This is a genomic window from Candidatus Latescibacter sp. IFSED24 (assembly GCF_058273205.1).
This window is the reverse complement of sequence record NZ_CM177850.1, coordinates 344,491-402,161: the sequence shown is the minus strand read 5'-3', so window position 1 is coordinate 402,161 and position 57,671 is coordinate 344,491. Positions and strand designations below refer to the sequence as shown.

The following is a 57,671-nucleotide window of genomic DNA, read 5'->3' as shown; positions in this document are numbered from 1 at the left end:
GCACCACGGTGCGGACCCCGAGATTCTCGCCGACCCAGTGCACCAGCCGTTGCACGAAGAGCTTGGGCTCGTGGAACACCGGGTTCACCGGCAGCGGCGGCTCGGGGATCACGACCTGGGGACGGCGCGGCAGGAGCACGGTCAGACGCGCCCCCCCGCTGGGTACGTTCTCCGCCCAGATCCGACCGTCGTGCCACGAGACGATGTCCTGGCAGATGGCCAGCCCCACGCCCTGGCCACCGACCTCGCGGGTGCTGGACGCGTCGACCTGGTAGAACTGCTCGAAGATGGTGTGCAGCCTCTCCTCGGGGATGCCGATGCCCGAGTCCTCCACCTCCAGGCGGACGGCGGTACCCTGCTCGATCATCCGCACCAGGACGCGGCCGCCCTCGGGCGTGAACTTGAGCGCGTTGTCCACCAGGTGCCCCACAAGCTGCTGGCAGAGCACCGGATCGGCCTCGAGCACCACGCGCGAGGCGGTCTCGAGCACGAGGCTCTGGCCTGCCGCCTCGGCGCGCTGTCGCCAGTCCTCGGCCAGGCGGCGGATCAGCGCGGCCAGGTCGCACTCGGTGCGCTCGACGCGGGTGGTCTCGTCCTCCATGCGGTCGAGGTCGAGCAGATCGTTGATGATCTCCTTGAACTGCTGACCCTGGTCGTGGATCACGTCGAGGAATTCTCGCCGCATGTCGGGCGACATGTCCTCGCCACGCTCGCGCAGCATCTCGGCATAACCGATGATCGACGTGAGCGGGGTGCGCAGCTCGTGGCTGACGTTGGATACGAAGTTGCTGCGCAGATCGCCCAGGGCCTGCAGACGTTCGCTGGCCTGGGCCAGCTCGGCGCGGCTGCCCGCCAGGTGGTCGCGCAACGCCAGTACCTCGAGCACCGCAGCGACCTGACGCGCCAGCAGCTCGAGGTAACGGATACGCAGCAGGTCCGGAGCCTTGCCGGTCTCCGGCTGGTTCATCTCCAGGAAACCGTGGACCGTGCCGGTGTGGTCGGCCAGGGGCACCACCAGGCGCTGGCCCTCGGGCCAGGCCACCTCGTCGGCCGGCCGCGTGGGCGTCCAGGAATTGGTCGAGGGCAACGGCACGAGGAAGCTGTCGGACACGCGGAAGCGCGGATGCACGAGCTGCTCGTACTCGCTGCGGGCGGTGTGCAGGCTGCTCAGACGCTGCTTCTCTTCCTCACCGCAGCCGATCACCGCCTGGACCTCGAAGGCCTCCAGCGACTCGGACCAGCGATGGAGCACCACGTAGTGGAAGCCGAACAGGACCCCCACCAGTTCCACCGCGTGCTGCAGGAGATCCTGCTGGCCGCGGCGCCCGTGCAGGTCGACCGCACCCGCCATGAGATGTTCGAGCAGGCGCGCGCGGCGACCCGCGTCGCGGGCCAGTTCCAGCCCATGGTCCGCCCGCGCCAGGGCCTCGTCGCGATCCGCCTCGGCCTTGGCCGCCGCCTGCTTGACGGTCTCACGTTCGTGGATCAAGGCCAGGCTGCGCGACTCGGCCGCGTCCCAGGCCCGCTGCAAACCGAGGACCAGTTCGCGCAGGAGCAGCACGGCCAGCAGCGTCAGGGTGAAGAGGTGCGCCACCGCCGCCGTGGCGTTGCGCGCGAGCAGCGGTCGCGAGGCGTCGCCGCCGAGCAACCCCAGGAAGACCGCCAGGATCAGCGGCGTGATCAGCATGACCTTGCAGCGCCGGCGCGCCGGCGAGCAGAACAGCGAGAGGCAGGCGCCCACCGCCAGCACGAGCAGCCCCACGTCGAGCAGCGAGAACGCCGCCGCCAGGACCGGCCGCGACGCGGCGGCGTAGCCGTTGACCAGGGCGCGCAACAGCGCCGTGGGGGCCAGCACCACCCCCAGGAATCGCAGGCGGCGCCAGGCCTCGATCCCGCTGGAGACATAGGCCAGATGCGCGAGCATGGCGATGACTCCGCCCAGCACCCCGCTGGCGGCCAGATAGACCGAGGCCTGGCGCTCGCTCAGCAGCGGCAGCAGGACGTCGGTCAAGGCCGGGATGCTCGTCGGCAGATCCATGCTCAGCTTCCTGTCCTGGCCCTAGTATCCAGGAGTTCGCGCACGTGTTCGACCAGGCGCGAGATGGTGAATGGTTTGCGCATGTACAGGTTCGCCCCGGCATCGCGCATGGCGTCCCGGGCGGCCTGGTCGGTGCGCGCCGACAACGCGATGATCACGGTGTCGGCGTACGAACGGTTCTTGCGCAGCAGTCGGGTGGTCTGCACCCCGTCCAGCCGCGGCATCATGATGTCCATGATCACCACGTCGGGGCGGAACGAATGGAGCCGGTTCATGGCCTCCATGCCGTCCTCGGCACGAGCCACGTCGTACCCCTCGTGGCGCAGCGCCTGCTCGAGCAGCTTGGCCACCGGGGCCTCGTCGTCGACGATCAGGATGCGTTCGTTCAAGTCTTGACCTCCGGTGTCCATTGTCCGCGGGAGCCGGATTCCGCCGATCCCGAGAGCAGACCCTCCTCGAGCAGGACGCCGAGGAACGACACCACCACCCGCTGGTCGAACTGGGTGCCGGCGTGGCGCTGGATCTCGTCCACCGCGGCCGCCACCGACAAACCCTCGCGCCAGGGTCGCGACCGGATCATGGCGAAGAAGGCGTCGACCACCGCCAGGATGCGCGCGCCCAGCGGGATGGCCTCGCCGCGCCGTCCCTCGGGGTAGCCGCGGCCGTCGACGCGTTCGTGGTGGTGACGGATCACGGCCTGCAGCTCGGGCAACTGGACCAGGGGGCCCAGCAGATCGAGGCTGCGCTGGGGATGGCGGTCGATGTGGTCGCGTTCGTCCAGGTCCAGCTGCTCGGGCTTCTGGATCACGTCGGGATCCAGGACCACCATGCCGGCGTCGTGCAGCGCGCCGGCGTATTGCAGGAGACGGATCTCGTAAGATGACAGGCCGAGCCGGCGGCCGGTTCGCGTCAGCAGGCGCAACGCCAGCGGATCGGCCGTGGGAACGCCGCTGCGGCGCAGGCCGGTCAGCGCCGCCAGCGCCTCGGTGACCGTCTCCAGATCGCGGCGATCGACGCCGGGGTCGAGGGTGGCGCTCCAGGCCTTGCCCAGGATGTCGGCCAGGACCCGCATGAGACCGAGGTCGTCGGCGCCGAACGCGCCGCCGGTCAGGCGGCGGGCCACGAGGATCAGGCCCTTCGGCTGCCCGTCGCCCAGATTCAGGGGCGCGAGCATGGTGTGGCCGGGCTCGCCGGCCAGGACGGACAGTGCCTCGGGCAGCATGGTCGGGCCGGGCACCAGGGCCGGCGGCCCCTCCAGCGTGTTCTCGAGCCAGTGGCCGGACGGAACCAGCAGGCCCACCGTATCGGGGAGCAACCCCATGGCGGCGGTCACCACCAGGCCTCCGTCCGCCGCGGGGAGCAGGACCGCCACGGTGCGGGCCGCGGCCAGTTCGGCCACCAGGCGCAGGGTGTGTGCGCCGAGGCGTCGTTGCAGGATGGGGTCGAAGCCGCCATTCGTCAGCGCGGTGTCGCCGCTCAGGTGTTGCTGCTCCTTGGGCAGCAGCACCGAGAAGGTGGTGCCGCGACCGAAACGGCTGTGCACGTCGAGATGACCGCCGTGCAGGGCCACGATGTCCTTGACGATGCTCAGGCCCAGCCCCACGCCCTCGGTCTGCGCGGCGGCACGGGTCCGGTAGAAGCTCTGGAAGATGGCGCGCAGTTCGTGCGGCGCGATGCCGGGTCCGGTGTCGCTGACGGCCAGACGCACCATGGAGGCGTCCTCGCGGATTCCCAGCACCACGCGGCCGCCCGGCGGGGTGAACTTGAGCGCGTTGCCCAGGAGGTTCACCAGCACCTGGCGTATCAGGTCGCCATCGCCGTCGATGCAGGGCAGATCGGTGGACACCCGCCCGACGAGCTGCAGGTCGCGGTTCGAGGCCTGGGGCGCCAGCGACCGCAGGACGTCGTCCACCAGTGGCCCGATCTCCACCGGCGCCGGGTCGGCGAGCGCCGGACCGCGGCCGCGGCGGGAGGAGTCGAGCAATCGGTCCACCAGCCGCAGGAGGCGGTCGGCCTCGCTGCGGATCACGCGCAGGAATTCGGCCGAATGAGCGAAATCGGGATCGCCGGACTGCTGTTCCAGCACCTCGGCGTAGGCGGTGATCGAGGTCAACGGGGTCTTCAGCTCGTGGGCCGTGACCGCAGCCAGCCGGGCCCGCAGCTCGCCTAGCCGCGAGAGGGCTTCGCATTCCGAGCGCACGGTGGCGGCCTCGGTGGCCAGGTCGGACAGGCGCCGGCGCTGGCCCAGCATGGCTGTCAGGAGTTCGGAAACATCGCTCAGCTCGCCGGCCAGCTCGTCGGCGACCGCCGGGTCGGCCACGGGGCGGGACAGCCCCAGCACCAGCGCCAGGCCATGGCCGCGACCCGCAGGCACGCCACGCGCCAGCCAGCCGGTGAGGGCGGGACCCGTGGCCAGGGGGCATTCGCCGCTGCCGGCGAGCAGGCCGTCGGCGGCGGCGTCGAGGGCGGCCCAGGTCTGTGGGGCCGACGGTCGGTCACGCCAGATGACGCGACCGTCGGCGGTCCAGATCACCGCGCGATCGCAATCCTCGGTCTCCGGCGCCACCGGTCCCAGCTCGCTCCGGGGCACGATCAGCGCCCAGCCGACCTGGGGCCGGGAGCGCCACACGGACACCGCTTCCTCGCAGAGCACCCGCCAGGCCGCAGGCGCGTCCCAGCGGCCCTCGAGCCGCTTTCGCGCCGAGGTGAGGATCCGGTGCGCCAGGGTGTGGCGCGGGTCGAGGTTGCCGGGGCCGTCGCTCATGGTCCTCCGGGGGCTCAGGGCTGGGGATCGCCGTTGGTCTGATCGAGGATCTGCAGCTTGTTCTCGTGTCCGGGCAGGCGGCGCTCCTTGACCACCACCGACCCGGCCTGACGCTTGCCGTGACCCTTGAGTTCGGACAGGGCATCGGCCATCTCCGCCGGATGGGCGAAGCGGGCCTGGATATCGGTGATCAGCGCCACGGTGAGGGATGTCAGCGGGATCCGGGCCACCTCTCCGGTCCGGGTCCTGGTCTCCAGGTAGCCGTTGGCCAGATCCGCGGCGTCGTGCAGGTCGGCCATGCCCGCGTCGAAACGCTCGACCACGGTCTGGGCCAAGAGATCGGCACGGTCGTTGCCGCAGATCAGGACGAAGTCGTCGCCGCCGACATGGCCCACGAAATCGCCATCGGCGCCGAGCTCGTCCACGGTCTCGCAGAGCAGGTGCGCCAGGAAGCTGATGGCACGGTCGCCGCGGGCATAGCCGTACGAATCGTTGAAGCCCTTGAAGCCGTCGATGTCGAGGTACATGGCGGCGAAGGGCAGTCCGGCGTTGAGCCGCCAATAGACCTGGCGCTCGATGGCCAGGTTTCCCGGCAGGCCGGTCAGCGGGTTGGCCTCGCGCTGGGCCTGGCAGGTCTCGAGCATGTTGGCCACCCGGGCCAGCAGCTCCTCGTGGTCGAAGGGCTTGGCCACGTAGTCGTTGGCGCCGCTCTTGAGGCCCTTGATCCGGGCCGTGCTCTCGCCGCGCGCGGTGAGCATGATCACCGGCAGGCGCGAGGTCTCGCGGTTCTGGCGCATCTGCTCCAGGACGGCAAATCCGTCCAGGTGTGGCATCATCACGTCCAGGAGTACCAGGTCCGGCGATTCCTGTGCCAGAAGCGCCAGCGCCTGCCGACCGTCGGCCGCGGTGACGACCTGATAACCCGCCTGCTCCAGCAGGAACTGCAGAATACGGCGGATATGCGGCTCATCGTCCGCAATGAGGATTTTCGTAGCTTCGACCATCACCACGTCCTCGCCCCACAGTGCAGAATGACACCTGGAGGCCGCACAGGGCGGCCCATGGGGTTTCAGGGCAAGGGTCGTGCCACCATGAGGCATCCCGGGGTGCGGACGTGGAAACAGGGGAATCGTGGGCCGGTACCGGAAACCGCCATTGAAGACGCCAGATCAACGCCAGGACGAAAGCGAGGCCCTGGCGAAGCTGTCCAGATCGAGCCCATCCCGGCGACCCGCGGCGATGTGGCACCACCCGGCATAGGCGATCATGGCGGCGTTGTCGGTGCAATATACCCGCTCCGGCGGCAGGAAATGGAGACCGCGCCGGTCGGCCTCGCGGGCCACCGCCGCGCGCAGGCCGCCGTTGGCCGCCACGCCACCAGCCAGGTATACCGCCCCGACCCGGCGCTCGGCCGCCGCCTGGAAGAGCCGCTGGCAGAGGATGTCGACGATGGCGTCCTGGACCCCGCGGCAGAGGTCAGCCACGTCCTGGTCGCGGAACGGGCGCGGCAGTTCCTCGATGGCCAGGCGGACCGCGGTCTTCAGGCCGCTGAAGCTGAAGACCAGGCGCGGATCACGGGCCAGCGGGCGGGGGAAGGCGAAGCGGTCGGGGTCACCGGCGGCCGCGAGGCGGTCGATGTGCGGGCCGCCGGGATAGGGCAGACCCAGCAGCTTGGCGCTCTTGTCGAACGCCTCGCCCGCGGCGTCGTCGAGGGTGCCGCCCAGCCGCTCGTAGCGGCCGACCTCGGGCACGTGGATCAGCTCGGTGTGTCCGCCCGAGACCACCAGCACCACCGCCGGCAGGACCAGCTCGGCCGACAGGGCATTGGCCAGGATGTGCCCCTCGAGGTGGTGTACGCCCACCAGCGGCAGATCCGCGGCGCGGGCCAGGGCCTTGGCCGTGCTCAGTCCCACCAGGAGCGCGCCGATGAGGCCGGGGCCGTTGGTGACGGCGACGCCGTCGAGGTCGCGCGGCCGGAGCTCCTGGCGCCGCAGGAGGTGGTCCACCAGCGGCAGCAGGTTCACCAGGTGGGCGCGGCTGGCCAGCTCGGGCACCACGCCGCCGAACTGGTCGTGGAGGTCGACCTGGCTCGACAGCAGGTTCTCGGCCACGCCCTGCTCGCTGTCGAACAGCGCCACCGATGTGTCGTCGCAGCTGGTCTCGATGCCCAGGATCCTCATGCGTCGTCCCCTTGCGGCCAGGCGCCGTCCAGACCCGCCAGGACCGTGGCCACCGCGGCCGCGATCTCGCGCGTCAACACGCCCCGCCGACCGTGCTCGTGCGCGGCCACCTCGCCGGCCAGTCCGTGGACCACCGCGCCCAGCAGCGCGGCCTCGGCCGCCGGACACCCCTGGGCCAGCAGCCCGCCGATCAGTCCGGTCAGCACGTCCCCCGACCCGCCGCGCGCCAGGGCGTCGTCGCCGCCGGGATTGAAGAACAGCCGTCCATCGGGCAGGCCGATCACCGTGGGCGACCCCTTCAGCAGCAGCACCACCCGCCACCGCGCCGCCAGCTCGGGCACCAGCTCGAGGCGTCGTGCGGCGATCTCCTCGCTGGCCAGGCCGGTCAGCCGCGCCAGCTCGCCCGGGTGCGGGGTCAGCACCACCTGGTCGCCGCCGAAGCGCGGCGTGCGGTTCAGGCGGCCGAAGGCCGACAGTCCGTCGGCGTCGAGGACCAGCGGCCGGTCGAGGTCCTGCACCAGGTCGCAGACCCAGTGGTCGGTCTCCGGATCGGCGCCCAGGCCCGGCCCCAGGGCCACCGCGCCCTGGCGGTGCAGGAGGTCGGCCAGGGCCGCACCCGCCAGGGGCGCCAGCGTGCCCTGATCGGTGGTGGCCAGCGGTCGCAAGATGGCCTCGGGCAGGCCCACGCGCAACGCGGTCTCCAGCTCGCGTGGTGCGGCCATGGTCACCAGGCCCACGCCCGAACGCAGCGCGCCCAGGCCGGTGAGGTGCGCCGCACCGCCGTAGGCGCGGGACCCCGCCAGCACCAGCAGGCAGCCCACCGCGTACTTGTGGGTGTCCGTGGGGCGGGAGGGCAGCATGGCGGCATAGTCGGCCAGGGTGGCCAGGTGCCAGTCCGGCGCATGACGGGCGCAGACCGCAGGATCGAAGCCGATGTCCACCACCGAGAGCACGCCCACGTGGTCGCGGCCCGGCGGCTGGAGCAGGCCCAGCTTGGGCAGGCCGATGGTGATGGTGGCGTCGGCCGCCACGGCGTCGGGGTCGGCCGTGCCGTCGTCGCCCGACACCCCCGAGGGGATGTCCACCGCCACGATCGGCACCCCGGCGGCGTTGATGGCGGCGCAGGCCTCGGTGTAGGGCGCGCGCAGCGGCGGCGCGATGCCGGTGCCGAACACCGCGTCGACCAGGAGCCCGGCACCCGCGGCGGTCTCGGCCACCCGCGCGGCCCAGCGTCCCGGTTCGGCGGCGAACACCGACACCGAACGCGGCAGCCGATCGTAATTGGCGCGCGCGTCGGCCGACAGCTCGTCGCGCGGCGCCAGGAGCAGGACGCGCACCGGGAGGCCGGCCTCGCTCAACAGCCGCGCCATGACCAGGCCGTCGCCGCCGTTGTTGCCCTTGCCGCAGACGATGGCCACCGGCGCGTCCGTGCCCAGCCAGCCGCCGGCGTCGAGGGCGTCGCAGAGCGCCGCGCCGGCGCGCTCCATGAGCTCCAGGCCGGGCGTGCCGGCGGCGATGGTCTCGCGGTCGATGGCGCTCATCTGCCGGGCGTTGCAAACGCGCATGGTCAGCTCTCCGCTCGGTTGAGCCGGTCCAGGACCTCGAGGAGCTGGGCCAGATCGTCCACGATGAAATCGGCCTCCCGGCCGGCGGCGGTCTCGCTCGCGGTGAGCGCGGGATCCTTGTAGGGCGGCGCCTTGTCACCATAGCGCGCCCAGACCGTGTACAGTCCCAGATCCTTGGCGCCGCGGATGTCGCGGGTCGGCCAGTCGCCGATCATGACGGCCTGGTCGGGGCGGACCTCGAACTCGTCGAGCGCCATCTGGAACGGCAGGGGATCGGGCTTGCGGGCGCCGGTGTCGTCGTAGGTGAAGACGCGGTCGAAGGTGTGGTGCAGGCCGAGCTGGCAGAGCCGCAGCCAGGCCTCGAACCGCGGTGCGTCGCTGACCACGGCCAGCCGGTAACCATCCCGGAGCAGACGGTTGAGGACCATCTTGGCGTGGGGATAGAGCACCAGCGAGCCGTCCCGCGCGCGGCGATAGGCGATCACCGCCGCGGCCAGGATGCGGTCCTCCACCTCGCCCGCCACGTCCTGCAGGAAGCTGTTGAAGACGCGCTGGTACTCGATGCCCTCGCGGAGGTAGATGTCGTAGATGCGCCGGTGCGCCTCGGCGGCGGACATGTCCAGTCCGGCGTCGATCATCGCCGCGATGGCCGCGTGGATGGCGACGTCCTTGGCCTGGATGAAATCGGTGAGCGTGTTGTCGAGGTCGAAGATGACCGCCCGGATGGGTCGCTCGTGCACGCGTGTCCCCTTTCTTGCCGCCGCGTCCCGGAGGCGATATTAATGGCTGAGTCTCGACGCGTACAGGAGGATCGCGTGTCGCTCGCACCTGCTCCGCCCCGCCGACCCCGCCTATGGGAAGCCTGGACCTCGACGCAGCTGGCACTGTTCGCCCTGCTGCTCCTGGCCGCCGACTTCTTCTGGCAGGCCGTCATCTACCAGCTGACCCAGGACGCCTTCGCCCCCGTCCTCGTGGCGGCGCTGCTGGCGGTGGCCGTGCCGTGCGGCCTGGCGGCTTGGTGGCACGGCGAATCGCTGTGGCGGGCCTTCGAACTGCGCGCGGGCCTGGTGCCGCTGGGCGCCGGGGCCGCGGCGGGCCTGCTGGCCTGGGCGCCGGTCTCGCTGCTGGCCGGCCTCTCCGCCCGGCTCAGCCCCCCCACGCCCGAGTACCTCGAGTTCCTCGCCGAGAGCCTGCCGCACGGGGCGCCCGCCACCGTCCTGGCCTTCGCCGCGGTGATCGTGGGCGCGCCGCTGGCCGAGGAGCTGATCTTCCGCGGCCTGCTCTTCCGTCTCGCCCGCCGCTGGTGGGGGCCGGTCGGGGCCGCCGTCCTGACCGCGCTCTTCTTCGGCATCGTCCACTGGCAGCTCTGGAGCCTTTTCGGCCTGGTGGCGCTGGGCCTCCTGCTGGCGGCGCTCTACCATCTCACCGGCTCGCTGCTCGCCGCCGTGACCGCCCACGCGGTGCACAACGCCCTCTCGCTGGCGCTCCTGATCCTTTGGGACAGCGACCCCATGGCCGACACGACCACCGGCACCGGGGAATGGCTCCTGCTCGCCACGAGTACGGCGCTGCTGCTGGCGCTCTTGCGCTGGTTGCAGCGACGGCGACGGCACGCGGCGGCCGACTAGGGCTCCAGCCGCCCCATGGAGATCTCGCCATTATCGATGCGCAGGGTGTGCCCGCAGGCCGGATTGTGGCAGAGCCAGGCCTTGTAGCGGATGGCCGCGCCGTCCCGGCCATAGTCGGAAAGCGGCACCATGAGTCCGTTGCCGCACTTCATGCAGGGGGGAAACTCCATCACGATCCCTTTCCGAGCGGCCGCGCCGCCCCGCCGACCAGGCGGTCGACCCCACGTGACACCCCTATCCGATCCCGTCAACCGGGATGGTCGGACCGGCCCCTCGAGCGGAGGCCAAGACAGGGTAAACACATCCGGTTTCCACTACCACCAGCCGGAGCTTGGCCGCTTCCGCGATCGCATGTACCATGAGACAAGACACACTCGACTGGAAGGAGAACCCGTGAAGATCCGTCACAGCCTCGTCCTCGCCGGCCTCGCCTTCGCCGTGCTGGCCTGCGGTTGCTCGTCGTTGAGCGTCCAGCACGACTGGAACGAGAACACCGACTTCAACCGGTTCCGCAGCTTCCGGATTCTCGATCGCCCCGCCAGCTTCGCGGGCGACCCCCTGGTCTGGAACCGCCTGCACGACGCCTTGCGCGCAGAACTGGAGAGCCGCGCCTACACCGAGGACACCGCCGACCCCGACTTCCTGGTGGCCGTCCACATCAACGTCGAGGATCGGGTGAACGTGCAGACGTACAATTACGGGTACGGTGTCTACTCCGACTGGCACGGTCGCGACATCACCGTGAGCCAGTACCAGGAGGGGACCCTGGTCATCGACTTCGTCGACGCCAGCGACAACGAGGTCTTCTGGCGCGGCTGGGGAACCAAGATCCTCGACGGCAGGACCCGCGAGCCCGAGGCGATCCGGGCCGTCGTCGGCAAGATCATCGCCCAGTACCCGCCCAAGTAGACGGACACGCCGGAGGCCCCGGCTGGCCGCACGGCTCGCCGGGGCCTCGCGGTTGGCGCCGTGGTTGCGATCTAGGGGCCTTCTTCCCCCGTGTCGGCCAGTTGCCGCGGCTCGGCGTTCTTGACATAGGTCTCGAGCCAGCGGTCGGTCTCCCATAGCAGATGCAGCACCGACTCGCGCGCGCGATAGCCATGGCTCTCGTGCGGCAGCATCACCAGCCGCGCCGTGGCGCCGTGGCCCTTGAGCGCGCCGTACATGCGCTCGCTCTGCATGGGATAGGTGCCGGCGTTGTTGTCGGCCTCGCCGTGCACGAGGAGGATGGGCTCGTCGATCTTCTCGGCGTGCATGAACGGCGACATGGTGAAGTAGACCTCGGGCGCCTCCCAGAGCGAACGCTCCTCGGCCTGGAAGCCGAAGGGCGTGAGCGTGCGGTTGTAGGCGCCGGAACGCGGCAGGCCCGCGCGGAAGAGGTCGCTGTGCGCCAGCAGGTTGGCGGTCATGAAGGCGCCGTAGCTGTGCCCGCCGATGGCCATGCGCTGCGGGTCGCCCACGCCGCGCTCCACCAGCACGTCGACCGCGGCCTGGGCGCTGGCCACGAGCTGGTCGACGAAGGTGTCGTTGGGCTCGGTGTCGTCCTCGCCGATGATGGGCATGGTGGGATCGTCGAAGACCGCGTAGCCGCGGGTCAGGAAGAGCATGGGCGACCACCAGCCCACGCGGGTGAAGCGGTAGGGGCTGTCGGTGACCTGGCCGGCGTCCTGCTTGCTCTTGAACTCGGTGGGGTAGGCCCACATCAGGACGGGCAGGGGGCCGTCGCGTTGCTTGTCGTAGCCGGCGGGCAGGTAGAGCGTGCCGGTGAGCTGGACGCCGTCCTGACGCTCGTAGGTGACGAGCTCCTTGGTGATGCCCGTGAGCTGCGGGGTGGGATCGGGGAAGAAGGTCTTCTGCTGGAGATCGCCGCCGGCGAGGTCGCGGACGAAGTAGTTGGGGGGTTCGGTCTGCGACTCGCGGCGGGTCAGCAGCCGGCGGCCATCCGCGTCGAGGAGGTCGACCGGGTTCTCGTAGTAGGGCGCCTCGGAGCGGAAGAGGCGCGTGGTCTCGTCGGTCTCGAGGTTCCAGGCATCGAGGAACGGACGGTCGCCCTCGTCGCTGGCGCCGTCGCCGCTCAGGAAGAGGGTGCGGCCGCCGTCGGCGGTCAGCATGACACGGCGGCCCCACCGGTTGCGCACGGTGAGCGGCTGGCCGGGGTCGGCGTAACGGTCCTGGAACGAGCGGTCCTGGACGAGGCGCGGGGCTGTGTCGCGGTCTCCGGGCACGACGTGCCAGACCTTCAGGTTGCGGGTCTTCCACCACCACGAGACCACGAAGGCCAGGTTCTCATCGCCCCACTGGACACCACCGTAGCGCTGGGCCAGGGTGATCAGTTCGCGGGGCTCGCCGGCGAACGGCGCCGCCAGGGTGACCACGCGGTCGCGCAGTTCGGCCTCGGCGCCGCCGTCGCCGCCGTCGAGGGCCTCGGTCCAGACCAGCTCGGCGGGCGCGTCGTCTCGCCAGGCCACCGAGCGCGGACCCGTGGGCACCGAACCGAAGGAGATGGGCACCTGGTCCTGCAGCGGCAGGTCCGCCACCAGGTGGACCAGGTCGCCGTCCTCCAGGTCCCAGACCTCGATCCGTCGCGGGAACGAGTCCTGCTGCAGCGAGTAGCTGTAAGGCCGCTGCAGTGCCTGGACCAGCAGGTACTCGCCGTCGGGCGAGGGATCCATGCCGGCGACCACGGCGGGGGCGCCGAGCGTGCGCACCTTGCCCTTCAGGTCGACCACGGCGATCTGGCTGGTGGTGTAGTGGTCGAAGAGCGCCTCGTCGTGGGGATTCTGGAGCAGGTCCTGCAGGGTCCGGGCCGGCGCCTTCTTGCCCAGGTTCTCCTGCACCACCGGGCCGGTCGGGACGAAGGATTCCTCGGGCGCGGGACCACGATCGGCCGGGATGGCGCGCACCACGAAGCTCTTGCTGCCCATGAGCCAGTCGTAGGGCCGGCCGTAGACCGCGTTGAGCGCGAGTCCAGGCGGCGTGACCTGGCGGGCTTCCCCGTTCTTCAGCTCGGCCGACCAGAGGCTGAGCCGGTCGTCGATCTGGGCCACGAAGGCGATGCGCTTGCCATCGGGCGACCAGCTCACCCCGGTGAGCCGGGCACCATCCGGCAGCCCCGTCACCGGAACCTCCTTGCCGTCGCGCAACCGCTGGAAGGTCAGGCCGTCGAGGGGTCGTTCGCGGCTCGGGCCATTGGTGCGCGGATTGATGCGCAGACCGGCCAGGCGCAGTTCGGGGGCGGCGACCTCGCTGATCGGCGGCAATCCGGGCCGTTCGAGCAGGAGCAGCCACTGGTGATCGGGGCTGAGCGCCACCATCGGCGTGGGCGCAGCGTCGATCATGTCGGCCAGGACCTGGGGCGGCATCTGGTAGCTGAGGGAACTGTCCTGGGCTCCGGCTGTCAGCGGAAAGAGCATCACGGCGAGCAGGATCGCGCACGGCAAGAGGCGGGTCGGGGTCATGATCATCTCCAGGGGAAAGCGATGGTTCCTCGGAATCCGCAGCGGATGGTGGCCATTACGAGGCTGGCGTAAGGCGTGTTTCAGAATCCGGACCGTGGGCGTTCACGAAATGGTCTCAAGCCCAGGTCCCACCGCGACGATAGAACAAGGGCACCGAGTTCGCACTCGCCCGTTCCGTGCGTCCCCGGTGACGTGCACGCGGATGTCGCCCATCCGCTCGCCCAGCAGGAGTGTCACCGTGGCCGTATCGCCAACCACACCGCTGGACCTGGTCCTGAACTCGGACCGTCTGCCCTCCCCCTCGGGGGTGGCCCTGAAGATCCTGCAGCTGACCCGCGACGCCGAGACCTCACTCGATGACCTGACCCGCGTCCTCGAGCTCGACCCCGCCCTCGCCGGCCAGATCCTCAAGTATGCCAACGCCGCCAACGTCGGCGGCGGTCGCGAGTCGCGCACCGTGGGCGATGCCGTGGTGCGCCTGGGCATGGCCACCGTGCGCCGTCTGTCGCTGGGCTTCTCGCTCCTGGCCAGCGCCCGCAGCGGCCCCTGCCCCGCCTTCGACTACAACCGCTTCTGGTCGCACTCGCTGGCCACCGCCGTGGCCGCCCAGACCCTCACCGCCCACATCGGCAAGGTTCCCGCCGACGAGGCGTTCACCTGCGGCCTGCTCGGCCAGGTCGGCCAGCTCTGCCTGGCCAGCGTCCATCCCCAGGAATATGCACGCGTTCTCGCCAGCAGCATGGGCGGCGACCAGCGGCCGCTGAGCGAGCGCGAGCGCGAGGTCCTCGAGGTGGACAGCGTCGAGGTTACCGAGGCGCTCTTCGAGAACTGGGGACTGCCCACGGAATACAGCCAGGCCGTGGCCGCGCTCGAACGCGAGGCCGCCCCGGGAACGGTCGACCTGTCCGCCATCCTGCGCACGGCACTGGAGCTGGCCACCGTCTGCGTGGTGAACGACGACGAACGCGCCGGCCTGACCGCCGGCGTGGTGGCCCACGGTCGTATCCTCGGTCTGGAGGAGGCCACATTGCTGGCTGCCTGCGACCAGGCCGTGGACGAGTGGCGCCACATGGGCGAGGTGCTCGACATCATCACCGAGGAGATGCCCGCCCTCGAGGAACTGATCGCCCGTGCGAACCAGCAGGCCGCCAACGCCAGCGCCGATTCGCCAAGCGCGCAGCCGGACGCCGACAATCAGGCGGTCAGCAACGCCGAGCCCGGCGAGGAGAACCTGCGCATCCTGGTTGTCGACGACTCGCCGCTCGACCAGAAGCTGGTCTCGGCCATGATCAAGAAGACCGGCCACCACATCAAGACCGCGGGCGATGGCGAGGACGCACTGCGCGTGGCGCTGCAGTGGAATCCGCAACTCATCGTCTCGGACTGGATGATGCCGCGCATGGATGGTCTGGAACTGGTGCGCGCGCTGCGCCGCAGCGAGCAGATCAACCGGGTCTACGTGATCATGATGACCGCCAACGATCAGTCGCAGGATCTGGTCACCGCGCTGGAGAACGGTGCCGACGACTACGTCCCCAAGCCCATCAACAAGGCCGTGCTTTTGGCGCGGTTGCGCGCCGCCGAGCGGGTGATCCGTCTGCAGGAGCGAGCCGAGCACGACCGCGACCAGATCCGCCGCATCGCCGCCGACCTGAGCGTGGCCAACCGCAAACTCAAGCACATGGCGCTCTTCGACGCGCTCACCGGCCTGCCCAACCGCCGCTACGCCATGGACCGTCTGGCCAAGGAATGGCAACGCGCCCAGCGGCAGGATGCCCCGCTGCTCTGCATGATCCTGGACATCGATCATTTCAAGAAGGTCAACGACACCTACGGCCACGACATCGGCGATGTGGTCTTGCGCGAGACGGCCCAGGTGATGAAGAACTGCCTGCGCGCCAGCGACGAGGTCTGCCGTTTCGGTGGCGAGGAATTCCTGGCCATCTGTCCCGACGCCGACATGGCCGTGGCCTATGAGCTCGGCGACCGCCTGCGCGAGGCCGTGGCCCAGCACCGCATCGACGTGCCCGGCTACCAGGGGTCGATCACCGTCTCGGTGGGCGTGGCTTGCTACAACGAGACCCTGGCCTCCACCGCCGAGATGCTGAAGCTGGCCGACGAGGCGCTGTACGCCGCCAAGGAGGCCGGGCGCAACAAGGTGTGCATCGTCGATCCGGTGGGGGTGGGGTGAGCGAGTCCCACCGGTGCGCCTCCCCGCCTGGTGCCATCCTCCTCGCCAGAAGCAGGATCGACCCTGGATGCCTATCCAGGTGGCGATGGACGCTGCTCACTGGACAATGACCAGACTCATTCACCTTCAACCCCCGGGGGCAGCTGATATCGTAAACAAATCAATGGCAATGTATTAGCAAGAATCTGGTTCTCCTCTCATCCTCCGATTCGCTGAACACCACCAATCTCCGCACCCAACGTCCAGACCGCACTTCCCGGCGGCCTCCCGATGAGGCATGATCTCCGGAACCAGGTACAGGAGGTCGCCATGCAGCACCAGCCCACCGCTCCCATCGTCCTCGTCATCGTCCTCGTGTGCGCCGCCGCGGCGCTCGCCGCACCCGAGGCGGCCAGGATCCGCGCCCAGGTGGACACGGTGGGCTTCGCCACGAACTGGACCGACATGGAAGCCGTGGTGACCGCGAGCCTGGCCGCCGAAGGCCTGCCTCCCGGTGCCGGGCCTGCACCTGTCCCCTGCGTGGCCGCCATCCTCCCGCACGACGATTACCTCTACGCCGGCCGCACGGCGATCCACACGCTATCCTACCTGCAGGCTCCGCGCTGGGTGATCATCGGCGTGTGCCACGCCTGCAGGCGGGTGGGCGTGCGCGACCGTGTGCTCCTCGACGACAGCGAGGCGTGGCGCGTGGCCGGTCGCCAGTGGACCGTGGACACCGAGCTGCGCGCGACCCTGGAAAGGGAGCTGGGCGACCTGGCCGCCGTGGCGCCCGAACGTCACGCGGTGGAGCACTCCATCGAGTCGTTGCTGCCGTGGCTGGGGTCGGCGGTGGACGAGCCGCTGTTCGTGCCGGTGCTGGTGTCGGGCATGGAACCGCCGGCTCTTAGGGCAGCAGCCGAGCGGATGGCCACGGCGCTGGCGGTGGTCTGCCGCGCCCGCGGCTGGCAGCCGGGTCGCGACCTGGGCATCCTCATCTCCGCCGACGCCGTGCACTACGGCTGCGAAGGCTGGGGCGGCGGCGGATACGCGCCGTTCGGCTGCGATGCGGCGGGACACGCGGCCGGCCGCCAGCAGGACGTGACGCTGGCCGAGGCCACCCTAGCCGGACCGCTCGACGACGACGGGGTCGACCGCTTCGTGCGGCTGGTCTGGGATCCCGCCCACCCCGACTACCCCGATTATCCCTACCGGATCACCTGGTGCGGCCTCTACTCCATCCCGTTCGGATTGACGGTGGCGACGCGGCTGCAGGAGGCGATGAACCAGCCGCCGCTGGTGGGATCGCTGTTGAGGTACGGCGACAGCGTGCGCGATGGTCGGCTGGCGGTGGCCGGGACAGCGCTCGGGGTCACCGCGCCGAACACGCTGGCGCACTGGGTGGGGTATCCGGCTGTGGTGTATCTGCCGGAGCCTTGACAGTAACCCGACCTCGTTGATATACTCGATTCATCGCCACCCCTCCCCTGGTCGATCGACATGCTGCATGCACGGAACGTCGTCGCTTTGCCGTCGCATGATTCTGCACGGCCCAGGAGAAAGAGGGGATCGACCATGCATTCCGCCCATCGCTACCGTCCGCAGTTGCCCATCATCGCCGCCCTGCTTTTCGGCGGCCTCGCCATGCTCCCGACCACGGCCCTGACCGACAACCGTCCCGACTGCGACTACCTCATCGTCACCACCGAGGAGCTGGCGTCCGCATTCAGCGACCTGGCAGATTTCCGCGCCGCCCAAGGCTATCAGGTAGAGGTCGTCACCCTCGAGAGCGTGCTCGCGGAGACCGAGCCCCTGGAGGACGACGCTGCCACCCTGCGATCCTACCTCGCGATGCGGCACGCTGCGTCGGGCACGCAGTTCGTGCTGCTGGGCGGGAATGCCGAGCGCATCCCGGTTCGGTTCTGCCACCACACCAGCAACCTGGACGAGTACGACTTCCCCGCCGACCTCTACTTCGCCTGCTACGAAGGCGACTGGAACGCCGACGGCGACGACCTGTACGCCGAGCTAGAGGACGAGCCGGACATCGATCCCGTGGTGGCGCTGGGCCGGGCCCCCGTGGGCGATCTGGCCTCGGCCACCGCGTTCGTCGCCAAGACCATGGCCTTCGACACGTCGACCGAAGCGTACCGCCACCAGGCCTTGTTCCTGGGCGCGGTCCTGTATCCATACCCCTGGTCGCCGGGCGAGCCGGTCATCATCGACGGTGCCCAGTACTGCGAGCTGGTGCGCGCGCAGATCGAGGCGTACGAGCAGCCGTTCGCCACCACCAGCTACTACCAGAACCACACCGCCTACGAGGGTGCCTTGCCTCTGACCGGCGACGCCGCCATGGCGGCGCTCGCCACCGGGCAGCATGGCCTGACCCTGGTGTCGAGCCACGCCAATATCAATGCCATCGACCTGGGCGATCGAACCGTCTTGGCCGACGAGTTCGCCGCCCTGGCCAATGCCCCCAATTACAGCGTGGCTGTCATGCTCTACGGCCGCCTCGCCGCCTTCGATCTCGAGGACTGCCTACTGGCCAGCGGCATCACCAACCCCGACGGGGGCTTCGTTGCCGGCTTCGGGTACACGCTCCCGCCCTACATCACGATCCTGAACCTCTATCAGGAAGACCTCTTCGCCACGTTCGCCGCCACCGGCGACCCGCGGCTGGGCCGAGCCTGGCAGGCCTGCCTGCACAACCAGGCCGAAATGGCAGCCTCCGGTTCGCAGGCGCGGCTCATGATCCACATCGCCCTGGCCTACCTCGGCGACCCGGCGCTCACGCTCTGGCCCGGCGGCCCCACCGAGGTCGAGGATCCGGACGTGCCCACGGACCAGCCGCTGGCGTCGGCCGCGCTCACCGTCGAGCCGTGCTATCCCAACCCGTTCAACCCGCGGACCACCATCGCCTATACGCTGGCGCGCGGCAGTAACGTGTCGCTCGGCGTGTACGACCTCCGGGGTCGTCTGGTCAAGCAGCTGGTGGCGAACGAGGCGCGCGTCGCCGGGCGGCACGCCATAGCCTGGGACGGGATGGATGAGACGGGGCAGGCGGTGCCGTCGGGGACCTACGTGTTCCGCGTGCAGAGCGGCGATGCGGTGCGCGGAGGCAGGATGGTGCTGGTCCAGTAGTCGGCGGGGGATGGAGGGACGGGGCAGTCCGGGGAGGACTGCCCCGCATGCCGACGGGCCGGTGACCGGTCAGGCGAGGCAGAGCCAGCGGATCGCTTCGGCCACCGCGATGGCCACGAGCACGCTCGCCAGGGTCCCCACCAGGAAGTATTCCGCGAACTCGGGATCGGTCTCGAACCGCTTGTGCCGGGCCAGCGCCTTGGCGGCCAGGATGAAGCCCATGGCCGTGTACTCCCCCTTGACCAGCACGATGAGCACGATCCAGCGCTCGAGGACACCGATGGCCTCGCCACGGCCCAGGGCCTCGGGGTTGGTGGTCGACGGCTTGCCCACCAGACCCATGCCCCAGACCAGCAGCCGGGTGCTGGGTTCGGCGAGCAGCAGGAAGGCGCTGAACCAGATCCAGGCAGCGGCAAGGTCGGGATGCGCCACCGGCAGCAGGACGAACTGCCCCGCGCAGCCCAGCGTGAAGACGAGCAGTCCCAGCAGCAGGCGGCGCCGCCGGTCGTCGAGGCACCAGCGATGCCAGGCCAGGATGACCAGCCCCGTCACGATCACCGACACCACCCGCGGGAGCCATTGGACATCCGGAACCCAGCCGAAGACCGCGGCCAGGACGAGTCCGGCCATGGCGGCCTGGGCCACCAGGAATCCACGCCCCGTCAGGCGAACCAGGTTCACACCCAGCAGCGTCACGACCAACGTGATGTAGGGATTCATGACGGATCTCCCTCCTGGCTGACGATCGTCACCAGTCCAGATCCGAGGGCCGACCAGGCGTGGCGATAGAGAGGCCACCCGGCAGCCCGCTGGCGCAGGCTCACCGCACCGCCGGTGACTTGCAAGGCGTCGGCCACCTTGTTCCAGGCCCCTAGCTGCTCGTACAGTCTGATGGCCTCGCGCTGCGGGTCGGTCCAGCCGATCCGCTCGCGCAGGGCATACGAAGCCAGGCCGCCCCAGAGGGCATCCAGGGTCTCCGCGCCCGAGATGATCTGGCAGGACAGGTCCAGGTTGCGCGCCTGGTCGAGGGCCCGGCGGGCCCGGTGGAAACAGGGCCCGTCCATGCCCAGGGCGCGTGGCTGTAGCGCCGTGCTGAGCTCGCCGACGCCCAGGCCGAAGCGCACGGCCGCCGGGTGGGCCAGTTCCACGAGCGTCTGGATCTGGGTCATGATCGCCTGCGCACCGGGACGGTCGGCCGTGAACAGCGCCTGGAACTCGTCGCCGAGGGTGATCAGCGGCTCCGTGGCGACGCCGGCCGTCCCGGCCGGCCGGACACCGGTGAAATGCGTGGTCAGGCGTTCCTGGATGGAGCGCCGCTCGGCCACGTCGATCTGGCGGGATGCGACGAGATCACCGATGAGGGCGATATAGCCTGGAGACGGCATCAGCAGCTTTAGCCTCCAAAATCAAATGATGATTGTTTAGCTTCTTGGCTCAACTTAAATCAAGAGAATTGATCAGTCAAGCTAAATATTCGATTATTTAGCTTTAAAAATAAATACTGACACCAGATCCGGGCATGGGAATGGACGGGGAGACTCCCCGGTCCTGGCCTCGTCCGATCGTTCCTACCTGATCAGCATGCCCTTCAGCGACGTCTCCCCCGCTCCGGTGTCCAGGGGCATGATGTACTGCCCCGAGGGGATGGCCCGCCCGTCCTGTTGAGCTGGAGAGGATCGAACCATGGTCCGGGCGTGGCGGACAAGCTGCCTGGTAGCGTACGTCCGTATCGACGTCGACAGGTCTCTTTCGCCTGTCACCCGCTATTCCGCCAGCTCCACCACCACCGTCACCCCGTGCAGTGCGAGTTCGAGCGGTGCCCGGGCCATCAGGTCCCGGCCGGCGTTGCTCTCGCCGGCCTGGACCTCGTCGTAACGGCGCGTCCGGATGGTCATGTCGCCCCGGAACAGGTCGTGCCGACGGTGGTCCCCCCTCACTCACTTAAAACCTCCGAACCGCGCAGACGGTCAGGCCCCGGGCAACCGGAACGCCAGCGTCAGCCCGGGCCCCTCGTTGCGCTGCGCCGTCAGCTTGCCGCCATGCGCCTCGATGATGGTGCGGCAGATCGCCAGCCCCATCCCCAGGCCGCTTGGGCGCGTGGTGAAGAAGGGCTCGAACATGTCGTCGAAGACCTCGTCGGGAATGGGCGGTCCCTGATCCGTCACCGACACCTCCACGCAGCCATCCGCCGTGTTCGCCACCCGCACGGCGACGGCGGGCGCGGATTGTCCAGCGTCGGCCATGGCGGCGGCGGCGTTGTTCACCAGGTTGAGGACCACCTGCTGCAGCTGCACGCGGTCGCCGATCACCCGGGGCAGAACCGAGTCGGCCGCGAAATCCAGCGTCACTCCCTGGCGCTTGCAGTCCGACGAGATGATCCGCAGCGCGTCGGAGACCATGGCGGCGGGGTCCACGGGCTCGCGGCGGATCTCGCCCTTGCGCATCAGGCGGCGGAGGTTGGCGATGATCTCCTGCGAGCGGCCGGCGTCGTCGCCGATATCGGCGAGCGCGCTGTCCACCTCCTCCCGGGCATCACCGGGCCGGGCCAGGTAGTTGCGTCCGGCCTTGGCGTTGGCCTGGATGGCGGCCAGCGGCTGGTTCAGCTCGTGGGCGAACGCCGCGGCCAGCTCGCCGAGCGTCGCCACCCTTGCGACGTGCGCCAGCTCGTCGCGCGCGGCCCGTTCCAGCTCATCGTGCGCCCGGCGTAGCGCCTCGTTGGCGCGACGGATCTCGTCGGCCGTCCGTTTCTGGAAACGATAGCGCTGGAACAGCAGCACGATGACCAGCACCGAGAGGACCGCGCCAACCAGCAGGGCGTTGCGACGCGAGCGCTCGATCTCCTTGTCCTTGCGAAGCACCTCGATCTCGCGGTCCTTCAGGTCCACTTCGTAGCGGGTCTGGGCGGCGATGACCTCGCGACCGCGCTCCTGGGTGCGCAGGGTGTCGTCGACGGCCTTGTACTCCTTGTAGGTCGCCAGCGCCCGATCGGTCTCGCCGGCGCCCTCGAGCGCCAGGGCCAGGCTCTCCAGGGCGTCGCGCTCCAGCTCCCGGACCTCCAGGGCGCGCGCTTCGGACACCGCGCCCTCCAGGTTCGCCAGCGCCTCGGCATGCCGTCCCTGCGTCGACTGGACCACGCCGATGTTGTGGCGGCACACCATCATGCCCTGGCGGTCGTCGATCTCCTCGCGGATGGCCAGCGATTCGCGATAGCGGGCCAGCGCCTGTTCGAGATCGCCGCGCTGTTCCCAGACCATGCCCATGTTGTTGAGGCTCAGTGCGGCTTGTTGCTGGTTTCCGACGCGCTCGGAGTATTCGAGAGCCCGCTCGTAGGCCGCCATGGCCGCGTCGTAGTCCTGCCGATCGTATTGCAGGAGGCCGATGTTGTTGAGCGTGCCCCCCTGCCGGCCGACGTCGCCGACCTCCTCGTACAGGACCAGCGAGCGGCGATAATATTCGAGGGCCTGCTCCAGGTCCCCGGCCGTCTGCAGGATGCCGGCGACGTTGTTGTAGGCCCCGGCCAGGCCGTCCCGGTCGCCCAGGCGCTCGTTGATCCGCGCCGTCCGCAGATAGTAGTCCACGGCGACGTCGTGCTCGCCCAGGTAGAAATGGATGACGCCGATGTTGTTGATGGCGTTCGCCATGTTGCTGCTGTCCCCGGCGGCCTCGGCGCTGTCGAGGGCGCGGCGGCTGGCCTCCATGGACTCGCGATAGTCGCCGAGGAAGAGACGGCACACGCCGATGCCGAGATCGGCGCGGCAGAGCAGCCTGGGATCGTCCAGGTCCAGCGCCTCGGTCCGGGCGCGTTCCACGAGCGCCAGCGCGGAGCGCGGATCGTTGCCGCGGATCGCTGCCGCGCGATCGAGGAGCGCGGTGACCCTGGCCGCCGGCTCGAGGCGGGCCAGAGCGCTGTCGGCCGCCGCGGAATCCGGCAGCGCGCCGGCCGTGACCGTTCCCAGCGAAAGCGTGATGATCAGCGAGGCGAGCATGGCCCGATCCTAGCCGATGTTGGACCAATGGCCAATTGCAGAACCCGTTCGTGCCGCCGAAAATGGACCTCGCCCCATCTCGGCATCACCTGGAACCGCTGGCACCCGGGGAATGGCAGTGAAACCATCCGCCGAACGCATCACGTCTCCGCTGACCTTGCTGCGGGACGCCACGAACTGGATCTCGGCCACGGCGGCCCTCGATCTCCAGCCCGCCCTGCGGGCCCTGCGCGCCAATGCTCAGGCGGCACGGCGATCGCTGGGCGGGGATCGGCCAGGCCAGTCGGTGGCGGCCCGGTCCCTGGCGGATCTCATGACGGCCCTGGATGGTCTCGAGGAACGACTCGAAAGGCTACGGGAACCGATCGTCGGACAGGGACCGCGGGTCCGGTTCCGGCCCGAGCGCGAGGTGCAGACGGCCGTGTCCATGCTCGCGGGACCGGACGCGCCCGCACTCGTCGATCTCGACGGACGGGCGCCTCACGTGACGGGACAGCCGGGCCTGATCGGCATCGCCACGCTGCACCTGCTGCTAACTCTCGGGGAATCCCGACCCCGGACGGTCCATGTCTCCAGGCCGCGGCCGGAGCGCTTGCGGGTCGAGGTCTCCGGGTTGCGTTCGCACCTCGTAGATCCGACGAGGTCCATCCATACCGCCGTCCTGGCGGCCACGGTCGAGGCCCTGGGCGGCCGGCTCGATCTGCAGGGAGGCAGCGGACCGTCTTTCGAGGTACCCTTGGAGTTGTGACGCCGGGAGGGCCAGCCATGCTCGTGCATATCATCGACGACAACGCCTCGGTGCGCCGCGCCCTGAAGCGGCTCCTGGGCTCGGTCGGCATCGAGGCCGAGACCCACCATTCGGCGAAGCAGTTCCTCGATGCGGAGCTCGCCGACGTGCCCTGCTGCCTTGTCCTCGACGTGCGCATGCCCCGCATGAGCGGACTCGAGCTGCAGGACCGTCTCCTCGCGTCGGGCCGCGGGCTGCCCATCGTCTTCATCACGGGCCATGGCGACATCGCCATGGCCGTGGAGGCCATGAAGAAGGGCGCCGTGGATTTCCTGCCCAAACCCTTCAACGACCAGGATCTCATCGACGCCATCCACCGCGCCCTGGCCCAGCACGAGCGACTGCGCAACGAACGGGCGGAGCGCGAGGAGGTGCTGGCGCGCCTGGAACGCCTGACCCCGCGTGAACGGGAGGTCATGGAACTCGTGATCACCGGCCTGCTCAACAAGCAGATCGCCGGCGAACTGGGCACGGTCGAGAAGACCATCAAGGTCCATCGCGCCCGGGTGATGGAGAAGATGGAAGCGGAGTCGCTGGCGGAACTGGTGCGTCTGGCAGCCCGGGTCGACATCCACGGCCCGGGAGACTGACCGGTTTCTGGCACTCCAGGTCCACCAGGGAATGGACCAAGGTCCACTATCCTCGCCAACCTCGATCCGGGAACATGAGGAATCGCGATCCGGGTTTTTCCACCGTCCGGATCGCTGGCAGACGGCTCCGCATCGTCAGACCTGAACCGTTCCTGCCGACGGTTATTCGCCCGGATCCAGTGAGACGATGCCTCCCCGTCGATTGCCTGCCAACCGGAAACCAAGGAGAGGAAAAATGAAGAAGCTGATAGCTATCGCCACTCTGGCGGCCATCGCGGTCCTGCCGCTGGCTGCCTCGGCCGAGATCGTCGTTGGCGACGCCTCGGCCGACATGCTCCTGATCGTCGACACGGCCACCGGCGAGCTCACCGATCTGGCGCCCGTCGGGACACCGCACATCGTCTCGCTCGCCTACGACGCCGGTTCCGGCATCCTGTACTGCTCGGACACGTCCGAAGGGGTCAACCAGATCCTGGAGATCGACCCGGAGACCGGCGCCACCACCCTGGTCTGCCAGGTCCCGGACTTCTGGATCGTGATCCACAGCCTGGCGGTCGATCCCACGACCGGCACCCTCTACGCCATCGATCAGGAGCACGGGGAGCTCTACGTCGTGAACACCGCGGCCGGCACCCTCGAAATCGTGGGCGCGCTCGGCGTGTACTGGATCACCGGTGCCGATTTCGACCCCGTCTCGGGCGAGCTCTACGCCTGCGTCGGCGGCCTCGACAGCAGCGGGGCGCTCTACACCGTGGACACCGAGACGGGCGCGGCCACGCTCGTCACCAGCACCCACCGGCTGATGGGCATCGGCTTCGATCTCGACGGCACGCTCTACGGCGTGAACAACTACTGGTACCCCGACGACCCCGGCCTGTACCGGATCGACAAGTCCACCGGCAGCTGGGAGGAGATCGGCACCTATTCGGGCCGGAATCTCATGAGCATCGAGTACGTCGACCTGGACGTCGTCTCGGTGGAGAACTGGAGCCTGTCGAAGGTGAAGGACCTCTTCAGGTAGGCTTGCCGTCCTCGTTCCGCGGCGAGTTTCACGGCGTGGGCGTCCGGTCCCCGAACCGGGCGCCCGCCCGGATTGGACCAAGGTCCAATTTCCTCCGCGCTCGAGATCCCGGATCCTTGGTACCAGCGATCCGACCATCACCGGCCCGAACCATAAGGAGACCCCCATGCACAGGCTACTGACACTCGCAATCATCCTGACCCTGGCCGTCGCCGTGCAGGCGCAGACCACCGTCGCCGACTTCGAGGGCGGCGTGAACAACGGCGACTGGACCTTCGGCATTCCCGCCGCGGAGGTCATCGAGACCGACGGCGGCAATCCCGGCGGGTACCTCCACAACCAGTATCTCGACGTCCCCTTCCCGGTCCTGACCTGCGGCTGGGATGCCGACGGCTTCACCGGCGACTACGTCACCCAGGGCGTCCATCGCATCGCCGCCGATTTCCAGTGCTTCGCCTCCAGCAACCAGTACATCGGCGAGTTCTACTTCTGCGTCCTGCTCCGCAACAACATGGGCACGCCGGACGACATCGAGGACGACATCTTCGTCTACCCGAACCCCGAGAACTGGACCTGCCCCGACATCGGCGAGGGCTGGGTCCACTACGACTTCGAGATCCCCTACAGCTTCGTCGGCGCCCCCGGCGAGGTCCCCGCGGGCTGGCTGGGCGGGTCGTACTACTCCGGCAACGCCACCTTCCCGGCCGACGCGCTCTGGCAGGACGTCATCGCCAACGTCAGCCGCGTCGAGTTCTGGTGGAACCATCCGGATTGGTTCGCCATCTTCGCGAGCTTCGACGTGGGCGCGGACAACATCATCGTCGAGCGCGAGGGCGGCGTGGCGGTGGAGCAGAAGTCGCTCAGCTACGTCAAGAGCCTGTTCCAGTAGGCCTCGCGACACCGTTCCTGGAAGCCCAGGAAGACAGCACCGGCCTCGTGTCCCGTTGACACGAGGCCGGCCTTCATGTCGGCCCGGTCTACTCGGCCCGCAACGCCTCCACCGGATCCAGCCGCGCCGCCCGGTTCGCCGGGTAGATCCCGCAGACCACCCCGATCCCCGCCGAGAACAGCACCGCGATCACCGTCGTCAGCGGATCCACCCGGAACGGGAATGCCAGCAACTTCGTCATCCCGTAGGACAGCACGTAGCCCAGCACGATCCCCACCAGCCCGCCGAACAGCGTCAGCGTCCCCGACTCCACCAGCACCTGCAGCAGCACGTCGCGCCGCCGCGCGCCCAGCGCCATCCGCACGCCGATCTCCTTGGTCCGCTCGGTCACCGAGATCAGCATGATGTTCATCACCCCGATGCCGCCCACCAGGAGCCCGATCGAGGCCAGCACCGTCAGCACCACCGCGATGGCGCCGGTGATCCCGTCCACCATCTCGCCGTAGGTCTCGCTGGTGGTGATGTCGAAGTCGTCGGGCTGGCTCGGGCGCAGGCGGCGGCCGGCGCGCAGCGCGCCCACCAGGCCCTCGCGCACCTCGTCCAGGGTGTAGCCGGGGGCCACCGTGGCGGCCAGCGCCCGGTCCTCCATGCCGCGGTCGAGGAAGTCCTTCTCGTAGGTGGTCCAGGGCACCACGACGTAGTTCTCGCCCATGGAGCCGAAGATGCTCTTGCGCTCGGCCATGGTCCCGACCACGCGGTACGGTCGGCCGCGGATATTCAGGGTCCGGCCGATGGGGTCGAGCACGGGGAAGAGGTCCTTGCGCGGGCCGTAGCCCAGGACGCAGACGCGCTCGCGGGCCTCCAGCTCGGGTCCGGTGAAGAAGCGGCCCTCGCCCACATCGTAGCTGTACATCACGGCGAAGTGCTCGCTCGCACCGAAGACCTGGACGAACTGGGTGCGTTCCTCGCGGTAGTTGAGCACGTCGTTGATGTGCGACTGGATCATGTAGTCCACGCGGTCGACGCCCTCGACGCCGCGGACGAACTCGATCAGCTCGGGGTCGAGCTGGCGGCGGCGGAGCTTGGCGTCCACGTCCTCGCCGCCCAGGCCGGTGTAGCGCGCGACGTAGAGGTAGGGGCGGCTGGCCGAGACGATGTCCTGGCGAATGCGGCCGCTCAGACCCGAGACGATGGTCACGATCCCCAGCAAGGTGGCCACGCCGATGGCCACGCCCAGGATCAACAGACCGCTGCGCATCTTGTGGCCGCGCACGGTGTGCCAGGCCTGGGCCATCGCCTCGCGGATCGACAGCGCGTGCCGCTCATTCATTGCGCAGCGCCTCCACCGGATCGAGTCCCGCGGCCTTCCAGGCGGGCCAGGCGCCGAAGAAGGCGCCGATGACGAAGGTCGAGCCCAGACCCAGCGCCACCGACCACAGCGGGATCGCGAAGTTGAGGTCGGTGATCTGGCAGATCACGAAGGTGATCAGGCCGCCCACGAAGAGACCGATCAGTCCTCCCGACAGCGACAAGGTGATGGCTTCCACCAGGAACTGCCAGGCGATGGACCGGCGGGTGGCGCCCAGCGCCTTGCGCACGCCCACCTCGCGGGTGCGCTCGGTCACCGACACCAGCATCACGTTCATCAGCACGATGCCGCCGATCACCAGGCTGATCCCCACCAGCGGGGTCATGGCGGCGTAGATGGCGCCGGTGATGCCCTTCCAGATCTGGAGGAGCTGGTCGGCGGTCATGATGCCGAAGTCGTCGTTCTGGAGTGGACGCAGGCGATGGCGCACCCGCATCTGGAACGTGGCCTCGTCCTTGGCGTCCTCGAAGCGTTCGAGATCCGCCACCGCCACCTTGATCGACACCGACTGGCGCGAACCGAAGACCTTCTGCCACGCGGTGATGGGCACCACGGCGAACAGGTTGCGGTTGCTGCCGAGCACCGTCCCCATGTCCTCCACCACGCCCACCACCGTGAAGTGACGGCCGCGCATACGGAACTCCTTGCCCAGCGGCGAGACCGCGCGCGGGAAGAGGTCGCGGGCCACGTCCCAGCCCAGGACCGCCACGGGGCGGCTGGCCTCGATGTCGGCGCGCATGAGGTGGCGGCCCATGGCCAGCGGCAGGTCCTCGAGCAGCGCGTAGTCCTCGGTCTTGCCGCGGACCTCGCAGCCGCGGTAGTTGGCGCGGCCGGCGCGCAGGTCGGCGCTGCCCTCCACCGAGGCGCCCACGGCGCGCGCCAGCTCGAGCCGCTGCTGGAGCCAGTCGCGGTCCTCGAGGGTGAGGTCGGGGTTGTTGAGCGACTCGAGGAAGGCGTCGAAGTCGGTGAGGAAGCTCACCGGGTTGACGCGGGTGATGGTGAAGACGTCGGTGCCCTCGTCGAGGACCTTGCGGCGAGCGTACTGGTCGGCGCCGTAGATCAGCGACACCACGGCGATCACCGACATGGTGCCCACGATGTTGCCGAGCAGGGTCAGGAACGTGCGCAGCTTGTGGCTGCTCAGGTTCTCCATGGCGATGCGCACCCCGGCGAGGTGGTCGCGGCTCATGGTCTAACCTTCCTCGTCCTCGTCCGCGTCCTGGCCCTTGCCCACCCGCACCTTGGCGCCGTCCTTCAGCTCGCGCAGCACGCGGAACGGGCCGCTGATCACCTCGTCGTCCGCGTCCAGGCCCGCCACGATCTCGAAGTGCTCCTTGCCCGCGATGCCCAGCTCCACCGGCACGAACTTGGCGAAGCCCTCGCGCACCACGAACACGCCCTCCATCTCCTCGCGTTCGACCTCCTTGCCCGGGGCCTCGGCGGCGAAGTCCAGGCCTTCGAGCGCGCGCTCGCGGGCCCGCGCGTCCTTGCCCTTGAGCCTGGCGATGTCGTCCTGGCGCAGCGGCCAGTTGCGCGCGGTCACCGCGCCCAGCGGGACGGCCACCGCCTGGTCGCGCTCGGCCACGGTGATCCGCGCCTTGGCCGAAAGGCCCGGCCGGATGGTGGCGGGCGCCTCATCCAGCGTCACCTTCACCTCGAAGTCCACCGCCTGCTGGCTGCCGCCCGACCGGATGGGGCTGTTGCCGATCTCGGTGACGTGGCCGGGGAACTCCGCGCCGGGGAAGGCGTCGATCTCCACGATGGCCGGCTGGCCCAGCGCCACCTGCACCACCTCGGTCTCGTCCACCTCCACCACCGCCTCCATGGTGCCCATGTCGGCGATCGTGAGCAGCACGGTGCCCGGGTTGTTCAGGGTGCCCATGATGGCGTTCTCGCCCTCCTCCACGTTGAGGCGCGTGATCAGCCCCGACATGGGGGCGGTGATGGTGACCTTCTGCAGGTCGTGGCGCGCCTTGTCCAGGTTGGCCTGGGTCTGGGCCAGGCGATGGCGCGCCGCCTCCACCCGCGCCGTCTCCACCCGCTCGGTGGTGCGGGCGGCCATGAGCTGCTCCTCGCTGCTGAGCCCCTCGCTGAACAGCTCGCGTTGCCGGGCGTGGTCCTGCGCAGCCTTGTCGAGCGACGCCTCGGCCAGCCGCAGATCGGCCTCGCCGGTCTGCACCGACGCTTCGAGCGCCGTCACCGCCGAGCGGTACTCGGTGGGGTCGATCTCCAGGAGCAGGTCGCCCAGGGCGACCACCTGCCCCTCGGCCACGGCCAGCGTGGTGACCGTGCCCATGGCGTTGGCCGACACGTCCACCTTCTTCTGGGGCTGGATGGTGCCCGAGGCGCGCACCATGGCGGTGAGTGTGCGCTGCTCCGCCTTGGCCACGTCGACCCGCTGCGAGGTGTCGCGCCGGCTCAGGCTCAGCCCCACCAGCACCCCGACCACGACCACCACCAGCACGATGGGAAACCACTTCTTCACCTTGCACCTCCGGCGGCCCGCGGGACCGCCTCGTGGGAAACCGTTAGCTGCCGCTCATGGCCCTGCCGAGCAGGGTGGCCGCGATGGGGATGGCCGACAGGAGCACGTAGGTGGCCACCGTGACCAGGGCCACGCGGCCCAGGGTCAGACGATGCACCATGGCCAGGCCGACCACCGCGACGGCCAGCGTCCAGTACATGAAGGGATCGCCGTAGAGCTGGGCCAGGGTCATGGGCAGCGACTGCGGGTCCACGTCGGCCAGGAAGCCCGTGACCGTGAGGTTGGCCCACTGCGACGAACCGGTGATTACGAGGATGATCCAGCTCACCAGCGTCCGCCAGCCGTAGGCGATGAGGCTGGCCCAGAACACCACGCCCAGCGACTGCTTGAGCTGGCCCTGGCCTTCGCTCAGCTTGAGGAACAGGTGCAGCACCAGCGTGGGCAAGAGGATGGTGAGGATGCCGCCGAACAGACCGGCGCCCAGGCCCACCAGCACGCGCAGCCACACCGCCGGGTCGGAGAACATCTCGAGCTGCTGCTCGATCACGGCGACCTGGTCGCCCGACGCGAACTCGAGCTGCCGCTCGAAGGTCTCGGGCATGATGATGTGCATGTTGACCGCGGTGTAGAGCGCCAGGATCAGCGCGATGGCCAGCGCCGGCACCCACCACACCGGCTGGTCGACCGCTGCGGCCATGGCCCGGCGGGGATCGGTGATCACCAGCACGAAGCGTTCGCCCAGCGACGGGGCCGCAGACTGGGCCGGGGCGGGCGGCGTGGGCTCGACGGGGGCGGTGTCGGGCTCGAAGGTCATGTCGGGCTCTCCTTGTCGGCTCCGGGTTCGCCCGGGCCGCCGAGGGCGTCCAGGCGCTTCTGCAGTGCGCGGCCGGCGGCCGCCAGGGGCGTGGCCGCCTCGCGGTCGGCCAGCGCGCGGGTGCCGGTCTGCGGGTCGTCGTGACCGGCGAGGAACTCGTTGGCGAAGCGGCCGTCCTCGATCTCGTCGAGGAGGTCGGCCATGCGGGCGCGAACGCTCGCGTCGATCAGACGCGGCCCCCGCGTCAGGCCGCCGTAGGCCGCGGTGGGGCTGATGCGCCGGCGCATGCCTTCGACACCGTAGCGGTGCACCAGGTCGGTGATCAACTTCAACTCGTGCACGCACTCGAAGTAGGCGTTGGCGGGATCGTGTCCGCGCGCAACCAGCGTCTGGAACGCCGCCTGCAGCAGCTCGATCACGCCGCCGCAGAGCACGGCCTGTTCGCCGAACTGGTCGGCCACGCACTCGGCGCGGAAGGTGGTGCGCCAGCCGCCCCCGCGCAGGCAGCCCACGGCGCGGGCGTACGCGGCGCAGAGCGCCCAGGTTCCCGGCGGCGATTGATCGGTGACTGCCAGCAGGCCAGGCACGCCGCCGCCGCGCTGGAACGATTCGCGCAGCAGGTCGCCCTGGGCCTTGGGCGCCACCAGGAAGCAGGGGCGCGCGCCGGGGTCGATCTGCGCGAAGGCCACCGCGAAGCCGTGGGCGAAGCCCAGCGCGGTATCGGGTGCCAGGTGCGGGACGAGATCCTGGGCGTAGGCCGTGGCCATGGCCTCGTCGGGCAGCATGAGCATGACCACCTGGGCGGCCGCCGCGGCGGTGGCCGGATCGTCCACCGGCAGGCCTTCCCGGCGGGCCAGCTCTCCACGCGGCGATCCCGGCCGTGCACCCACCCGGACCGTGATCCCGCTGTCGCACAGGTTCAGCGCGTGGGCCCGGCCCATGGTGCCGTAGCCGATGATCGCCACGGTGCACCCGGCCAGGACGGCGGCGGGAACGTCAGCCTCCTCGAGGGGGCGGTCGTCGGGGGGTTGCCAGTCGGCGGACACGAAGACTCCTCGTTGCGTGGTCACCGGCGGCCGGACCACCGGTTTCCGCGGACACTAGGGCCCAGCAGCCTCCTTGACAAGCTCCTGGCCAGCATCTAATTTCTGCTCCCTGCCCTGAGAGGGGTGGCGGGCTCGGCCCGCCGGTCAGTTCAGGTGCCGCCTTAGCTCAGTTGGTTAGAGCAGCGGAATCATAATCCGCGTGTCCGGGGTTCGAATCCCTGAGGCGGCACCAGCACTACCCTCCCGCCGAGCCGCGTATGCGGCCTTTTTTTTGCCGTGGTGCCAGCGAGAGCAGTCCGCATGCCTGCCCAGAGCCTGCCCGCCCGGATCGTACCCCACCTCGACACCCTCGTGGCCGCGGTGGCCCGCGCCCACCAGGAAGATCCCGCCACCGGCCTCCTGGTGGCGCTCTCTGGCGGGCCCGACTCGGTGGCGTTGCTCCACCTCGCCACCGGCTGGGCGCAGCAGCACCGGCAGCCCCTGATGGCGGCCCACTTCGACCATCGCCTGCGCGGCGCGGACTCGCAGCGCGACGCGGCGTTCTGCCAGGAGCTGTGCGACCGCCTCGGCGTCGCCCTCGTCACCGGCCACGGCGACCCGCGCGGCCTCGCCCGCCAGCGCGGCCGCGGACTCGAGGAAGCCGCCCGCCACCTGCGCCACGATTTCCTCGAACGCACACGCCAGGCGCAGGGCCTGACCGCCGTGGCCCTGGGCCACCACCAGGACGACCAGGCCGAGACCGTGGTCATGCGGTTGTTCCGGGGCACCGGTCTCGACGGGTTGCGCGGCATGCGCCCGCGGCATGGCCGCCTGATCCGCCCGCTGCTCACGACCCCCCGCGCCGACCTTCTCGACCACCTCGCCGACACCGGCCTGCCCTGGCGCGAGGACGCCACCAATCTGGATGGCAGCAACCTGCGCAGCCGGCTGCGCCGTGAGTTGCTGCCGTTGGTGCGCCAGCTCTTCGGCGACGGGGCCGCCCTCGCCCCCGCCCGCCTGGCCGACCTCGCCGACACCGATCTCGATTACCTGGACCACCTCGCCGACGCTGCCTGGAGCGAACTGGCCGGCCCGCCGCTCGCGGGGAGCGAGGGTCCCAGCCTGGCCGTGGCCGCCGCCGATCTGCCCCGGGCCCTGGCCCGGCGCGTGCTCCGACGCTGGCTCCACCATTTCCTGCCCGTGGACCTGGCCCGCCAGCATGTGGACGATGTCCACCGGTGGCTCGCCGCCGGCCAGTCGGGCACCGGCCTGGACCTGCCCGGCCCCCTCCGTCTCGAGCGCGTCTTCGACCGCGTGGGCGCCGCCCTGACGCCGCCGCCGGGCGAGGACGCCGCCCGCTGGCGCGTGCGCCTCGAGCCCCTCGCGGCGGTTCCGCAACCCGTGCCCCCCGCCGGGCGTCATGGAGATGGCTGGCGCCTGATCTGCCCCGCCGAAGCGCTCCGGGGCAGCCTGCGGCTCCGACACCCACGTCCAGGTGATCGCCTGGAACCGTTGGGGCTCGCCGGAAGTAAGAAGCTGAGCGATCTTATGCAGGAAAAACGTATTCCGGCGCCGCTGCGCGAGCAGGTACTCGTGGCCGAGGACGACGCCGGCATTCTCTGGGTGGTCGGCCTGGCCCAGGCCGAGCGGACCCGGCTGTTGCAGTCGACCCGACAGGCAGTTACCATCCACCTGGATCGGCGGCGTCCAGCCGGGGACGAGTGACCCGGCCAGCTGCCGTTTTTTGCCACGCCGCGAAAGGGATTCGATGTCGAACAAGTCCCCGAAGGACAACAAGCGTCCGCCCCAGGGCCCGCGCCCCGGTTTCACCGGCCGTGGAGTGGCCTTCTGGCTGCTGCTCTTGCTGCTGCTCCTGGTGGTCGTGCGGTGGTACGCCGGCGAGCAGACCACCAGCAGCACCATCAGCTTCAGCGCCTTCGCCGAGCAGGTGGAGAAGAGCAACCTCCAGGAACTGACCATCGTCGGCAACAAGGCCCGCGGCCGGCTCACCGAGCAGGTCTCCATCACGCTCCTGGACGGCAACATCCGGCCGGTGCGCGACTTCGAGGTGGGTCTGCTCCAGAAGAAGGACTTCTTCGACTGGCTCCGCGAGTACAACCCCGACGTGCGCGTCGTGGTCGAGGAGCCGCGCGAACCGTGGCTCACCCAGTTCCTGACCATCTACATGCTGCCGATCCTGCTCTTGATCGCGGTCTGGGTGTTCTTCTTCCGCCAGATGCAATCGGGCAGCAACCGCGCGTTCTCGTTCGGCAAGAGCAAGGCCAAGCTGGTGAACATGGACCGTCCCGAGGTCACGTTCGAGGACGTGGCGGGCTGCGACGAGGCCAAGGTCGAGCTCCAGGAAGTGATCGACTTCCTCCGCTCGCCCAAGAAGTTCCAGCGCCTCGGCGGCCGCATCCCCAAGGGCGCGCTGCTGGTGGGGCCTCCGGGCACGGGCAAGACCCTGCTCGGCCGCGCGGTGGCCGGCGAGGCCGCCGTACCGTTCTTCTCCATGTCGGGCTCCGACTTCGTGGAGATGTTCGTGGGCGTGGGCGCGAGCCGCGTGCGCGACCTCTTCGAGCAGGGCAAGAAGAACGCGCCGTGCATCATCTTCATCGACGAGATCGACGCCGTGGGCCGCCATCGCGGCGCCGGCCTCGGCGGCGGCCACGACGAGCGCGAGCAGACGCTCAATCAGCTCCTGGTGGAGATGGACGGCTTCGAGTCCAACGAGGGCGTGATCCTGCTGGCGGCCACCAACCGCCCCGACGTCCTCGACCCCGCGCTCCTGCGTCCCGGTCGCTTCGACCGCCAGGTCGTGGTCGACCTGCCCGACCTCAACGGCCGCGAGGCCATCCTCAAGGTGCACATGAAGAAGGTGCGCCACGACGAGTCGGTCTCGCCCAAGGTCCTGGCCGCCGGCACCCCCGGCCTGGCCGGCGCCGACCTCGAGAACCTGGTCAACGAGGCCGCGCTGCTGGCCTCGCGCCGCAACCGCGACAGCGTGATCATGGAGGACTTCGTCGAGGCGCGCGAGAAGGTCATGATGGGCCCCGAGCGCCGCAGCCGCGTGCTGACCGAGGAGGTCAAGCGGATCGTGGCCTACCACGAGTCCGGGCACGCCATCGTGGCCGAGCACTGCGAGCATGCCGACCACGCCCAGAAGGTCACCATCATCCCCCGCGGCCAGGCGCTGGGCGTGACGTTCACGCCGCCCGCGGAGGACGTCTTCCTGCACTCGTCGGAAAAGCTGCTGGCCCAGATCTGCAAGGGCCTGGGCGGCCGGGTCGCCGAGGAGATGTTCCTGGGCGGGATCACCGACGGCGCCGGCGGCGACATCCGCCAGGTCACCGGCGTGGCCCGCTACATGGTCACCCGCGCCGGCATGAGCGCCACGCTGGGCCCGGTGGCCTACGAGGAGAGCAGCGAGCAGGTGTTCCTGGGTCGCGACTACTCGCGGCGCCAGTCGCACAGCGAGCGCACGCTCCAGGAGATCGACGCCGAGGTGCAGCGGATCATCGAGGAGCAGTACCAGCGCGCGCGCCGGATCCTCGAGAACCACCGCAGCGAGGTGGAGGCCATGGCCGCGGCGCTGCTCGAGCGCGAGACCGTCGACCGCGAGGAGGTCGAGCTCATCGTCAACGGCGAGCCGCTGCCCGAGCGCACTATCCTGCACGACTCCCCCGCCGCCACCCAGGAGCACCCCGCGGACCTGCCCCTCGACCTCGAGGAGTTGGCCGAGAGCGTGCGTCGCCAGCGCGAGGAAGAGAAGAAGGCCGAGCGCGAACTCCAGGAGGAGGATGAGGAGAACGAGGACCGGCCCTCGCCATGAGCGAGGGTCGGCGTCCGCGCCTGCCCCACCCCTATCCCGCCCCGGCCTGGGACCTCGGCCGCTGCACCGTCCACGCGGAGCAGCGGCCGTTGCTCATGGGCATCGTCAACCTGACCCCCGATAGCTTCTACCCGGCCTCGCGCGCCACAGGGACCACGGCCGCCGTGGCGGCCGCCCTGTCGCTCGTCGACGCGGGCGCCGACCTCCTCGACCTGGGCGCCGAGAGTTCGCGTCCCGGCAGCGAGCCCGTCTCGGCCGCCGCCGAGCAGGACCGCCTGCTACCGGTGCTCACGGCGCTGCGACGCGAGATCGACCGACCGCTCACCGTGGACACCTACCGCGCCGAGACCGCCCGTCTCGCCCTGGACGCCGGCGCCGACGCGATCAACGACATCGCCGGCGGCCGCGACCCCGACATGCTGCCGCTGGTGGCCGTGCGCGGCTGCGGTCTGATCCTCATGCACATGCAGGGCGAGCCGCGCACCATGCAGGACCAGCCGCACTACGACGACCCCGTGGCCGAGGTGGGCGCCTGGCTCGCCGAGCGGGCCCGCCTGGCCGAGGCCGCCGGCGTCGCCGCCGGGCGCCTCCTGGTGGACCCCGGCATCGGCTTCGGCAAGCTGCTCGGGCACAACCTGGCGTTGCTGGGTCGGCTCGCCGACGTCGCCGGCCAGCGCGCCCTGCTGCTGGGCGCCTCGCGCAAGAGCTTCATCGGTCAGGCCACCGGCGCCGCGGTGGACGATCGTCTCGGCGGCAGCCTGGCCGCCCTGGCCGCCGCCCACGCCGCCGGCGCCACCGTGGTCCGGGTCCACGACGTGGCGGCCTCCCGCCAGTTCCTCGACGTGCTCGCGGCCATTGCCCAGGCCGGCCAGACCGGACAACCCGGGATTGAGCCCACCGGGTGAGCGTGCTAACTTGGGCCACGGTGCCCAGTTCCTCAGCCACGGGATAAACCCATGTGGGAAGCCATCACCAAGAGTCCGGTCATCGACCTGCTCGACATCCTGATCGTCGCCTGGCTGCTCTACCGCCTCCTGCGCTTCGTGCGCAAGACCCGGGCGGTCCAGATGGTGGCCGGTCTGGCGATCCTGCTGGTCCTGAGCTTCGTGGCCAGCAGCCTCGGCATGATCGTGGTCGGCCGGATCATCGGCTCGCTGCAGACCGTGTGGGTGGTGGCGTTCATCATCCTGTTCCAGCCCGAACTGCGCTCAGCGCTGGCCAACCTGGGCATGCAGCGGCACCTGCACGTGCTGCGCGACCAGGACGAGTTGCCGGCCGAGGACGAGATCCTCAAGGCGGTGGAACGGCTAGCCCGGCGCGGACTGGGCGCCCTGATCGTGCTCGAACGCGAGATCAGCCTCGACCGCTGGCTGAAGACCGGCACCATGCTGCAGGCCGAGATCACGGCCGCCACCCTGGAGACCCTCTTCACGGTGCCCGCCCCGCTGCACGACGGCGCGGTCATCATCCGCGACGGCAAGATCGCCGCTGCCGGCTGCACCTTGCCGCCCACCGAGAGCGAGAAGATCGGGTACATCCTGGGCCTGCGGCATCGCGCCGCCATCGGTCTGAGCGAGGTCTCCGACGCCATCGTCATCGTGGTCAGCGAGGAGACCCGCGCCATCTCGCTGGTCCATGACGGCGAGATCAAGCGCGGCCTGAGCCTGGACGATCTGCGGACCGAGATCGGCCGCGTCCTGGTGGCCAGCGGGCGTCGCCGTCGCCCTGTCCCCAAGGAACCCACCCCCGCCTGAGCGATTCCGAGCGGGAGGGCCGCCGGACGGCGTTTGCGCCCGACCGTCGCGGCGGCCCTGCCCGGTCCGCAGCCGCAGCCTCCCATTCCGCGACCCCGGACCGCCCCAGCTATCGCAAGCGCCCTGCCAGCCCTGCGCACCGCCTCCTGATCCGGCAATTGGCGCCGCCAGTGGCACAGAACGGGCGCCGTCAGCCCTGTTCGCGGTGGATCGTTCGACCTGTCTCGCATCGGCGCCACGTCATGAGGGTTGGCACACCCACCCCTGGGCACGGCGCAGAAGCGGGACACGACCTGTTACCGGCGTGTCGACAGCGGAGACAGTGAGACAGGATCAGGCGGGGACGGGCGTCTTGCCGGGCTGCCGCTTGACGGCCTTGCTGAAGATCTCCACCAGGTCCGGATCCAGACCCTTGCCGGCCTCCTCCTGGACCGCCTGGAGCGCGGTGTCGGCGTCGTGGCGCGCGAGGTTCAACGCATAGTGCTGGGCCACCGCCACCAGTCGTGCCACCAGGGGGATGTCGCGGCCCTTGAGGCCCAGGGGAAAGCCCCGTCCATCGAAGCGCTCGTGGTGATGGCGGACCGCGTCGCGCACCGCGGCGGGCGCGTTGAGCGCGGCCATGCGCTGGTCGCCCGCGTCGGGATGCGCGCGGAAGGTCTCCCAGTCCTGGCCGGTGAGCTGGTCGGCGACCAGATCGTCGAAATCGTCCCGGCTGAGACCATGGTTGCGCACCAGCGCTCCGAGCACCAGGTCCCGCTCCTGATCGGGGGGCAGCCCCAGCTCCCGTGCGAGTAGGCGCACCGCCTCGGCGGTGTGGCAGGTCACCGGATCGTCGGTGTGGCCATCCTGCTCCTCGCCCACCAGCAGGGTCTCGAGCAGGCCCAGGCTCATGTCGGCGCGGCGCTGGTTCTCGCGCAGTCGCAGCAGCGCTTCGCCCGTGATCTCCATGAGTTCGAGGATCTCGTCGGTGGGTTCCCCCGAACGACAGCGCCAGCGCAGCCCCAGGGCCACCATCCCGAGGAAAGTCTGGTCGTCGGCGCGCAGGCCCACCAGGTACTGGGCGCCGCGTTCGAGCAGCGCGTCGCGCACCTCCTGGAAGCTGGCCGGCATGTTGGCCACCTCCACGGGGCGTTCGAGGGTCCGGAAGAAGGTGGTGATGCGCTCGCTGCGCAGGCCCTCGGCGTCCAGGCCCCGGCGCGCCTCGCCCGCCAGGAACGGCGCGCAACCGGGCTCCTCGGTATCGAGGAAGACCAGGCTGCTGACCTCGGCCGCCAGGCGCAACCGCGCGATGAAGACCTGCCAGAAGTGGGGAATGTCCTGCGCGTCCTGCAGCCCTCGCGCCAGCTCGAGCTTGACGTGCAGCATGGTCTCCGAACCGCTTCCGGGGACCGGCATCGAGACCCGCGGAGTGGCCGCGGCCGGTGCCGCTTCCGGCTGGGTCAGGGGCACGGAGAGGAGCCGCTGGAGCAGTTCCAGGGCGAAGACCTCGCTGAGGCCGTACTCGTGGCTATCACCCCCGCGTTGCAGGAACGCCACCCCGGTCAGCACCCCTTCGCGGATGAGCGGCAGGATGAGGTCGGGCTGGAGATCCTCCAGGAGCTGGGTCTCCTCGTCCCAGAGCGCATTGTCCTCGATATCGAGCATGGTCAACGGGCGGCGTGTGCGGACCAGCGAGGCGACGATGCCGCCATCGGCCGGCAGTCGCCACCGTCCGTCCGCGGAGACATAATGGTCGTCTCGGGGCGCGCAGTAGATGGTCTCGGCGGCAAGGTCGTGGCTATCCAGGAGCACGGCCAGAGCCTCGCCCAGGAGCGTCTGGTTGCCTCCCGCGTTGGCGGCCTGCAGCGTGTCGTCCAGCGAGACATAGGCCGCGGTGACCAGGTCGGCCGTCCGCCGGGCCTGGTCACTGGCCTGATTGTCTCCGGGCTCGTAGTCGTCGAGCATGGCGTCGAGGCCGCTGTCGGCCGCCGCGGCGTCCGGTACCATGTCGACCCCGAATGCCGACTGTGCCCCGGCCAGGTCGGCGAAAAACCGCAGCGGTAGATCCGTGAACTTCTTGGTCAGGAACTTGCGGACCACCGACCCCGGCCCCACGAACACCGCTTCTCCGCCCAGTTCCACGAGCTGACGCTGCAGGTCGGCCAGGACGCCGGCCCCGCCGCCACCGAGCGAATCGAGCTCGGTGCAATCGAAGACGAGCCGGATCTTGTCGTTCTTCAGGCACTTGCTGGCTAGCTCCAGCAGACGCTGGCGATCACCACGCCCGAAGGCGCCCTGGAGCTTGACGCCGAAGAGGCTGTCGTCGGTCAGCTTGATCGGTTCGAAACGGGTGGCCAAGACGATCCTCCTGTAGGGCTCAGACCACCGCTTCGGCGAGCCAGCTGTCCAGGACCGAGCGCAGGAAGCGCCATTCGCTGCCGACCTTCTTGGCGGGGATCTTCCCCTCCTTGGCCAACCGGCAGACGGTCTTGACGTGCATCTTGAGGTAGTCGGCCGCCTCCACCGAGGTCATCACCTGGCTGGTGGATTCCTCGGCCCCGATGAAGATGTTCGGGCGGTCCTTCTGGTCGAGCATGGGCTGAACTCCTCATCCGCGCTTGCAAAGCATGTTTGTGCCACAGGTGCGATGTCCAATTCAGCAACTCCCATGCCCCGAGCTGTCAGGACGGGTTTGACGCGGTAAAACGGCCCCTCTGAAGGAATCACGCACCCTTCGACGGATGATTCGGTCGTGCTGGGAACGTCTGGGGATTGCAATTAGCACGCGCGAATCGGTCCGATCAGCGGACAGTCGCAACATGCGTGGTCTGCTAGCGGGTCAAACGCGACAGCAGATCCTCGGTGCGATAGGGAGGCAGCCAGACCGGCACCGTCCCCTGCTCCAGGCCCGTATCCCGGCTCCGGACCAGGATCAGCGGCGGGGAATCGGCGGGCAGGATACGACGGAGATGGCTGCCATGACGAGTGGGCACGGCATCGTCGCAGACGAGGGCGGCCGGCAGCTCGTGATCGAGACGGGAGGCCGCGGATGTGGCGTCCTCCAGGCAATCCACCTGGAGACCGGCCAGCTCGAGCCGTTGACAGAGGATCTGGCGCCGCACGACCCCGCCGATGAGCAACCAGATCGGGCCCAGCGGGGCGGGAACCGCAGACTCCGCCGGCGATGCGGGCACCGGTGCCGGTTCCGACGCCGCGGGTGCCGGCGAGCCGACCGGCGCGGCCCAGAGGTGATCGCCGGCCCGCTTGAGCGCTGTCCAGGCCTGCACCTGGGCGGCGCCATCGTCCTGATCCCACGCGGCCGCCAGGGACTCGAACTGGCTGGCCAGGGCCCGCAGGTCGGTTTCCCAGGTACTGCCCGGAAGCGGGGCGGACGCCTGGTCCAGGGACTTGGCCAGGTCCTGCAACGCCCTGGCGACGCGGGCGGCCTGCCGCCCCTGACGCCCCTGGAGCACCACCGCCAGCAGCCTCGAGGCCAGAGCAGCCCGGCCAGCCACCGTCAGCGGACCCGGTTCGGTATTCGCCGCCGCCTGCCCCGGAGGGCCCGACGCAAAGCGGCGGAGCCGCTCGCGCAGCTCCGCCACCAGGTCGGTCAGGCTGGATTCGCTCAGGTCCATGGCGTCCAGTTCAGTCGATGCGAACGGCGCCCAGCTCCTGGAGTTCGTAGATGCGGTCGGCCTTGTCCAGATCGGCGCCGGACCCAGCAGTGACCGGAACCGCATCGAATTCGCTCAGATCATAGACCTTTTCGGACTCCAGCGGAAGAGGCTCTTCCACGGACACCGGCTCCGCGTCGGCGTTCTCGACCTCCGCCGCCGGTGCCACCGGCGCCGCCGGAGCGGACAGTGGCGGATCGAGGACCAGGGCCTCCGGCTCCTCGCTCACGGGTTCCCGGGACTCGACCAGCGAGTTCTCCTCGCCCGGCAGGATGGTCTGGGTGAACTCGCCGCCACCCGCGTTCCCGGCATCGAAGATCGACCCACCGGAGCTGGCGAACGGATCGGCCACCAGGCCGCCTTCGGGTTGAGCGCCCGACGCGAAGGGGTCGAAGCGATCGACCAGCATGCCGCCCGGAGCCGCCTGCGGATCGCCGAGGTCGGCGAGCTCGATGCCGGTGAGTTCGCTGGCCAGGCTCGATAGCTGCCCCAGCCGGTCGGTCTGGTTGTTGAAGTCCTTGCCGATCTTGGCCAGTGTTGACGCCACCTGCCCGGCCGCCGGCGCCAGCTCGATCACCGCCCGAGCCGCGCTGTCCTCGCCAGCGTCCTGCAGCACGTCGGGATCCAGTTCGGCCAGACGACCGCGGACGTTCTCCAGCGCCCGGTCGCGCGGATCCTCACCGTCCTGCTGGGGCTTGCCGTGATCGGCCACGGCCCGCAGCTCGGTGGTCAGCTCTTCCAGGTCCTGGGTCAACGGGAGCAGGCGTTCGCCCTTGGCTCCGAGCCGCGCCACCTCCATGGCGATCTGGAAGGCCAGGCGGCTGGCGCGCTCGATCAGCGCGGTGAAGCCGGCGTCGCCGGTCTCGCCCGCGGCGGCCGACCGCGCCGGCAGGCTCTCGATGGTCTGCTTGACCGCTTCGAGGGCCTGGCGGAGCCGGTCCCGGCGCCGGGAATGATCGGCGTCCTGGGGCATGGTCTCGGCCAGCTTGTTCAGGCGGCGGGCCAGGCGTTCGAGCGAGGCGCCCTGCACGTTGAGCTGGTCGTGGGTCGCACTGTTCCAGCCGCGAGCATCGCGCAGCCCGGCCACCAGGTCGGGGCCCTGCGCGTCGAGATTCTGCTGCTGGGCCGAGTTGTTGCGCGTCGCCTCCTCGCGGTCGCGGATCAGCCGCAGGGCCTGATCGGCCAGGCTGCCCACCGCCGGATTCTCCCAGCTGCCGCTCAGATCGGTCTGGCTGTCCTCGGCCATGGCCTTCTCCAGGCGATGCAACTCGCCCTCGAGGCCGACATACCGGTTCAGCTTGGCCTGCTGGAGGCTGGCGTGCCCCATCAGACCGGTGGTGACCGCCACCAGATCGGGATCCGACTGCAGCTCTTCGCGTTGCCACGACTCGGCATCCTCGGGATCCAGCGTGCGCAGGGCGTCGAGCAGACGGTCCTGTTCGGCAAGCGTGGCCTCGAGCCCTTGCAGGCGCTTGCCCACCGCCACTGCCGCCAGGACGGCCGCCAACAGGGTCACCGCCGCGGCCAGCCAGAACGCGTTGATGGGATTCGCCCGGAAGTCGCCCATGGTCAACGGGTCACGGAAGCCCGAGAAGTCCAGCAGCTGCTCGGGAGCGGCCCCCGTGGCGGTCAACAGACCGGCGCCCAGGGTGAGCCCCGCCAGCAGCACCAGCAGGAAGAAATAGAAGCCCGAGGCGGACAGACGCCGGCCCTGAGGGGCGCGGGGCTTCTTGGCCTTCTTGGCGGCCTTCTTGGCGGCCTTCTTCTCGGTCGGCTTGGACTCCCCCTTGGTCGGTGCAGGCACCGCCGCGTTGCCCAGTTCCTGGGCCGCCGGGTCGTCCGCCGGGAAGTCATCCATGAGGTCGTCGTCCCACTCCCCGACCGGGGAATCGGCGCTCTCCTCCACCAGGTCCTCGTCCAGATCCAGGAACTCCCGCTCACTCATGCCGCATACCTCTCTGGCACGGGGTTCGAAGCATGTCTCCTGAGGGGTATCGGCCGTCGCCAGGGGAACCGTAGCAGGAAATGTGGCGGCGGCGGCGGAGAACCGACCGCCCCCGGTCCGGAATGAGACCTGAAAGATCAAGAGGTCTCTCCGGGTCCCAAAAGCGTGCGGGCATGGGGACTGCAAGGTCGAGCTGTCGCCACCCTGGACCTGGAGGCTCGCCATGCCCGCCGTCGCGCTCCCTGCGGACACTACATCCTACCACAGCCTCTTCCCGTCCTGGGAAGGCCCCCGGCCGCTCGGGTGGTTCTTCGCCGAGCACTGGCTCGAAGCCCGGAGCGAGGCCGGGTTCGCCACCAACAGCCGCGGCCCCGACGAGGACGTGAACATCTACGTCATCCACCTCCTCTGCCAGTGGGCGGCCGGCGATCCGCGCCCTGGCATCCAGCCCGGCATCGCCCCGCTCCTGCGACCGGACCTGGCGCCCGAACAGCGGCGGCCGCGTCGTCACCACTACCGCCGGCAGGCCGACCACCGTTTCCTGGCTCTGGGGCTGCTGGACCGGGGAGACCTGGTACGCCGCCGTCGGGTCGGCTGGCGCCTGACCGAGGCCGAAACCCGGGCGCGCGACATGGCCGTGGCCCGGCACGGTTACGAGATCGCCGGCTGTCTGGTCGGAGGACCCGGGTCGCCCGACAGCGCCCTCGCCGTCATCTGGCGAAAGATGGCCCGGCACCTGCCTGATTACGTCCAGGCCCTGCAGACCATGGCGCGCCGGCACCTGGGACTGGGCGCCCGTCTCGACGACAGCACGCTCCAGCGCCTCCTGGCCGAGGGCTGATCCGGTTACGGCTTGACTCGTGCTTCCTGGGTGATGAAGCGGGCGATGTCGCGTTCGAGCCCCTTGCCACCATGGGCAGCCAGGACGTCGTGCCCCCCCTCGGGGAACGCCTGGAACCGGCTCTGATGGTTGCGTGCCTTCTTCTGCAGCAACCGCAGCGATGCGGGCGGCACCAGCGGATCGTCGTCGCAATGCACCCCGAAGATGGGCACATCCAGATGACCGACCAGGTCCTCGGCCTGGCTCATGCACTCGAGCGCGTCGACCACGTGGACGAGGCGCCGCCGCACGAAGGGCACGCGCAACAGCTTGAGCCGCTGGATCAGGCGCACCCAGAAGCCCACCCGGGCCACCAGTTCAGGCGCCACCAGCACCAGCGAGGCCACCTTCTCGCGCTTGGCCAGGTGCAGGGCCAGCGCGGCCCCGAAGCCCACTCCCACCACGGCCACGCCGGGGCAGCTGCGCTCGAGCAGCGTGTATCCCTGCCGGATCTGCTGCAGACTGGCCCGCCAGCGGGCTTCCGGATCGTCGGTCACCCCGTGACCATAGTCCACCAGCAGCACGCCGTGAACCGTCAGGCCGGCCTCGTTGAGCGTCCGCGCCAGCGGCACCAGGTTCGCCGGCGACTGGTCCGCGCCGTGCACCAGCAGGACTCCCAGCTGTCCCGCCTCGCCCACCTTGAGGAACGACCGCTTGTGCTTCTCGACCCCGCGCTCGGCCTCTGCCAGCAAGCTGAGCCGCTCGTGAGTCTTGAGCACCATGAGCCGGGTCCGCGTCTCGCGATCGTCCGCACGCAACCGTTCCAGGTCCCAGGCCGTCAAGGCGATGGTGAGCAGTCGCTCGCGGCGCTGGTCGTTGCGGGGATTCTCGACGGCGACGTTGTTCTTCAAGGGCGCCCGATCCTTCTAGAGCTGGTCGGCCCGATCCAGAACCAGGTCCGGTCGGAGCTCGGGGGGTAGGGAGGCGAGCACCCCGTCGTCGGGATACTTGCCACTGGTAACGAAGACGGTGGCCATGCCCAGCCGGCGCGCGCCGACCAGATCGGTCAAAGGGTCATCGCTGATAAATAGCGCCTCTTCGGGTTTTACGCCAAGAGATTCGAGCGCCAGCTTGTACACCACCGGCTCGGGCTTGCCCGCGGTGACCACCCTCGCCGTGGGAACGGCCGCCGTCAGGGCCGCGGCCCAGGCTCCCGGTCCCAGGCGGGGTCGCCCGTTGGCATCGAGCCACAGACCGTTGCGATGCAGGCAGAGCAGGTCGGCGCCGTTTTGGAGCCAGCCGAGCGCGCGATCCAGGTCGCCCAGGACCTGGTCCGGCGCCACGCCCAGGACCACGGCATCGCAGCGAGTCGCCTCGTCCGCCGCGATGACGAACCCCTCCTCCTGCAGATAGGGCCGCAGCGAGGCCGCGCCCAGCCAGCCCAGGCGCCGGTGTCCCTGCTCGCGCAACCAGGCGAGCCCGGCCCCCAGCGCACCGATCAGATGATCGGCCGGAACCGTGAAGCCCGCCTGCCGCAGCGCCGCGATCAGGTCGGCCGGCCGATGCGTCGTGTTGTTGCTGACCAGCCGCCAGGCGATGCCGCGCGCCGCGAGGCCGTCGAGCCAGGCCACCGAACCGGTCACCGGGCGGTAGCTCTTGTCCCGGACGAGGACCCCCTCCACGTCGATCAGGTAGAAGCGTCGGTCCATGGTCCCTCCTTGCCGCCGTGCTCGGCGACGTCACGCAGCAGCGCGTCGTAGCGGGGCGCCAGGCGCTCCCAGCAGAATTCGTCGAGGTCGCGGGAGAGCGAACAGACATGGCCGCAGCTGTCGCCGCGGATCAGCGCCGCCAGGAGCGCCACGAGTTCGTCCGCGGTCTCGTAGAAGTGCCGGCCCCGGCAGCGGCTCCCGTAGAGCGACGGGTAGACCTGGCGGCGGGGCAGCACCGGATAGCAACCGGCATGCACCGCCTCGGCCACGGCGATCCCGAAGTATTCCTGCTCGGCGCAGCTGACCACGATGTCCGCCCGGGAGATCAGTTCCTCGTAGCGCGATCGCTCGGCGGCGAATCCGAACTGAAGGCAACGGTCGCCGAGCCGCTGGACCAGCGGCTGGAACACCTCGCCGCGATGGCGCTCCTCGCCCAGGAGGATGACCCCGAAATCGAGCCCCGCGTCGAGCAGTCTCATCAGGGCGTCGGCGAAGAGGTCGGGCCGCTTGTCGAACTCCCAGCGGTGATTCCAGAGCAGGACCGGCCGCCGGCCATCGCGCGGCCAGGGCGGACCCGCCTCCGGCGTGCAGGCGCTGCCCCGCCACACGGCCGCGCCGAGCCCCGTGGCCGGCGTGCGCGGCAATCCCACCGGCAGGACGGTGCACCGCGCCTCGAGACGGCCGCGCATCCCCGCCGGCACATTCTCGGGCATGCGGCCGAGGTAGCTGGGCAAGGCGTCGAGGAAGAGGTCGCGGTGGAAAGCGGAATTGAAGACCACCCGGTCGGCCGCCAGCAAGCTGATGATGTTGGTGAACCCGAAATGGAAGTCGAACTCCTCGTCGGGCGACAGCGGGTAGGTGAGCTGGTTCTCGTGCATGTAGAGCACCAGGGGCCGCCGGTCCAGCGGCGGCGGCAGGAGTCCGCGCAGGTCGGCGAGGTTGAGCAGGCTGGTGGCGAAGATCAGGTCGCAGGGCTCGGGCGCCGCGGCGAGCTCGTCGGCGAACCACAGCGCCCCGCCGCGCATGCGCCATTTCCAGAACCGCGGCGGGAGGGTCAGCGAGCGGTAGCGATGGCTGGAATGCTGGATCAGGCCCTCCCGGAACTCGCGGTGGGAGCCGCCATCGTGGGATTCGATGAAGACGATGTCGAGGGGACCGTGTGCCAAGAAACCCTCCCTAGAACCCCCGAGGGGGGCCTTGTCTTGTGCCATCGAGAGTGTGTCCGGTGCTCCAGATGGGGTTCGTTCACCAGTTTCTTTGTGAAAATATCAGAATCGCGGCAGGAATCATACGGCCAGATCCCACTCGATTCCGCCGGACACAATTTCGATGGCACCATATGGGCGATACGTTGAGGAATTGATACGGGGTGCGAATTCCGTTATTCTTATGTGTACTGGTACGCTTTCCCCGGAGCACGCCCGCCACCGTCCGCGTGTTCCCCCGTTTTGCCACCGAGGAGTGGAGCCCATGCAGAAGTATGCCCTCGTCCTCGTCGCCCTGCTCGCCCTGAGCGCGCTCGCGACGGCGGCCACTTACGAGAACGCCTCCGTGGTCGGCCAGGTCCCCGACCGCGTCGTGATCACGGTCCAGTCCGGCGTCAAGCTCTCCGTCGAGAAGAGCGCCGGATTCGCCCTGACCGGCATCGAGTCGCTGGACGCCGTGTCGCTCAAGCACGGGGTCAGCGAGATCCAGCCGCTGTACGGCGACATGGTCGACAGGATCAAGAACGACGAGCTCCGTGACGAGCTCTCGCGCGTCTACACCGTGGACTTCCCGGCCGCGGCCGGCCTGCAGAACGTGCTGGCCGACTACGCCAAGGTCGGCGTGGTCGTCAAGACCGAGGCGGTGGACATCTGCCGCACTTACGGCAACGCCTACATGCCCAACGATCTGAACCCGGCGCAGTACTACCTGCGGAACGCGGCGCTGGGCGGCGGCGACGTCCGCGCGCTCGGCGGCTGGGCCGAATCCCTGGGCGATTCCAACATCGTGGTCGCGGTCATGGACTCGGGCGTGGACTGGCACCACCCCGACCTCGGCGGCAGCCACCCCGACCGGGTCAACGGCGCGATCTGGACCAACTGGGACGAGTACTACGGGACACCGGGCGTGGACGACGACGCCAACGGCAAGATCGACGACATCCGCGGCTGGGACTTCGTCAACCTGCCCAGCCAGCTGCCCCCGCCCTACGACGATCAGGACGTGACAGACCAGGACAACGATCCCATGGACTACGAGAGCCACGGCACCAACTGCGCCGGCGTGGTGGCGCCCATCACCGACAACGGCATCGGCATCGCCGGCACGGCCCCCGGCTGCAAGATCATGGCGCTCCGGGTGGGCTGGCTCCCGGTGCCCGATCCGGGCGAGCCCGAGCAGGGCGTGGTGCGCATGGACTTCGCCGCCTCGGCCATCGTCTACGCGGCCGTCAACGGCGCCAACATCCTCAACGCGTCCTGGGGCAACAGCGAATTCCTCTCCGGAGCGGTCCGCACGGCGCTCGACGCCGGCTGCCTGATCTTCACCTCCGCTGGCAACGATAGCGACGACGAGCCCGACTACCTCGGTGGTTACAACGACGACGCGGTGCTCGCCGTGGCCGCCACCAACGCCGACGATGGCAAGGCCGAGTTCTCCGACTTCGGCGATTGGGTCGACCTCTGCGCCCCGGGCGTCAACATCTACACCACCGCCTACGACCGCTCCACCCAGTCGCACACCTACACCTCCACCCAGGGCACCAGCTTCTCCTCGCCGCTGGCAGCCGGCGCAGCGGCCCTGATCTGGTCCACCGATCCCACCATGACCGCGTACGACGTCTCGGCGATCCTCCTCGCCTCGTGCGACGACATCGACGACATCAACCCCGGTTACGCGGGCCTGCTGGGTGCGGGACGGGTCAACCTGCTCAAGGCGCTGGGCGACAACATCCAGCTCGTGCCGCAGGAGTTCGTCCTGCTGCGCGACGCCATCAACTCCGCCGCCCAGGCCGACACCATCAAGGTGCTCGGCAGCGAGACCCTGGGCGTGACCACCTTCCTGGGCAAGGGCATGCAGATCCGCGGCGGCTACGACCCCGGCTACGAGACCCGCGACCCCATGGGCAACCCGACCGTGATCAGCGGCAACCCCAACAACCCCGCGGTCCAGTTCTCCGGCACCATCGGCAACGACACCGTCATCGACGGCTTCCAGGTGCAGAACGGCGGCGGCCGCTTCTTCGCCGACATCCCCTTCGCGGCCAAGTACGGCGGCGGCATGGTGCTCAGCGGCACCTCGCCCACGCTGCGCAACCTCACCATCACCGGCAACAACGCGGGCAGCAGCTCCGAGCTCGGTCTCGGTGGCGGCATCGCCCTGAACAACAGCAACGCCGTGCTGGAGAACGTCGTGATCACCGGCAACACCTCCGTCCACGGCGCCGGCGTCTACATCTACCGTGGCGCGCCCTCGCTGACCGACGTGACCATCGCCGACAACACGGTGATCACCGACAACCTCAGCAATCCCGCGCTGGGTGGCGGACTGCGCATCATCGATGCCGACGTGACCCTGAACAACGTGACCATCTCCGGCCACCTCGCGGCGGAGAACGGCGGCGGCCTCCATGCCGCGGGCGTCAACGACGTGACCAACCTCGTCTACAACGGCGGCGCGGTCTCCGGCAACACGGCCAAGACCAACGGTGGCGGCATCTTCATCGAGGGCGGCAGCCTCGAGCTCGTGGATGTCGAGGTGAGCGGCAACAGCAAGACCGACGCCTCGACCTTCATGGCCGGCGGCGGCCTCTTCGCCCAGAACACGGGCGTCACCCTGGACGGCGCCGTCATCGCCGACAACCTGGGCCAGACCGGCGGCGGCCTGCAGCTGAACAACTGCACCGACGTGCAGGTGCTCAACACGGTGATCACCGGCAACACGGGCGAGTACTTCGCCGGCACGTTCTACCTCAACAACTGCACCAGCGCCACGGTCCAGAACGTCACCATCGCCGACAACAGCTGTCCCGCCGGCGGCGCGGGCCTCTACTCGTCCAACACGGTGCTGACGCTGGAGAACACCATCAGCGCGTTCAACACCGGCGGCACCGGCACCGCCAACGGCATCTACGTGGCCAGCGGCTCGGGCACCTTCGCGTGCAACGACGTCTTCGGCAACGACGGCACCGGCTGGGGCGGCGTTACCGATCCCACCGGCACCAACGGCAACATCGCCGCCGACCCGCTGTTCTGCGACGTGGCCCAGGGCGACTACCGGGTCGACCCCGACGGCCCCTGCGCTCCCGACAACAGCGGTGGCTGCGGCCTGATCGGCGCACTCGAGGCCGACTGTGGCACCGCCAACGCCGTGGAGGATCCCGCGGTCCCGATGGCCTTCCGGGTCGACCAGAACTATCCCAACCCGTTCAACCCCATCACCACCATCCGCTTCGCCCTGCCGACCACCGCCCGCACCACCGTGGTGGTGTACGACGTCAAGGGCCGGCTGGTGAAGACGCTGGTGGACGCCGATCTGGTGGCCGCCACCCACTCCGTGCAGTGGAAGGGCGACGACGACCGCGGCCGCAGCGCGGCGGCGGGCATCTACTTCTACAAGGTGACCAGCGGCAGCCATTCGGCGGTGGGGCGCATGGCCCTGATCAAGTAGCGCAACCCATCACCACACGCGAAGAGCCCCGGCCGTCGACGGCCGGGGCTCTTTCTTGCGGATCGCGGTCGGCGTTCCGTAGCCAGTCTACTTGACCAGGGTCAGTCGCCTGGTCAGCACCTCGCCGCCCGCCTGCAACCGGTAGACGTAGGTGCCCGACGCCAGCCGCCGGCCATCCTCCCCGGTCCCATCGAACACCACCTGGTGACTGCCCGCCGGCAGCGTGGCGCTGCGCAGCGTCCGCACCAGCCGGCCGCGCAGGTCGTGCACCGTGAGGCGGACGTTGCTGTCGCGGGGCAGGGCGAAGTCGATCACCGTCCGGGGGTTGAACGGGTTGGGCGCGTTCTGCGCCAGCCCCAGCGAGGACGGCGGGGCGTCGGGCGTGGCCGAGATCTCGTCCACCACCACCGACAGCGGCACGATCACCGGAGCGCCGCCGCTGCTGAGGACCACCAGCTCGATCTCGTGGGTGCCCATCGGCAGCTCGCTCGCATCCACGGTCACCGAGACCACGGCCGTCTCGCCGCCCGTGATCTGGCCCGCCGCCGGTTCGACGCTGACCCAGGACAGGTCCGGCGTGATGGTGAAGACCTGGTCACTGGTGTCGGAGACCAGGACATCCTCGAGGTCGGTCACCCGGATGCGGCAGCTCTGGCTGGCCGGCCCGCTGGTCGTCCAGGAATACGCGCCCAGGGAAGCGTCCACCATCATCTCCAGGGTCTGCCAACCGTCGCCCAGGCCGCGGTCGATCTGCAGGCGCACGGCGTCGAGCTCGCTGCTGGCATCCCAGGTGATCTGGTTGGTTTCGCCGATCAGCCAGGTCTCACCACCGTCGGGAGCCGTCAGCGTCACCCAGCGGTCGCGCGAGCCCGGCTCGTCGGTGACCGCCGCGGCCGGCACCATGGTCTGCGGCTCGCGCACGCCCACCTGCCAGTTCAGGATCGACCCCATCACGCCATCGCTCGTGATCTCCAGGGTCACCTGGGTGGAGCCGCCGGGCGGCACCTGGAGGTCGAACGCATCGGGGGTCACCGCGATCGCGGCCGGCGCCGCCGGTGGCGTGGGCACGAAGGCGATGGCCCGGCCGGTGCCCAGGGTGCGCGCACCAGGCGCGTACCGGTTGTAGTAGGTCCAGGTCAGGCCGTCCTCGCCGTTCTGGATGCCCACCGTGGCGTACCCTCGGGACGTGTCGTTGTTGGTCGCCTGCTGGTACTGGAAAACGATGAGGCCGTCACCGGTGGCGGTCTCGTGGACCGCCGGGTCGTACAGCACCAGCTCGCAGTTCTGGCTGCCGTTGTGGCGGTTGCGCATGCGGCTCCACTGCACCACGTAGATGCCCTCTTCGGGGAAGTAGGCGTGGTAGACGCTGTTGCTGCCGTTCTGGACCAGGTCGTCCCAGAACACCGCGAGCATGGTCTCGGGGGCGCCGGCGGCGGGCAGACCCCAGTTGCGGTAGTGCACCAGATAGGTCTGGCCGAAGGACGCCCAGCCGTTGGAGCAGATCGAGAGCTGGTCGTAGGCCTCGCCGTGGTACGTGAAGCTGAAGGGCAGCTCCACCGTGCGGGTGTCGTCCTGCTCGTAGGCGAAGTCGGTCAGGCCCACGTCGGTGCCGACGCCCCCGAAGGTGGGGTCGAGTTCGCGCCACCAGTAGGCCGGAGCGTCGGGCGAGGGGTCCTCGTCGTCCCAGGCCACGTAGGCGCCCGAACTGTCCACCACGGGACTGTTGTTACTGGGCGAGCCGAGCGCCAGGGGCAGCGGCAGCTCCTGGCGCGTGCCGGCGATGGTGGTCACGGTGAGGGTGCAGTCGGCGAGGTGTCCGCCCCAGGCGTCGGCGCTCACGGCCAGGCTGAAGCTGGCCGAGGCGGACAGGCCGGCGGCCACATCGCCCAGCGGGACGGTCACCGGGCCGGCGGGCAGGAGGAACGGGCTGGTCGAGGCGAAGCTCACGCTGGCGCCCGTGGCGCCGGCCGAGCCCTCGTTGGCCAGGGTGATCTCCAGGAGGCTGGTCTGTCCGGGCAGGGCCGACCAGCTCGTGCCGATCACCATGAAGGCCGGGGCGGCGATGGGCAGATCGACCAATGACGACCAGTTGTCCCCGGCGGCCGTGGCGTCCAGACGGAGCGCCACCGGCGTGGCGTCGGGCAGGTCATCGGGCAGGGTCACGGTCCAGGTTCCCGCCATGGCGGTTCCGCCGGCCGGGATGTCGCCCAGGACCACCTGCTGATCGCTCACGTCGACCCCCACAGTCTGGGAATCCAGTCCCACCACGACTCCGAGCGCAGCCTGGTCGCCCAGGTTGCGCACGATCACCGACAGCTCGCCGGTCTCGCCGGGGTCGGGCATGCCGTTGCCGCCGTCGTCCCAGGTCCAGCCGTCGGCCGTGCACCAGGCATCCACGGCGCCGAGCTGGGCCGTGCCCTGGTACGGGACCAGGTCGTCGCCCGTGACGGTGACCTGGAGCGCGCCGGGGACCGCGCCCGCCGGCAACGGCAGCAGGACCTGACCGGCCTGATCGGTATAGCCGGCGACGGGGTCGCGATCGGTCTGGTACAGCGCCACCCGCTGGCCGACCAGCGGGACCCCCAGCGCATTGGTGACCGACAGGGCCAGGCCGCCGGCATCGGCGGGCAGCAGCCCGGCATGGGTCACCTGGGGCACGGTGGGCAGGGCCTGGCGCATCTCGGTGGCGGGGTCGCCCATGAGGTTGTTCCACGTCGCCCAGATCTCGACGATGTTGGGCTCGTTGACGCTGTACTGGCGATAGAGCTCGATCTTGCCGCGGGTGTGCGCATAGCCGAGATGGCGGTCGCGCTCGCCCAGGGCGCCCTCCCAGGTGCCGTGGAAGTAGCAGTTGTTGTAACGCGTATGGGTGCCCGTGGTGGCGGTGCCAACGGCGCCGATGGCGCCACCGTTGGGGTTGCGCAGCATGGCCTCGGTGTAGGTGTGCGTGTTGCTGGCGAAGCTGCCCGAGGCACAGGTGGGCATCACCGCGAACGGCATCTCGCCGCCGTTGCTCAGGTTGTCGATGTAGCCGGTGCTGAAACCGCTGCAGCCCAGGTAGCCGCGGTACGAGTAGACCGAGGTCCCCTGGTTCAGACTGGAGAAGATCCGGCTGGCGAAGGGCGCGGTCCAGATGGTGTCGATCTGGGTGTAGCCCAGCGGCTGCAGGAACTGCTCCTTGACCCACTGATTGACATAGATGGTGGTGGCGCCCGAGGCACTGGGGTCACCCACCAGGGTGGCACGGCTGTACCAGCTCGGGTCGGTGAAGGAATCGGGCGTGCGTTCGTAGGCCAGGATCTTGGCGACGATCCCCTCGAGCTCGCTCACCGTGCGCGTGCTGAGCCGGCCGATGTGCGCGTCGGCCAGGACGTCGTCGCCCTCGAGCGTGGTGTAGTAGTGATCGCCCTCGCCGTGGTAGCCCGAGAGCCCCTCGAACCACGTGGCCAGCGCCACCGACCCGTTGGCGTCGCCGACGAGGGTGATGTAGGCCAGCGGCGAGGTCGCCGTGTCGTGGACCTGCTGGATGAAGGCCTTGATCTGGGCGTTGCTGGTACCGGTCTGCAGCGTGGTGGCGATCTGGACCTGATAACCCTGGCGGCGGCGCCACTCGAGCAGCGGCGCCACAGCCTCGAGGACGCCCGGAACCTCGGGGACGATCATCAGGTAAGTGCCCGGCACCTCCTCGTATTGCCCTCGCACCGCGGCTCCGCCCAGGGCCGTGGACTCGAGCAGCCTGGCGAACGTGGCGGCCAGACGCGGTCGGGCCACGACTGATCGGGACGGGTCGGTGGCGAAGGCGATGGTCACCTCGCGCTCGCGCTGGCCGTCGTCGGCCAGTCCCACGCTCAGGGGCACCAGCCGGATCCCGTGCATGGTCGCGGCCGGTCCCAGATCGATGCTCGCCGCCGTGGTGAGCAGGGAGGCGCTCTTGCCTGCCGGCACGGCCACCAGGCCATGCCACTGATCCTCGTCCGCGGGGATCGTCACGCGCAGGCGCAACTCCTCGGTGTCGCTGGCGAGGGTGGTCACCCCCGAGGGATCCTTGGCCAGCGCCGAGGCGGACATGAGTATCAGGAGCGGAAACAGCAGCAGGCGGAACACAGCGATGGAGTGGCTGCGAGACATGAGTACCTCCGGTGGATCTTGGCGATAAATACAACCCTTATTGTAACGCACCTGGGCTCATCTGGGGTGCTGAAAAGTAGAATTCGACCCCGAATGCCGGGGCGATCGGGATCGAACGGTCGCCGGGAGAACGACTTATTCGAGTGGCCAAAATTTCCGGATCTGGACCACGCCTCCGTCACGGGGCCGGGCGGCCAGGATCCTCGAACTGGCGCCAACGCGCTCCAGGCACTAGCATGGCCCCCGAACCCACCGTTGAAAGGACCGGCCATGGCCACCCAGCCCAGCAAGGATCTCGAGGTCTTCGCCAACCCGGCGCCCGAGCGCGATTACGAGATCGAGTTCGACTGTCCCGAGTTCACCTGCCTCTGCCCGCTGACCGGACAGCCTGATTTCGCGCACTTCCACATCACCTACGTGCCGGACCAGCAGTGCCTCGAGCTCAAGGCGCTCAAGCTCTACCTGTGGAGCTACCGCGACGAGGGCGCCTTCCACGAGAAGGTCACCAATCAGATCCTCGACGACCTGGTGGCCGCCTGCCGGCCGCGCATGATGGAGGTCGTCGGCGAGTGGTTCGTCCGCGGCGGGATCACCACCAACGTGCGCTGCACGCACATCGATCCGGGCTGGGGCGGCGCGGAGGGCTGACTCGCCGCCGGCTTCCCGGGCCTCAGCTTTCGGTCACCACCGGCAGGGCCAGCCCGCAATCGGGACAGGCGGGCGTGGCGAGCCGCGACTCGGTAGTGTAACCGCGCCGGGCGATGACCACGGCCCCGCAGCCCGGACAGCGCGTATCCGACCAGTCCGCCAGGTGCACGTTCCCCGCATAGACGTAGGGCAGCCTCCGCGCACAGATCTCCGCGGCACGGGCGAGGGTGGCGGGCGGCGTGGCCGGCGCCTCGAAGCGCCACTCGGGACGGTAGGCCGACAGGTGCAGCGGGATGTCCGGCGAGAGGTCGGCCACGAAATCGCGCAGTGCGGCGATCTCTCCGTCGCCGTCGTTGTGGCCGGGGATCACCAGGTTGGTCACCTCCAGGTGGACGCCCGCGGCGTGCAGCATGGTGATGGTCCGCAGCACCGGCGCGAGGCTGGCCTTGCAGATCTCGCGATAGAACCGGTCGTCCATGCTCTTCAGATCGATGTTGGCCGCGTCCAGCAGCGGGACCAGTTCGGCCAGGGGCGCCGCCTCGATGTAGCCGTTGCTGACGATGACGTTGACCAGGCCCGCGTCATGGGCGAGCCGGGCGGTGTCGCGCACGAATTCGAACCAGACCAGCGGCTCGCTGTAGGTGTAGGCGATGCCCACCGAGCGGTGCGCGCGCGCCAGGGCCACCACGTCGGCCGGCGACAGGTCCTCGGTGCGACCGGCCGGAGCCTCCCCCAGCTGGCTGATCCGCCAGTTCTGGCAGAAGGCGCAGTGCAGGTTGCAGCCCTGAGCGGCCACCGAGAGAATGGGCGCGCCGGGCAGGAAATGGTAGAGCGGCTTCTTCTCCATGGGGTCGACCCCGGCCGCCACCACCTTGCCGTACTGCAGTGGCACCATGGCGCCGGCGCGGTTGCCGCGCGAGCCGCAGGGACCATCCTGTCCGGGACGGAGCTGGCAGCCCACCGGGCACAGCCGGCACTGCACGCGCTGGTCGGCGAGGGCTTCCCAGTGTGCTGCCGTCACGGTCATGACTGCTCCTCCAGGCGCGCCGTGGCCCAGGCCGCCACCGCGCGGACGTCGGGGTCGGGATCGTCGGCGGCCAGGCTGCGTGCCACCTCCAGAAGATCGCGCCGGCCGGTGTTGGCGGCCACCACCAGCGCGTTGCGGCGGAGGCCCTGGGGGTGGGCGCGCCACAACGGAGTGCGGCGGAAGCGGCGGCGGAATTCGTCGGCCCCGAGCGTGAGCAGATCGGCCAGGTCGAGTTCGGCGTGGACAGGCAGCGGGGCGTAGGCGGGAACCGGCAGCGGCACGTCCGCGGCCCGCAGCGCCCGGTCGTTCCAGGGGCAGACCTGCTGACAGATGTCGCAACCGAAGAGGTGATCGGCCTGCTGCTCGCGCTGGCCAGGGGGCGTCTGGCCGCGCCACTCGATGGTCCAGGTCGACAGGCAACGGCCCGCATCCAGGACCCGGGGGGCGGTGATGGCGCCCGTGGGGCAGGCCTCGAGGCAGCGGGTGCAGCGGCCGCAGCGATCGGTGGCGGCACGCGGCAGGCGGCCTCGCGGGGCCACGGCGAACAGCGGTCGGGGAGCCGTCGCAAGGCCGCTGATTACCAGGTTCGTGGGCGCCACGGCCAGCACCAGCCCCGAGCCGAGGGTCTCGTGGATGAGGCAGGTGTTCTTGCCGACGAAACCCAATCCCGCCGCCTCGGCCCAGTCCCGCTCGAGGTACGGCCCCGTATCCACTGCCGGGAAGGCCGCGAGGCCGGGCCAGACCGTGCGCAGCTCCGCGAACACCGTCTTGACCGCAGCCAGGAGCACATCGTGGTAGTCCTGGCCACGGGCATAGCGGGCCACGCCGTCGAGCCACGAACCGTTGGCCGTGTCGGACCAGCCCTGGGTGTAGCGCTGGGCGAAGACCAGGAGCGACCGGGCCCAGGGGTTGTGGTGCCGGGGGTCGGCACGCTCCTCGCGGGTGCGGACGAGGTAGTCGAGGTCGCCGTGCTGCTGGTTGTCGAGCCAGGCTCGCCAGGCGTCGGCGTGGGGCGCCGGACCGTCCAGCGCTGCGGCGCCGGCCAGGTCGATCCCCAGCGGCGGGCAGAGTTCAGCCAGGTGCGCCGCCAGATCGTCCGCGGCCACCGCCGTCGGCGCGGTCACCGCGCCCCCAGCCGCCGGACCGCCTCGTCGTAACCGGCCTCGAGGCGGGACACAACCTCGGCCACGGTGGGGATGTCGTCGATGAGTCCGGAGACCTGGCCAATCTCGAGCTCGCCCGTCTCGAGATCACCCTCGAGCATGCCACGGCGAGCTCGCCCCTGACCCAGGAGTTCGGCCAGTTCGTCGCGCGAGGCGCCGCGGGCCTCGAGCTGCGCCACCTGCTCGGCGAAGGCGTTCTGCAGCAGCCGCACCGGCACGTGCTTCTTGAGCATGAGCATGGTGGCGTCAGGCCCGGCGTCCACCACCTTCTGCTTGAACGCCGCATGGCCGCTCGATTCCTGGGTGACTGCGAACCGCGACCCGATCTGCACGCCGTCGGCGCCCAGCGCCATGCACGCCGCCCACTGTGCGCCGGTGGCCACGCCGCCCGCCGCCACCACCGGGATGTCCACCGCGGCCACGCACTCGGGC

45 protein-coding genes and 1 tRNA gene (2 of these 46 only partly in view) are annotated in these 57,671 nt (G+C 69.7%); 17 read left to right on the top strand and 29 right to left on the bottom strand.

What is annotated here, in order from left to right; all coding sequences use genetic code 11:
• The 7 genes from IFSED24_RS01570 to IFSED24_RS01540 form a co-directional block, all read right to left on the bottom strand.
• A protein-coding gene (locus IFSED24_RS01570; RefSeq protein ID WP_491333477.1) for an HD domain-containing phosphohydrolase crosses the window boundary here: on the bottom strand, positions 1 to 2,038 show its 5' portion. The gene continues 1,004 nt to the left of window position 1, outside the view; the window shows 2,038 of its 3,042 coding nt (coding positions 1-2,038); the start codon lies at positions 2,036 to 2,038; the stop codon falls past the left edge of the window.
• A 2-nt stretch (positions 2,039 to 2,040) separates the two neighbouring features.
• On the bottom strand, positions 2,041 to 2,427 hold the full coding sequence (locus IFSED24_RS01565; RefSeq protein ID WP_491333476.1) for a response regulator: 387 nt from the start codon (positions 2,425 to 2,427) through the stop codon (positions 2,041 to 2,043).
• Positions 2,424 to 4,802, bottom strand: a complete 2,379-nt coding sequence (locus IFSED24_RS01560) for an HD domain-containing phosphohydrolase (protein ID WP_491333475.1) — start codon at positions 4,800 to 4,802, stop codon at positions 2,424 to 2,426. The genes IFSED24_RS01565 and IFSED24_RS01560 overlap by 4 nt, the downstream gene beginning before the upstream one ends.
• 14 nt (positions 4,803 to 4,816) lie before the next feature.
• Positions 4,817 to 5,806, bottom strand: a complete 990-nt coding sequence (locus IFSED24_RS01555) for a GGDEF domain-containing response regulator (protein ID WP_491333474.1) — start codon at positions 5,804 to 5,806, stop codon at positions 4,817 to 4,819.
• Between the two features lie 165 nt (positions 5,807 to 5,971).
• Positions 5,972 to 6,982 carry a tRNA (adenosine(37)-N6)-threonylcarbamoyltransferase complex transferase subunit TsaD gene (tsaD, locus tag IFSED24_RS01550; protein ID WP_491333473.1) on the bottom strand — a complete coding sequence of 337 codons (1,011 nt, stop codon included), beginning with the start codon at positions 6,980 to 6,982 and terminating at the stop codon, positions 5,972 to 5,974.
• Complete coding sequence (locus tag IFSED24_RS01545; protein WP_491333472.1) at positions 6,979 to 8,547, bottom strand: NAD(P)H-hydrate dehydratase; 1,569 nt, start codon at positions 8,545 to 8,547, stop codon at positions 6,979 to 6,981. Before IFSED24_RS01545 ends, tsaD begins: the two co-directional genes overlap by 4 nt.
• 2 nt (positions 8,548 to 8,549) lie before the next feature.
• Positions 8,550 to 9,287 (bottom strand): HAD-IA family hydrolase, encoded by a 738-nt coding sequence (locus IFSED24_RS01540; protein WP_491333471.1) that lies wholly within the window; start codon positions 9,285 to 9,287, stop codon positions 8,550 to 8,552.
• Between the two features lie 75 nt (positions 9,288 to 9,362).
• On the opposite strand from IFSED24_RS01540, the gene IFSED24_RS01535 reads away from it, so the two are divergent.
• On the top strand, positions 9,363 to 10,175 hold the full coding sequence (locus IFSED24_RS01535) for a CPBP family intramembrane glutamic endopeptidase (protein WP_491333470.1): 813 nt from the start codon (positions 9,363 to 9,365) through the stop codon (positions 10,173 to 10,175).
• Here IFSED24_RS01535 and IFSED24_RS01530 read toward each other — a convergent pair.
• Entirely contained in the window at positions 10,172 to 10,348 is a 177-nt protein-coding gene (locus IFSED24_RS01530) for a hypothetical protein (protein ID WP_491333469.1), read from the bottom strand. The genes IFSED24_RS01535 and IFSED24_RS01530 overlap by 4 nt on opposite strands.
• 220 nt (positions 10,349 to 10,568) lie before the next feature.
• On the opposite strand from IFSED24_RS01530, the gene IFSED24_RS01525 reads away from it, so the two are divergent.
• Positions 10,569 to 11,084: a DUF4136 domain-containing protein gene (locus IFSED24_RS01525; protein WP_491333468.1), complete on the top strand. Its 516-nt coding sequence runs from the start codon at positions 10,569 to 10,571 to the stop codon at positions 11,082 to 11,084.
• A gap of 71 nt (positions 11,085 to 11,155) precedes the next feature.
• Here IFSED24_RS01525 and IFSED24_RS01520 read toward each other — a convergent pair whose 3' ends face one another.
• Positions 11,156 to 13,633 (bottom strand): S9 family peptidase, encoded by a 2,478-nt coding sequence (locus IFSED24_RS01520; RefSeq protein ID WP_491333467.1) that lies wholly within the window; start codon positions 13,631 to 13,633, stop codon positions 11,156 to 11,158.
• A 238-nt stretch (positions 13,634 to 13,871) separates the two neighbouring features.
• Between IFSED24_RS01520 and IFSED24_RS01515 the strand changes: the two genes are divergently transcribed.
• The 3 genes from IFSED24_RS01515 (at position 13,872) to IFSED24_RS01505 (ending at position 18,941) form a co-directional block, all read left to right on the top strand.
• Complete coding sequence (locus IFSED24_RS01515) at positions 13,872 to 15,824, top strand: GGDEF domain-containing response regulator (RefSeq protein ID WP_491333466.1); 1,953 nt, start codon at positions 13,872 to 13,874, stop codon at positions 15,822 to 15,824.
• Positions 15,825 to 16,133: 309 nt separating this feature from the next.
• Positions 16,134 to 17,240: an AmmeMemoRadiSam system protein B gene (gene amrB / locus IFSED24_RS01510; RefSeq protein ID WP_491333465.1), complete on the top strand. Its 1,107-nt coding sequence runs from the start codon at positions 16,134 to 16,136 to the stop codon at positions 17,238 to 17,240.
• A gap of 135 nt (positions 17,241 to 17,375) precedes the next feature.
• On the top strand, positions 17,376 to 18,941 hold the full coding sequence (locus IFSED24_RS01505; RefSeq protein ID WP_491333464.1) for a C25 family cysteine peptidase: 1,566 nt from the start codon (positions 17,376 to 17,378) through the stop codon (positions 18,939 to 18,941).
• A gap of 69 nt (positions 18,942 to 19,010) precedes the next feature.
• Here IFSED24_RS01505 and IFSED24_RS01500 read toward each other — a convergent pair whose 3' ends face one another.
• The 4 genes from IFSED24_RS01500 to IFSED24_RS01485 all read right to left on the bottom strand — a co-directional run bounded on the left by IFSED24_RS01500 (position 19,011) and on the right by IFSED24_RS01485 (position 22,927).
• Positions 19,011 to 19,661: a hypothetical protein gene (locus IFSED24_RS01500; protein ID WP_491333463.1), complete on the bottom strand. Its 651-nt coding sequence runs from the start codon at positions 19,659 to 19,661 to the stop codon at positions 19,011 to 19,013.
• Positions 19,658 to 20,326, bottom strand: a complete 669-nt coding sequence (locus tag IFSED24_RS01495) for a SatD family protein (RefSeq protein ID WP_491333462.1) — start codon at positions 20,324 to 20,326, stop codon at positions 19,658 to 19,660. Before IFSED24_RS01495 ends, IFSED24_RS01500 begins: the two co-directional genes overlap by 4 nt.
• A 378-nt stretch (positions 20,327 to 20,704) precedes the next feature.
• Positions 20,705 to 20,878 (bottom strand): hypothetical protein, encoded by a 174-nt coding sequence (locus tag IFSED24_RS01490; protein WP_491333461.1) that lies wholly within the window; start codon positions 20,876 to 20,878, stop codon positions 20,705 to 20,707.
• A 30-nt stretch (positions 20,879 to 20,908) separates the two neighbouring features.
• The gene (locus IFSED24_RS01485; RefSeq protein ID WP_491333460.1) at positions 20,909 to 22,927 is read right to left on the bottom strand and encodes a tetratricopeptide repeat-containing sensor histidine kinase; all 2,019 of its coding nucleotides are present in this window, start codon (positions 22,925 to 22,927) and stop codon (positions 20,909 to 20,911) included.
• 118 nt (positions 22,928 to 23,045) lie between these two features.
• On the opposite strand from IFSED24_RS01485, the gene IFSED24_RS01480 reads away from it, so the two are divergent.
• The 4 genes from IFSED24_RS01480 to IFSED24_RS01465 all read left to right on the top strand — a co-directional run bounded on the left by IFSED24_RS01480 (position 23,046) and on the right by IFSED24_RS01465 (position 26,214).
• A complete protein-coding gene (locus tag IFSED24_RS01480; RefSeq protein ID WP_491333459.1) occupies positions 23,046 to 23,675 on the top strand; it encodes a hypothetical protein in 630 nt (209 codons plus the stop codon).
• 17 nt (positions 23,676 to 23,692) lie between these two features.
• Complete coding sequence (locus IFSED24_RS01475) at positions 23,693 to 24,304, top strand: response regulator transcription factor (protein WP_491333458.1); 612 nt, start codon at positions 23,693 to 23,695, stop codon at positions 24,302 to 24,304.
• Between the two features lie 235 nt (positions 24,305 to 24,539).
• Positions 24,540 to 25,325 carry a DUF4394 domain-containing protein gene (locus IFSED24_RS01470; RefSeq protein WP_491333457.1) on the top strand — a complete coding sequence of 262 codons (786 nt, stop codon included), beginning with the start codon at positions 24,540 to 24,542 and terminating at the stop codon, positions 25,323 to 25,325.
• A gap of 166 nt (positions 25,326 to 25,491) precedes the next feature.
• Positions 25,492 to 26,214: a hypothetical protein gene (locus IFSED24_RS01465; protein WP_491333456.1), complete on the top strand. Its 723-nt coding sequence runs from the start codon at positions 25,492 to 25,494 to the stop codon at positions 26,212 to 26,214.
• An 88-nt stretch (positions 26,215 to 26,302) separates the two neighbouring features.
• On the opposite strand, the gene IFSED24_RS01460 is transcribed toward IFSED24_RS01465, so the two are convergent.
• Genes IFSED24_RS01460 through ilvC form a run of 5 tightly spaced genes read right to left on the bottom strand, consistent with a single transcriptional unit; the run spans position 26,303 to position 31,928 of the window.
• Positions 26,303 to 27,544 carry an ABC transporter permease gene (locus IFSED24_RS01460; RefSeq protein ID WP_491333455.1) on the bottom strand — a complete coding sequence of 414 codons (1,242 nt, stop codon included), beginning with the start codon at positions 27,542 to 27,544 and terminating at the stop codon, positions 26,303 to 26,305.
• A complete protein-coding gene (locus tag IFSED24_RS01455; protein WP_491333454.1) occupies positions 27,537 to 28,772 on the bottom strand; it encodes an ABC transporter permease in 1,236 nt (411 codons plus the stop codon). The genes IFSED24_RS01460 and IFSED24_RS01455 overlap by 8 nt, the downstream gene beginning before the upstream one ends.
• Positions 28,773 to 28,775: 3 nt before the next feature.
• A complete protein-coding gene (locus IFSED24_RS01450; protein ID WP_491333453.1) occupies positions 28,776 to 30,068 on the bottom strand; it encodes an efflux RND transporter periplasmic adaptor subunit in 1,293 nt (430 codons plus the stop codon).
• 43 nt (positions 30,069 to 30,111) lie between these two features.
• The gene (locus tag IFSED24_RS01445; RefSeq protein ID WP_491333452.1) at positions 30,112 to 30,882 is read right to left on the bottom strand and encodes a YIP1 family protein; all 771 of its coding nucleotides are present in this window, start codon (positions 30,880 to 30,882) and stop codon (positions 30,112 to 30,114) included.
• A complete protein-coding gene (ilvC, locus tag IFSED24_RS01440) occupies positions 30,879 to 31,928 on the bottom strand; it encodes a ketol-acid reductoisomerase (protein WP_491333451.1) in 1,050 nt (349 codons plus the stop codon). Before ilvC ends, IFSED24_RS01445 begins: the two co-directional genes overlap by 4 nt.
• A gap of 155 nt (positions 31,929 to 32,083) precedes the next feature.
• On the opposite strand from ilvC, the gene IFSED24_RS01435 reads away from it, so the two are divergent.
• From IFSED24_RS01435 to cdaA, 5 genes are all read left to right on the top strand, one after another.
• Positions 32,084 to 32,160: transfer RNA gene (locus IFSED24_RS01435), tRNA-Met, on the top strand.
• A 68-nt stretch (positions 32,161 to 32,228) separates the two neighbouring features.
• The gene (gene tilS, locus IFSED24_RS01430; protein ID WP_491333450.1) at positions 32,229 to 33,632 is read left to right on the top strand and encodes a tRNA lysidine(34) synthetase TilS; all 1,404 of its coding nucleotides are present in this window, start codon (positions 32,229 to 32,231) and stop codon (positions 33,630 to 33,632) included.
• Between the two features lie 43 nt (positions 33,633 to 33,675).
• Complete coding sequence (ftsH, locus tag IFSED24_RS01425) at positions 33,676 to 35,739, top strand: ATP-dependent zinc metalloprotease FtsH (protein WP_491333449.1); 2,064 nt, start codon at positions 33,676 to 33,678, stop codon at positions 35,737 to 35,739.
• Between the two features lie 95 nt (positions 35,740 to 35,834).
• The gene (gene folP, locus IFSED24_RS01420; RefSeq protein ID WP_491335083.1) at positions 35,835 to 36,644 is read left to right on the top strand and encodes a dihydropteroate synthase; all 810 of its coding nucleotides are present in this window, start codon (positions 35,835 to 35,837) and stop codon (positions 36,642 to 36,644) included.
• A 51-nt stretch (positions 36,645 to 36,695) separates the two neighbouring features.
• Positions 36,696 to 37,493, top strand: coding sequence for a diadenylate cyclase CdaA (cdaA, locus tag IFSED24_RS01415; RefSeq protein ID WP_491333448.1), 798 nt, complete (start codon positions 36,696 to 36,698; stop codon positions 37,491 to 37,493).
• Positions 37,494 to 37,826: 333 nt separating this feature from the next.
• Here the strand turns inward: cdaA and IFSED24_RS01410 are convergent, their stop codons facing one another.
• The 4 genes from IFSED24_RS01410 to IFSED24_RS01395 all read right to left on the bottom strand — a co-directional run bounded on the left by IFSED24_RS01410 (position 37,827) and on the right by IFSED24_RS01395 (position 43,091).
• The gene (locus tag IFSED24_RS01410) at positions 37,827 to 39,830 is read right to left on the bottom strand and encodes an HD domain-containing phosphohydrolase (protein WP_491333447.1); all 2,004 of its coding nucleotides are present in this window, start codon (positions 39,828 to 39,830) and stop codon (positions 37,827 to 37,829) included.
• 19 nt (positions 39,831 to 39,849) lie between these two features.
• Complete coding sequence (locus tag IFSED24_RS01405) at positions 39,850 to 40,068, bottom strand: helix-turn-helix domain-containing protein (protein ID WP_491333446.1); 219 nt, start codon at positions 40,066 to 40,068, stop codon at positions 39,850 to 39,852.
• 235 nt (positions 40,069 to 40,303) lie between these two features.
• Positions 40,304 to 41,107 (bottom strand): response regulator, encoded by an 804-nt coding sequence (locus IFSED24_RS01400; protein WP_491333445.1) that lies wholly within the window; start codon positions 41,105 to 41,107, stop codon positions 40,304 to 40,306.
• 10 nt (positions 41,108 to 41,117) lie between these two features.
• Positions 41,118 to 43,091, bottom strand: a complete 1,974-nt coding sequence (locus tag IFSED24_RS01395) for a hypothetical protein (protein ID WP_491333444.1) — start codon at positions 43,089 to 43,091, stop codon at positions 41,118 to 41,120.
• A gap of 223 nt (positions 43,092 to 43,314) precedes the next feature.
• Here IFSED24_RS01395 and IFSED24_RS01390 point away from each other — a divergent pair, with 223 nt between their 5' ends.
• Positions 43,315 to 43,932 carry a hypothetical protein gene (locus tag IFSED24_RS01390; protein ID WP_491333443.1) on the top strand — a complete coding sequence of 206 codons (618 nt, stop codon included), beginning with the start codon at positions 43,315 to 43,317 and terminating at the stop codon, positions 43,930 to 43,932.
• A 5-nt stretch (positions 43,933 to 43,937) separates the two neighbouring features.
• Here the strand turns inward: IFSED24_RS01390 and IFSED24_RS01385 are convergent, their stop codons facing one another.
• The 3 genes from IFSED24_RS01385 to IFSED24_RS01375 are packed head-to-tail and all read right to left on the bottom strand — an operon-like array spanning position 43,938 to position 46,786.
• The gene (locus IFSED24_RS01385; RefSeq protein WP_491333442.1) at positions 43,938 to 44,822 is read right to left on the bottom strand and encodes an alpha/beta hydrolase; all 885 of its coding nucleotides are present in this window, start codon (positions 44,820 to 44,822) and stop codon (positions 43,938 to 43,940) included.
• A gap of 15 nt (positions 44,823 to 44,837) precedes the next feature.
• The gene (locus IFSED24_RS01380; RefSeq protein ID WP_491333441.1) at positions 44,838 to 45,620 is read right to left on the bottom strand and encodes an HAD-IIA family hydrolase; all 783 of its coding nucleotides are present in this window, start codon (positions 45,618 to 45,620) and stop codon (positions 44,838 to 44,840) included.
• Positions 45,599 to 46,786: a tRNA-queuosine alpha-mannosyltransferase domain-containing protein gene (locus tag IFSED24_RS01375; protein ID WP_491333440.1), complete on the bottom strand. Its 1,188-nt coding sequence runs from the start codon at positions 46,784 to 46,786 to the stop codon at positions 45,599 to 45,601. Before IFSED24_RS01375 ends, IFSED24_RS01380 begins: the two co-directional genes overlap by 22 nt.
• 304 nt (positions 46,787 to 47,090) lie before the next feature.
• Between IFSED24_RS01375 and IFSED24_RS01370 the strand changes: the two genes are divergently transcribed.
• Positions 47,091 to 50,273 (top strand): S8 family serine peptidase, encoded by a 3,183-nt coding sequence (locus IFSED24_RS01370; protein WP_491333439.1) that lies wholly within the window; start codon positions 47,091 to 47,093, stop codon positions 50,271 to 50,273.
• Between the two features lie 87 nt (positions 50,274 to 50,360).
• On the opposite strand, the gene IFSED24_RS01365 is transcribed toward IFSED24_RS01370, so the two are convergent.
• A complete protein-coding gene (locus IFSED24_RS01365) occupies positions 50,361 to 54,401 on the bottom strand; it encodes a C25 family cysteine peptidase (RefSeq protein WP_491333438.1) in 4,041 nt (1,346 codons plus the stop codon).
• 270 nt (positions 54,402 to 54,671) lie between these two features.
• Between IFSED24_RS01365 and queF the strand changes: the two genes are divergently transcribed.
• Positions 54,672 to 55,049: a preQ(1) synthase gene (queF, locus tag IFSED24_RS01360; RefSeq protein ID WP_491333437.1), complete on the top strand. Its 378-nt coding sequence runs from the start codon at positions 54,672 to 54,674 to the stop codon at positions 55,047 to 55,049.
• Positions 55,050 to 55,071: 22 nt separating this feature from the next.
• On the opposite strand, the gene amrS is transcribed toward queF, so the two are convergent.
• The 3 genes in view from amrS to IFSED24_RS01345 are tightly spaced (each overlapping or abutting the next) and all read right to left on the bottom strand, a layout consistent with a single transcriptional unit that may run on beyond the window.
• The gene (gene amrS, locus IFSED24_RS01355) at positions 55,072 to 56,076 is read right to left on the bottom strand and encodes an AmmeMemoRadiSam system radical SAM enzyme (RefSeq protein WP_491333436.1); all 1,005 of its coding nucleotides are present in this window, start codon (positions 56,074 to 56,076) and stop codon (positions 55,072 to 55,074) included.
• On the bottom strand, positions 56,073 to 57,200 hold the full coding sequence (locus tag IFSED24_RS01350) for an epoxyqueuosine reductase (protein ID WP_491333435.1): 1,128 nt from the start codon (positions 57,198 to 57,200) through the stop codon (positions 56,073 to 56,075). Before IFSED24_RS01350 ends, amrS begins: the two co-directional genes overlap by 4 nt.
• Positions 57,197 to 57,671: the final stretch of an NAD(P)H-dependent flavin oxidoreductase gene (locus tag IFSED24_RS01345; RefSeq protein ID WP_491333434.1), read on the bottom strand. Its footprint extends 476 nt past the window's final position; 475 of the gene's 951 nt are visible here — the last part of the coding sequence; its start codon lies off the right edge, out of view — the gene reads right to left on this strand; its stop codon occupies positions 57,197 to 57,199. Before IFSED24_RS01345 ends, IFSED24_RS01350 begins: the two co-directional genes overlap by 4 nt.

Excerpts from the sequence above, each read along its gene's own strand:
- IFSED24_RS01560 (WP_491333475.1), bottom strand. The coding sequence starts at position 4,802 with ATGAGCGACGGCCCCGGCAACCTCGACCCGCGCCACACCCTGGCGCAC.
- IFSED24_RS01555 (WP_491333474.1), bottom strand. The coding sequence starts at position 5,806 with ATGGTCGAAGCTACGAAAATCCTCATTGCGGACGATGAGCCGCATATC.
- tsaD (WP_491333473.1), bottom strand. The coding sequence starts at position 6,982 with ATGAGGATCCTGGGCATCGAGACCAGCTGCGACGACACATCGGTGGCG.
- IFSED24_RS01545 (WP_491333472.1), bottom strand. The coding sequence starts at position 8,547 with ATGCGCGTTTGCAACGCCCGGCAGATGAGCGCCATCGACCGCGAGACC.
- IFSED24_RS01520 (WP_491333467.1), bottom strand. The coding sequence starts at position 13,633 with ATGACCCCGACCCGCCTCTTGCCGTGCGCGATCCTGCTCGCCGTGATG.
- amrB (WP_491333465.1), top strand. The coding sequence starts at position 16,134 with ATGCAGCACCAGCCCACCGCTCCCATCGTCCTCGTCATCGTCCTCGTG.
- IFSED24_RS01505 (WP_491333464.1), top strand. The coding sequence starts at position 17,376 with ATGCATTCCGCCCATCGCTACCGTCCGCAGTTGCCCATCATCGCCGCC.
- IFSED24_RS01500 (WP_491333463.1), bottom strand. The coding sequence starts at position 19,661 with ATGAATCCCTACATCACGTTGGTCGTGACGCTGCTGGGTGTGAACCTG.
- IFSED24_RS01495 (WP_491333462.1), bottom strand. The coding sequence starts at position 20,326 with ATGCCGTCTCCAGGCTATATCGCCCTCATCGGTGATCTCGTCGCATCC.
- IFSED24_RS01485 (WP_491333460.1), bottom strand. The coding sequence starts at position 22,927 with ATGCTCGCCTCGCTGATCATCACGCTTTCGCTGGGAACGGTCACGGCC.
- IFSED24_RS01475 (WP_491333458.1), top strand. The coding sequence starts at position 23,693 with ATGCTCGTGCATATCATCGACGACAACGCCTCGGTGCGCCGCGCCCTG.
- IFSED24_RS01470 (WP_491333457.1), top strand. The coding sequence starts at position 24,540 with ATGAAGAAGCTGATAGCTATCGCCACTCTGGCGGCCATCGCGGTCCTG.
- IFSED24_RS01465 (WP_491333456.1), top strand. The coding sequence starts at position 25,492 with ATGCACAGGCTACTGACACTCGCAATCATCCTGACCCTGGCCGTCGCC.
- IFSED24_RS01460 (WP_491333455.1), bottom strand. The coding sequence starts at position 27,544 with ATGAATGAGCGGCACGCGCTGTCGATCCGCGAGGCGATGGCCCAGGCC.
- IFSED24_RS01455 (WP_491333454.1), bottom strand. The coding sequence starts at position 28,772 with ATGAGCCGCGACCACCTCGCCGGGGTGCGCATCGCCATGGAGAACCTG.
- IFSED24_RS01445 (WP_491333452.1), bottom strand. The coding sequence starts at position 30,882 with ATGACCTTCGAGCCCGACACCGCCCCCGTCGAGCCCACGCCGCCCGCC.
- tilS (WP_491333450.1), top strand. The coding sequence starts at position 32,229 with ATGCCTGCCCAGAGCCTGCCCGCCCGGATCGTACCCCACCTCGACACC.
- ftsH (WP_491333449.1), top strand. The coding sequence starts at position 33,676 with ATGTCGAACAAGTCCCCGAAGGACAACAAGCGTCCGCCCCAGGGCCCG.
- folP (WP_491335083.1), top strand. The coding sequence starts at position 35,835 with ATGGGCATCGTCAACCTGACCCCCGATAGCTTCTACCCGGCCTCGCGC.
- cdaA (WP_491333448.1), top strand. The coding sequence starts at position 36,696 with ATGTGGGAAGCCATCACCAAGAGTCCGGTCATCGACCTGCTCGACATC.
- IFSED24_RS01405 (WP_491333446.1), bottom strand. The coding sequence starts at position 40,068 with ATGCTCGACCAGAAGGACCGCCCGAACATCTTCATCGGGGCCGAGGAA.
- IFSED24_RS01400 (WP_491333445.1), bottom strand. The coding sequence starts at position 41,107 with ATGGACCTGAGCGAATCCAGCCTGACCGACCTGGTGGCGGAGCTGCGC.
- IFSED24_RS01395 (WP_491333444.1), bottom strand. The coding sequence starts at position 43,091 with ATGAGTGAGCGGGAGTTCCTGGATCTGGACGAGGACCTGGTGGAGGAG.
- IFSED24_RS01390 (WP_491333443.1), top strand. The coding sequence starts at position 43,315 with ATGCCCGCCGTCGCGCTCCCTGCGGACACTACATCCTACCACAGCCTC.
- IFSED24_RS01380 (WP_491333441.1), bottom strand. The coding sequence starts at position 45,620 with ATGGACCGACGCTTCTACCTGATCGACGTGGAGGGGGTCCTCGTCCGG.
- IFSED24_RS01370 (WP_491333439.1), top strand. The coding sequence starts at position 47,091 with ATGCAGAAGTATGCCCTCGTCCTCGTCGCCCTGCTCGCCCTGAGCGCG.
- IFSED24_RS01365 (WP_491333438.1), bottom strand. The coding sequence starts at position 54,401 with ATGTCTCGCAGCCACTCCATCGCTGTGTTCCGCCTGCTGCTGTTTCCG.
- queF (WP_491333437.1), top strand. The coding sequence starts at position 54,672 with ATGGCCACCCAGCCCAGCAAGGATCTCGAGGTCTTCGCCAACCCGGCG.
- amrS (WP_491333436.1), bottom strand. The coding sequence starts at position 56,076 with ATGACCGTGACGGCAGCACACTGGGAAGCCCTCGCCGACCAGCGCGTG.